This window comes from Pseudomonas sp. MWU13-2105, assembly GCF_023242315.1.
Taxonomy (GTDB): domain Bacteria; phylum Pseudomonadota; class Gammaproteobacteria; order Pseudomonadales; family Pseudomonadaceae; genus Aquipseudomonas.
This window is the reverse complement of the sequence record NZ_JALLIY010000004.1, coordinates 1-57,671: the sequence shown is the minus strand read 5'-3', so window position 1 is coordinate 57,671 and position 57,671 is coordinate 1. Positions and strand designations below refer to the sequence as shown.

Annotated in this window: 47 protein-coding genes and 1 pseudogene; 23 read left to right on the top strand and 25 right to left on the bottom strand. The window is 63.1% G+C overall.

The window, feature by feature from the left end; all coding sequences use genetic code 11:
- Positions 1-15: 15 nt before the first annotated feature.
- The 9 genes from gltB to M5B96_RS06750 form a co-directional block, all read right to left on the bottom strand.
- The gene (gene gltB, locus M5B96_RS06790) at positions 16-4,464 is read right to left on the bottom strand and encodes a glutamate synthase large subunit (protein ID WP_248795941.1); all 4,449 of its coding nucleotides are present in this window, start codon (positions 4,462-4,464) and stop codon (positions 16-18) included.
- A 349-nt stretch (positions 4,465-4,813) separates the two neighbouring features.
- Entirely contained in the window at positions 4,814-6,397 is a 1,584-nt protein-coding gene (locus M5B96_RS06785) for an AAA family ATPase (RefSeq protein ID WP_248795940.1), read from the bottom strand.
- A 10-nt stretch (positions 6,398-6,407) separates the two neighbouring features.
- Positions 6,408-7,508 (bottom strand): 3-dehydroquinate synthase, encoded by a 1,101-nt coding sequence (aroB, locus tag M5B96_RS06780; protein WP_248795939.1) that lies wholly within the window; start codon positions 7,506-7,508, stop codon positions 6,408-6,410.
- Between the two features lie 149 nt (positions 7,509-7,657).
- Complete coding sequence (gene aroK / locus M5B96_RS06775; RefSeq protein WP_042935610.1) at positions 7,658-8,176, bottom strand: shikimate kinase AroK; 519 nt, start codon at positions 8,174-8,176, stop codon at positions 7,658-7,660.
- 4 nt (positions 8,177-8,180) lie between these two features.
- Positions 8,181-10,256 (bottom strand): type IV pilus secretin PilQ family protein, encoded by a 2,076-nt coding sequence (pilQ, locus tag M5B96_RS06770; RefSeq protein WP_248795938.1) that lies wholly within the window; start codon positions 10,254-10,256, stop codon positions 8,181-8,183.
- Positions 10,257-10,267: 11 nt separating this feature from the next.
- Positions 10,268-10,795, bottom strand: coding sequence for a pilus assembly protein PilP (locus M5B96_RS06765; protein ID WP_248795937.1), 528 nt, complete (start codon positions 10,793-10,795; stop codon positions 10,268-10,270).
- Positions 10,792-11,421, bottom strand: coding sequence for a type 4a pilus biogenesis protein PilO (gene pilO / locus M5B96_RS06760; RefSeq protein WP_248795936.1), 630 nt, complete (start codon positions 11,419-11,421; stop codon positions 10,792-10,794). The genes M5B96_RS06765 and pilO overlap by 4 nt, the downstream gene beginning before the upstream one ends.
- On the bottom strand, positions 11,418-11,984 hold the full coding sequence (locus M5B96_RS06755) for a PilN domain-containing protein (RefSeq protein ID WP_248795935.1): 567 nt from the start codon (positions 11,982-11,984) through the stop codon (positions 11,418-11,420). Before M5B96_RS06755 ends, pilO begins: the two co-directional genes overlap by 4 nt.
- Position 11,985: 1 nt before the next feature.
- Positions 11,986-13,050, bottom strand: a complete 1,065-nt coding sequence (locus M5B96_RS06750) for a pilus assembly protein PilM (RefSeq protein ID WP_248795934.1) — start codon at positions 13,048-13,050, stop codon at positions 11,986-11,988.
- A 206-nt stretch (positions 13,051-13,256) separates the two neighbouring features.
- On the opposite strand from M5B96_RS06750, the gene M5B96_RS06745 reads away from it, so the two are divergent.
- Positions 13,257-15,689: a penicillin-binding protein 1A gene (locus tag M5B96_RS06745; RefSeq protein ID WP_412548592.1), complete on the top strand. Its 2,433-nt coding sequence runs from the start codon at positions 13,257-13,259 to the stop codon at positions 15,687-15,689.
- Between the two features lie 317 nt (positions 15,690-16,006).
- Here the strand turns inward: M5B96_RS06745 and M5B96_RS06740 are convergent, their stop codons facing one another.
- Positions 16,007-17,275, bottom strand: a complete 1,269-nt coding sequence (locus M5B96_RS06740; protein WP_248795932.1) for a malic enzyme-like NAD(P)-binding protein — start codon at positions 17,273-17,275, stop codon at positions 16,007-16,009.
- Between the two features lie 288 nt (positions 17,276-17,563).
- Entirely contained in the window at positions 17,564-17,785 is a 222-nt protein-coding gene (gene rpmE, locus M5B96_RS06735; protein WP_100940403.1) for a 50S ribosomal protein L31, read from the bottom strand.
- A gap of 186 nt (positions 17,786-17,971) precedes the next feature.
- Between rpmE and M5B96_RS06730 the strand changes: the two genes are divergently transcribed.
- The 10 genes from M5B96_RS06730 to M5B96_RS06685 all read left to right on the top strand — a co-directional run bounded on the left by M5B96_RS06730 (position 17,972) and on the right by M5B96_RS06685 (position 30,897).
- On the top strand, positions 17,972-20,191 hold the full coding sequence (locus tag M5B96_RS06730; protein WP_248795931.1) for a primosomal protein N': 2,220 nt from the start codon (positions 17,972-17,974) through the stop codon (positions 20,189-20,191).
- A 130-nt stretch (positions 20,192-20,321) separates the two neighbouring features.
- On the top strand, positions 20,322-22,058 hold the full coding sequence (argS, locus tag M5B96_RS06725) for an arginine--tRNA ligase (RefSeq protein ID WP_248795930.1): 1,737 nt from the start codon (positions 20,322-20,324) through the stop codon (positions 22,056-22,058).
- Position 22,059: 1 nt separating this feature from the next.
- Positions 22,060-22,770 (top strand): SPOR domain-containing protein, encoded by a 711-nt coding sequence (locus M5B96_RS06720; protein ID WP_248795929.1) that lies wholly within the window; start codon positions 22,060-22,062, stop codon positions 22,768-22,770.
- Positions 22,771-23,075: 305 nt separating this feature from the next.
- On the top strand, positions 23,076-23,606 hold the full coding sequence (hslV, locus tag M5B96_RS06715; RefSeq protein ID WP_191489912.1) for an ATP-dependent protease subunit HslV: 531 nt from the start codon (positions 23,076-23,078) through the stop codon (positions 23,604-23,606).
- A 44-nt stretch (positions 23,607-23,650) separates the two neighbouring features.
- Positions 23,651-24,988: an ATP-dependent protease ATPase subunit HslU gene (hslU, locus tag M5B96_RS06710; protein WP_248795928.1), complete on the top strand. Its 1,338-nt coding sequence runs from the start codon at positions 23,651-23,653 to the stop codon at positions 24,986-24,988.
- A gap of 175 nt (positions 24,989-25,163) precedes the next feature.
- Positions 25,164-25,544 carry a gamma-butyrobetaine hydroxylase-like domain-containing protein gene (locus tag M5B96_RS06705; RefSeq protein ID WP_248795927.1) on the top strand — a complete coding sequence of 127 codons (381 nt, stop codon included), beginning with the start codon at positions 25,164-25,166 and terminating at the stop codon, positions 25,542-25,544.
- Between the two features lie 241 nt (positions 25,545-25,785).
- Entirely contained in the window at positions 25,786-27,465 is a 1,680-nt protein-coding gene (phaC, locus tag M5B96_RS06700) for a class II poly(R)-hydroxyalkanoic acid synthase (protein ID WP_248795926.1), read from the top strand.
- A 77-nt stretch (positions 27,466-27,542) separates the two neighbouring features.
- Positions 27,543-28,400, top strand: coding sequence for a poly(3-hydroxyalkanoate) depolymerase (phaZ, locus tag M5B96_RS06695; protein WP_248795925.1), 858 nt, complete (start codon positions 27,543-27,545; stop codon positions 28,398-28,400).
- A gap of 130 nt (positions 28,401-28,530) precedes the next feature.
- Positions 28,531-30,213 (top strand): class II poly(R)-hydroxyalkanoic acid synthase, encoded by a 1,683-nt coding sequence (gene phaC / locus M5B96_RS06690; RefSeq protein WP_248795924.1) that lies wholly within the window; start codon positions 28,531-28,533, stop codon positions 30,211-30,213.
- A 63-nt stretch (positions 30,214-30,276) separates the two neighbouring features.
- Positions 30,277-30,897 (top strand): TetR/AcrR family transcriptional regulator, encoded by a 621-nt coding sequence (locus M5B96_RS06685; protein ID WP_248795923.1) that lies wholly within the window; start codon positions 30,277-30,279, stop codon positions 30,895-30,897.
- 121 nt (positions 30,898-31,018) lie between these two features.
- Here M5B96_RS06685 and M5B96_RS06680 read toward each other — a convergent pair whose 3' ends face one another.
- The 3 genes from M5B96_RS06680 to M5B96_RS06670 form a co-directional block, all read right to left on the bottom strand.
- Positions 31,019-31,840, bottom strand: coding sequence for a phasin family protein (locus tag M5B96_RS06680; RefSeq protein WP_248795922.1), 822 nt, complete (start codon positions 31,838-31,840; stop codon positions 31,019-31,021).
- Positions 31,841-31,850: 10 nt separating this feature from the next.
- Complete coding sequence (locus tag M5B96_RS06675; protein ID WP_248795921.1) at positions 31,851-32,273, bottom strand: phasin family protein; 423 nt, start codon at positions 32,271-32,273, stop codon at positions 31,851-31,853.
- 239 nt (positions 32,274-32,512) lie between these two features.
- Positions 32,513-32,788, bottom strand: coding sequence for a polyhydroxyalkanoic acid system family protein (locus M5B96_RS06670; RefSeq protein WP_248795920.1), 276 nt, complete (start codon positions 32,786-32,788; stop codon positions 32,513-32,515).
- 153 nt (positions 32,789-32,941) lie between these two features.
- Between M5B96_RS06670 and ubiE the strand changes: the two genes are divergently transcribed.
- The 11 genes and pseudogenes from ubiE to M5B96_RS32690 all read left to right on the top strand — a co-directional run bounded on the left by ubiE (position 32,942) and on the right by M5B96_RS32690 (position 41,189).
- Positions 32,942-33,712, top strand: coding sequence for a bifunctional demethylmenaquinone methyltransferase/2-methoxy-6-polyprenyl-1,4-benzoquinol methylase UbiE (gene ubiE, locus M5B96_RS06665; protein ID WP_248795919.1), 771 nt, complete (start codon positions 32,942-32,944; stop codon positions 33,710-33,712).
- Positions 33,712-34,335 (top strand): SCP2 domain-containing protein, encoded by a 624-nt coding sequence (locus tag M5B96_RS06660; protein WP_248795918.1) that lies wholly within the window; start codon positions 33,712-33,714, stop codon positions 34,333-34,335. The genes ubiE and M5B96_RS06660 overlap by 1 nt, the downstream gene beginning before the upstream one ends.
- Entirely contained in the window at positions 34,332-35,933 is a 1,602-nt protein-coding gene (ubiB, locus tag M5B96_RS06655) for a ubiquinone biosynthesis regulatory protein kinase UbiB (RefSeq protein WP_248795917.1), read from the top strand. Before M5B96_RS06660 ends, ubiB begins: the two co-directional genes overlap by 4 nt.
- A gap of 80 nt (positions 35,934-36,013) precedes the next feature.
- Positions 36,014-36,406, top strand: coding sequence for a phosphoribosyl-AMP cyclohydrolase (gene hisI / locus M5B96_RS06650; protein WP_248795916.1), 393 nt, complete (start codon positions 36,014-36,016; stop codon positions 36,404-36,406).
- A gap of 2 nt (positions 36,407-36,408) precedes the next feature.
- Positions 36,409-36,741, top strand: a complete 333-nt coding sequence (locus M5B96_RS06645; RefSeq protein ID WP_018929162.1) for a phosphoribosyl-ATP diphosphatase — start codon at positions 36,409-36,411, stop codon at positions 36,739-36,741.
- Between the two features lie 23 nt (positions 36,742-36,764).
- Positions 36,765-37,043: a twin-arginine translocase TatA/TatE family subunit gene (locus M5B96_RS06640; protein ID WP_248795915.1), complete on the top strand. Its 279-nt coding sequence runs from the start codon at positions 36,765-36,767 to the stop codon at positions 37,041-37,043.
- Positions 37,044-37,053: 10 nt separating this feature from the next.
- Positions 37,054-37,515, top strand: coding sequence for a Sec-independent protein translocase protein TatB (gene tatB / locus M5B96_RS06635; RefSeq protein WP_248795914.1), 462 nt, complete (start codon positions 37,054-37,056; stop codon positions 37,513-37,515).
- Positions 37,512-38,297: a twin-arginine translocase subunit TatC gene (tatC, locus tag M5B96_RS06630; RefSeq protein ID WP_248795913.1), complete on the top strand. Its 786-nt coding sequence runs from the start codon at positions 37,512-37,514 to the stop codon at positions 38,295-38,297. Before tatB ends, tatC begins: the two co-directional genes overlap by 4 nt.
- Complete coding sequence (locus M5B96_RS06625; RefSeq protein WP_248795912.1) at positions 38,294-39,001, top strand: 16S rRNA (uracil(1498)-N(3))-methyltransferase; 708 nt, start codon at positions 38,294-38,296, stop codon at positions 38,999-39,001. Before tatC ends, M5B96_RS06625 begins: the two co-directional genes overlap by 4 nt.
- A 244-nt stretch (positions 39,002-39,245) precedes the next feature.
- Positions 39,246-40,331 (top strand): annotated as a pseudogene (locus M5B96_RS32695) (methyl-accepting chemotaxis protein); the annotation flags it as partial.
- Positions 40,317-41,189, top strand: coding sequence for a methyl-accepting chemotaxis protein (locus tag M5B96_RS32690; RefSeq protein WP_412548591.1), 873 nt, complete (start codon positions 40,317-40,319; stop codon positions 41,187-41,189). The pseudogene M5B96_RS32695 and the gene M5B96_RS32690, both read left to right, overlap by 15 nt.
- A gap of 136 nt (positions 41,190-41,325) precedes the next feature.
- On the opposite strand, the gene M5B96_RS06615 is transcribed toward M5B96_RS32690, so the two are convergent.
- The 5 genes from M5B96_RS06615 to pip all read right to left on the bottom strand — a co-directional run bounded on the left by M5B96_RS06615 (position 41,326) and on the right by pip (position 48,375).
- The gene (locus M5B96_RS06615; protein ID WP_248795910.1) at positions 41,326-42,126 is read right to left on the bottom strand and encodes a transporter substrate-binding domain-containing protein; all 801 of its coding nucleotides are present in this window, start codon (positions 42,124-42,126) and stop codon (positions 41,326-41,328) included.
- Between the two features lie 203 nt (positions 42,127-42,329).
- On the bottom strand, positions 42,330-44,900 hold the full coding sequence (mdoH, locus tag M5B96_RS06610) for a glucans biosynthesis glucosyltransferase MdoH (protein WP_248795909.1): 2,571 nt from the start codon (positions 44,898-44,900) through the stop codon (positions 42,330-42,332).
- The gene (locus tag M5B96_RS06605) at positions 44,893-46,704 is read right to left on the bottom strand and encodes a glucan biosynthesis protein G (RefSeq protein ID WP_318654828.1); all 1,812 of its coding nucleotides are present in this window, start codon (positions 46,702-46,704) and stop codon (positions 44,893-44,895) included. Before M5B96_RS06605 ends, mdoH begins: the two co-directional genes overlap by 8 nt.
- 265 nt (positions 46,705-46,969) lie before the next feature.
- Positions 46,970-47,407 carry a D-aminoacyl-tRNA deacylase gene (gene dtd / locus M5B96_RS06600; RefSeq protein ID WP_248795907.1) on the bottom strand — a complete coding sequence of 146 codons (438 nt, stop codon included), beginning with the start codon at positions 47,405-47,407 and terminating at the stop codon, positions 46,970-46,972.
- Complete coding sequence (gene pip, locus M5B96_RS06595; RefSeq protein ID WP_248795906.1) at positions 47,404-48,375, bottom strand: prolyl aminopeptidase; 972 nt, start codon at positions 48,373-48,375, stop codon at positions 47,404-47,406. The genes dtd and pip overlap by 4 nt, the downstream gene beginning before the upstream one ends.
- 272 nt (positions 48,376-48,647) lie before the next feature.
- Here pip and M5B96_RS06590 point away from each other — a divergent pair, with 272 nt between their 5' ends.
- Complete coding sequence (locus M5B96_RS06590; protein ID WP_248795905.1) at positions 48,648-49,568, top strand: hypothetical protein; 921 nt, start codon at positions 48,648-48,650, stop codon at positions 49,566-49,568.
- Between the two features lie 167 nt (positions 49,569-49,735).
- Here the strand turns inward: M5B96_RS06590 and hutG are convergent, their stop codons facing one another.
- The 6 genes from hutG to M5B96_RS06560 form a co-directional block, all read right to left on the bottom strand.
- The gene (hutG, locus tag M5B96_RS06585; protein WP_248795904.1) at positions 49,736-50,539 is read right to left on the bottom strand and encodes an N-formylglutamate deformylase; all 804 of its coding nucleotides are present in this window, start codon (positions 50,537-50,539) and stop codon (positions 49,736-49,738) included.
- An 11-nt stretch (positions 50,540-50,550) separates the two neighbouring features.
- Positions 50,551-51,756, bottom strand: a complete 1,206-nt coding sequence (gene hutI, locus M5B96_RS06580) for an imidazolonepropionase (protein ID WP_248795903.1) — start codon at positions 51,754-51,756, stop codon at positions 50,551-50,553.
- A gap of 20 nt (positions 51,757-51,776) precedes the next feature.
- The gene (locus tag M5B96_RS06575; RefSeq protein WP_248795902.1) at positions 51,777-53,183 is read right to left on the bottom strand and encodes an amino acid permease; all 1,407 of its coding nucleotides are present in this window, start codon (positions 53,181-53,183) and stop codon (positions 51,777-51,779) included.
- A 274-nt stretch (positions 53,184-53,457) separates the two neighbouring features.
- On the bottom strand, positions 53,458-54,996 hold the full coding sequence (gene hutH / locus M5B96_RS06570; protein WP_248795901.1) for a histidine ammonia-lyase: 1,539 nt from the start codon (positions 54,994-54,996) through the stop codon (positions 53,458-53,460).
- Positions 54,997-55,106: 110 nt separating this feature from the next.
- Positions 55,107-56,630: a histidine ammonia-lyase gene (gene hutH / locus M5B96_RS06565; protein ID WP_248795900.1), complete on the bottom strand. Its 1,524-nt coding sequence runs from the start codon at positions 56,628-56,630 to the stop codon at positions 55,107-55,109.
- 189 nt (positions 56,631-56,819) lie between these two features.
- A complete protein-coding gene (locus M5B96_RS06560; RefSeq protein ID WP_248795899.1) occupies positions 56,820-57,650 on the bottom strand; it encodes a quaternary amine ABC transporter ATP-binding protein in 831 nt (276 codons plus the stop codon).
- Between the last annotated feature and the right edge of the window lie 21 nt (positions 57,651-57,671).

Sequence of the window (57,671 nt, the reverse complement as noted above, 5' to 3'; positions counted from 1 at the left end):
CTCTTCAGGCGCATATCACTGCGGGTTGGCACGGATGCTGGAAAGCAACGATTTCAGGTTGGCAGCCTTGGGCTTGACCAGCCAGAAACGACGCAGGTAATCATCAAGGTTTTCAGCGAGGTTGCGACCCCATTCGCTATTGGTTTCCTCGACGTATTCGTCCAACACATGCTGCAAGTGGTTGCGATAGGATTCCATCGCTTCGCCGCTGATCCGCTGGATCTCGACCAACTCGTGGTTGACCTTGTCGACGAAGGTGTTGTCCTGGTCCAGCACATAGGCGAAACCGCCGGTCATGCCTGAACCGAAGTTGTAGCCAGTCTTGCCCAGAACCGCGACAAAGCCACCGGTCATGTATTCGCAGCAGTGGTCGCCCGTGCCTTCAACCACGGTGTGAGCACCGGAGTTACGCACCGCGAAACGCTCACCCGCGGTACCCGCCGCAAACAGCTTGCCGCCGGTTGCGCCGTACAGGCAGGTGTTGCCGATGATGGCACTGTCTTGAGTCTTGTAGATGCTGCCTTTAGGCGGAACGATCACCAGCTTGCCGCCGGTCATGCCCTTGCCTACGTAGTCGTTGGCGTCACCTTCCAGGTACATGTGCAGGCCACCGGCGTTCCACACACCGAAGCTCTGGCCCGCCGTCCCTTTGAAGCGGAAGGTGATCGGCGCCTTGGCCATGCCCTGGTTGCCGTGCAGACGGGCGACTTCACCGGAGATCCGCGCGCCGATGGAACGGTCGCAGTTGCAGATATCCAGGGCGAAATCCGCGCCGCTCAAGTCCTTGATCGCCGGCAGGGCCATCTCGACCATCTTCTCGGCCAGCAGGCCCTTGTCGAATGGCGGGTTGCGCTCGACCTGGCAGAACTGCGGCTTGTCCGCCGGGATATGATCGCTGCCCAGCAGCGGCGTCAGGTCCAGGTGGTTCTGCTTGGCGGTTTCGCCTTTGAGGATTTCCAGCAGGTCGGTCCGGCCGATCAGTTCCTCAAGGGTCCGCACGCCGAGCCGGGCCAGCCACTCACGGGTTTCTTCGGCGACGTAGGTGAAGAAGTTCACCACCATGTCGACGGTACCGATGTAGTGGTCCTTGCGCAGCTTCTCGTTCTGGGTCGCGACGCCGGTGGCGCAGTTGTTCAGGTGGCAGATGCGCAGGTACTTGCAGCCCAGGGCGATCATCGGCGCGGTGCCGAAGCCGAAGCTCTCGGCGCCGAGAATGGCCGCCTTGATCACGTCGAGGCCGGTTTTCAGGCCGCCGTCGGTCTGCACCCGGACCTTGCCGCGCAGGTCATTGCCGCGCAGGGTCTGATGGGTTTCGGCCAGGCCGAGCTCCCAGGGTGCGCCGGCGTATTTGATCGAGGTCAGCGGTGACGCACCGGTACCGCCGTCATAACCGGAAATGGTGATCAGGTCGGCATAGGCTTTCGCCACACCGGCGGCAATGGTGCCGACACCGGCTTCCGCCACCAGCTTCACCGAGACCAGCGCCTGCGGGTTGACCTGTTTCAGGTCGAAGATCAGTTGCGACAAGTCTTCGATCGAGTAGATGTCGTGGTGCGGTGGTGGCGAGATCAGGGTCACGCCCGGTACCGCGTAGCGCAGCTTGGCGATCAGGCCGTTGACCTTGCCGCCGGGCAATTGCCCGCCTTCGCCGGGCTTGGCGCCCTGGGCTACCTTGATCTGCAGCACTTCGGCGTTGACCAGGTATTCCGGGGTCACACCGAAACGACCGGTGGCCACCTGCTTGATTTTCGAGCTCTTGATGGTGCCGTAGCGCGCCGGGTCTTCGCCGCCTTCGCCGGAGTTGGAACGCGCGCCCAGGCGGTTCATGGCTTCGGCCAGGGCTTCGTGGGCTTCCGGCGACAAGGCGCCGAGGGAAATCCCCGCCGAGTCGAAGCGCTTGAGGATCGACTCCAGCGGTTCGATTTCGCTGATCGCCAGCGGCGTGTCCAGGGTTTTCACCTGGAACAGGTCGCGGATCATCGACACCGGACGGTTGTCCACCAGCGCAGTGTATTCCTTGAACTTGGCATAGTCGCCCTGCTGCACGGCGGCTTGCAGGGTGCTGACCACGTCCGGGTTGTAGGCGTGGTACTCACCGCCGTAGACGAACTTCAGCAGGCCGCCTTGCTGGATCGGCTTGCGCGCGCTCCAGGCTTCGCTGGCCAGCAGCTTCTGTTCGGCTTCGAGGTCGACGAAACGCGCACCCTTGATTCGGCTCGGCACACCGCGGAAGCTCAGGTTGACCACTTCCTCGGACAGGCCGATGGCTTCGAACAGTTGCGCACCGCGATAGGAAGCGATGGTGGAAATCCCCATTTTCGAGAGGATCTTCAGCAGGCCCTTGGTGATGCCCTTGCGGTAGTTCTTGAACACTTCGTAGAGATCGCCCAGCACTTCGCCGGTACGGATCAGGTCGCCCAGCACTTCGTAGGCCAGGAACGGATAGACCGCCGACGCACCGAAGCCGATCAACACGGCAAAGTGGTGCGGGTCGCGCGCGGTGGCGGTTTCCACTAGGATGTTGCTGTCGCAGCGCAGGCCTTTCTCGGTCAGGCGGTGGTGCACCGCACCGGTCGCCAGGGACGCGTGCACCGGCAGCTTGCCCGGGGCGATATGGCGGTCGCTGAGGACGATCTGGGTCCGCCCGGCGCGCACGGCTTCTTCAGCCTGGTCGGCAATGTTGCGTACCGCCGCTTCCAGCCCGACGCTCTCGTCGTAGTTCAGGTCGATGACCTGGCGAGCGAAGCCCGGACGCTCGAGGTTCATCAACGAGCGCCACTTGGCCGGGGAAATTACCGGCGAGCTGAGGATCACCCGCGAGGCGTGCTCCGGCGACTCTTCGAAGATATTGCGCTCGGCACCGAGGCAGATCTCCAGCGACATGACGATGGCTTCACGCAGCGGGTCGATCGGCGGGTTGGTCACCTGGGCGAACTGCTGGCGGAAATAGTCGTACGGCGTGCGCACGCGCTGGGACAGCACGGCCATCGGCGTGTCGTCGCCCATGGAGCCGACCGCCTCGTAGCCCTGCTCGCCCAATGGACGCAGCACCTGGTCGCGCTCTTCGAACGTGACCTGGTACATCTTCATGTACTGCTTGAGTTGCTCGACGTTGTAGAACGCCGAACCATGGTCGTTGTCTTCCATCGTCGCCTGGATGCGCAAGGCGTTCTTGCGCAGCCACTGCTTGTACGGGTGACGCGACTTCAGGCGGTTGTCGATGGCATCGGTGTCAAGGATCTGGCCGGTTTCGGTGTCCACGGCAAAGATCTGCCCAGGCCCTACACGGCCTTTGGCGATAACGTCTTCCGGCTGGTAGTTCCACACGCCGATTTCCGACGCCAGGGTGATATAGCCGTTCTTGGTGGTCACCCAACGCGCCGGGCGCAGGCCGTTGCGGTCGAGCAGGCAGACCGCGTGGCGACCTTCGGTCATCACCACGCCCGCCGGGCCGTCCCAGGGTTCCATGTGCATGGAGTTGAATTCATAGAACGCACGCAGGTCGGCGTCCATGGTGTCGACGTTCTGCCACGCCGGCGGAATCAGCATGCGCACGCCGCGGAACAGGTCGATACCGCCGGTGACCATCAGCTCGAGCATGTTGTCCATGCTCGAGGAGTCGGAGCCGACACGGTTGACCAGCGGACCCAGTTCGTCGAGATCGGGGATCAGGTCATTGGCGAACTTGGTGCGTCGGGCCTGGGCCCAGTTGCGGTTGCCGGTGATGGTGTTGATCTCGCCGTTATGCGCCAGGAAGCGGAACGGTTGCGCCAATGGCCATTTCGGCAGGGTGTTGGTGGAGAAGCGCTGGTGGAACACGCAGATCGCGGTTTTCAGGCTCGGGTCGCTGAGGTCCGGATAGAAGGCGGTGAGGTCCGCCGGCATCATCAGGCCTTTGTAAATGATGGTCTTGTGGGAAAAGCTGCAGATGTAGTGATCGGTGTCGGCGGCATTGGCCACCGACGAACGACGACGGGCACTGAACAGCTTGATGGCGAACGCCTGGTCACTCAGGCCCTCGCCACCGATGAAGACCTGCTCGATCTGCGGCAGGCGCTCCAGGGCCAGGCGGCCGAGGACGCTGGTATCGATCGGCACCTTGCGCCAGCCCACCAGTTGCAGGCCGGCCGCGAGGATTTCACGATTCATGTGCGCGCGGGCGGCTTCGGCTTTGACCGGGTCCTGGTTGAAGAACACCATGCCCACCGCATATTGCTTGGGCAGATCGCTACCGAATGTCGCCTGGGCGACAGTACGCAGGAACTGGTCCGGCTTCTGGATCAGAAGGCCGCAACCGTCACCGGTCTTGCCGTCGGCGTTGATCCCACCGCGGTGGGTCATGCAGGTCAGGGCCTCAATGGCCGTCTGCAACAGGTGATGACTGGGCTCGCCCTGCATATGGGCAATCAGGCCGAAACCGCAGTTATCCTTGAATTCATCTGGTTGGTACAGACCTGCTTTCATAGACACTTTCTCACCAGGCTGCCTCTTTATCGAGGCAAATTTCTTTTCAATTCAACCACTTACCATCCACGCCGAACGTACGCCGGCTTTGCAGGGGCAAAAGGGAGGTCATTGTACACACCGACACAGACGCCCACAAATTTAACGACGAACCGTCGAAAATTCATGTCGCATTTATGAAAGGTTTAAAGCGATATCTCGTGCTAGTCAAAACATTTTTGAATTTTGACCGTGACGACTCAAAACCACTGTGACGCAGACACCACAAGGCACGCGGCTTTTGAAGCAGCATGCGCTTGCGGAAATTTTGAGGTGCCGGGAAGGCGGCCTGGATAAGGCCGCCGATTCTTCAGCGAGTTGTAGCCAGGTCCTGTTGGACGCTGGCGACAGTACGAGGCCAAGGTTTACCAGCCTGAACCTTCGCTGGCAAGGCCTTGATGGCGCTGATGGCTGCATCGCGGCTGCCGAAGCTGCCGTAGGTGATCACGTAAAGCGGCTTGCCGTTGAGTACTTTCTTGAAATAGCGGTACTCGCCGCCCTGTTCCTTGACGAAATTCTGCGCGGTGGTCTCGGAACTGGTGCCGAGGATCTGGACCACGTAGTTGCCTGGCGCCTGGCCGGTGTACCAGCTATGCCCGGTCGCGGCGGCCTTGGCCACCACCGCCGGCTTCTCGACAGCCTTCTCCGGCGCCTTGGCGACCGGCTTGGGCACCGGAACCGGGGTCTGGGCCGGCTTGGCGCTGGCGACCTGGGCCGGCACCGGCTTGGCCACCGGAGTCGGCGTCGGGCCCGCTGGCACGCCGACAGGTGGTGCGGTGGTGGTGACGGTCGGTGGCTTGGCCGGACCGCCGTCAACTGGCGGCGCGATGCCATCATCGCCTTCAATACTGCCACCCGCGGCTTCGGCCAGCGGACCGCGCATCACCGGCTGCGACTGGCCGACCAACGGTAGCGGCATCGGCTGCGAATTACCGGCGAATTCCACTGTCGGGTTACCCGCGGCGTTCGGCTTGGGCGCCTGCCCCAATGGCAATTGCGCCTGCTCGCTGGCGCCTGTGCCGGCGGTGGCCGGCGCTTTGTTACGACCCGGAATCATCCAGGCCGCCGCGACGGCAACCACCACCACGGCGGACAACGCCAATACCTGCTTCTTAGGCATCTTGAACCCCATACTTGGACGCTTCACCGCGGAGCGGCTGGCGATCATCGCTTCGATCATGGCGTCACGGGCGACCTGGTTGATGTTGCCAGGCCAACCCTCGGCGCTTTCGTGAATCTCAGTGATCTGCTCAGCGGAAAAAAGTTCGATTCCCTGACCCGCGCCGTCAAGACGCTGGGCCAGGTATTCGCGGGTTTCTTCTTCGGTGTAGGGCTGCAATTCGATCACGTGGAAGCGTTCTTCCTCCGCGCCATGCTGCTCCAGCGCCGCGATCAGCGACGATTCGCCGAACAGGAAGACATGCGGTCGCCCCTCCGGTGCGCCAGCCGCCAGGGCCAACAGGGCCTCGATGGCCGAGTCGTCTAGCGACTCGGCATCGTCCACCAGCAGGTAGACCTCCTGGCCGGTCAGCGCCAGTTGCACCACCTGGTTGAGGATCTCGCGGATATCGGCCTGGGCCACATTCAGCGCCTGGGCGATCTGCCGCAGCACGCCCGCCGCATCGCCGGCACCGCGCGCGGAGACCACCACGCTTTGCACCGACTGCTTGTTGGTGCTTGCCACCAGCGCCTGGCGCAGCAGGGTCTTGCCACTGCCTTGCGGGCCGGTAACCACCAGCAGCAGTTGGCTGTAGCGGGCCAGGTGATGCAATTGCCCGAGCACCGGCTTGCGCTGGGCGGGGAAGAATTTGAAGCCAGGCACCCGGGGAGCGAAAGGGTCGTGACTTAACTGGTAATGGCCGAGGAAAGCCTCGTCGGCATGCAAACTGGTCATCGGAATCCTATCAACCTTTAAGCTGAGCCAGAGTGCGGTAGTCCGCCCCCAGCGTGGCCTGTAGAACTTCTTTCGGATAATCGTCGGTTACCACGGCTTCGCCCATTCGGCGCAACAACACCAGGCGCAGGCGACCGTCGATCACTTTCTTGTCAATTGCCATGTGTTCGAGAAAATCGGCTTCGGTCATTTCCTCCGGCGGAATGACCGGCAAGCCGGCACGCTGGAACAGACGAATACCGCGATCACGCTCCTGGGCACTGATCCAGCCCAGGCGCGTGGACATTTCCAGCGCCATCACGGTGCCAGCAGCCACCGCCTCGCCGTGCAGCCAGACACCATAGCCCATGTGGGTCTCGATGGCGTGACCGAAGGTGTGCCCGAGGTTGAGCGTGGCGCGTACGCCGGACTCGCGCTCATCGGCACCGACCACCGCCGCCTTGGCCGCGCAGGAGCGCTCGATGGCGACGGTCAGCGCGCCCTGGTCCAGGGCGCGCAGTTGCTCGACATGCTCTTCCAGCCAGGTCAGGAACGGCTCGTCGCAGATCAGGCCGTACTTGATCACTTCCGCCAGGCCCGCCGACAGCTCGCGTGGCGGCAGGGTGTTCAGGGTCGTGGTATCGATCAGCACCACATTGGGCTGGTAGAAAGCACCGACCATGTTCTTGCCCAACGGATGGTTGATGCCGGTCTTGCCGCCCACCGACGAGTCGACCTGGGACAACAAGGTGGTCGGCACCTGGATGAAATCCACGCCGCGCTGGTAACAGGCCGCGGCGAAGCCGGCCATGTCGCCGATCACCCCGCCGCCAAGGGCGATCACCGTGGTGCGGCGGTCGTGACGGGCGGTCAGCAGGCCGTCGAAGATCAGTTGCAGGGTTTCCCAGGTCTTGAAGGCCTCGCCGTCGGGCAACACCACCGAGACCACGGAATAAGCCGACAGACTGCGGGTCAGGCGCTCGAGGTAGAGCGGAGCGACGGTTGCATTGGAGACAATCGCAACCTGCCGACCGGCAATGTGCGGCGTCAGCAGCCCGGGCTGGTCCAGCAGCCCTTCGCCAATGTGAATCGGGTAGCTGCGCTCGCCAAGATCGACCTTAAGTGTCTGCATGTGTCCCCACAGTGAAGATGGGCGCGGGCGCCCAGTCTCAGGATTAACGATTGTCGGCGACGCCTGGTGTGGACGCGGCCCGATGGCTCTAAGCCATGACCGACACCGAGCATGGCGGGTGTCGAGGATAGCGCATTTCCTCCCGCGCTTTAACGGGGAGGTAGCTGCTGCAAGCGTTCAAGGATATCCAAGACCACCATGCGCGGCGGCCGCTCATCGGTTTCCACCACCAGGTCGGCGATTTCCCGATACAGCGGATCACGGATCGCCAACAGGTCGCGCAGGGTCTTGGCCGGATCGGCGGTACGCAGCAACGGCCGGTTGCGATCACGGGCCGTCCGCCCGACCTGCTGCTCCACCGAAGCGTGCAGGTAGACTACCCGCCCCCCGGCGTGCAGGGCCTGGCGGTTTTCGTCGCGCATGACCGCGCCGCCGCCAGTGGCCAGGACCACGCCGTCGGCGGCGCAGAGCTCGGCAATCATCGCCTGCTCGCGGTCGCGAAAGCCGGGTTCGCCTTCCTTGTCGAAGATCCACGGGATATTCGCACCGGTACGCAGTTCAATTTCCTTGTCGGAATCTTTGAAAGGCAGGCGCAGCTCTTTGGCCAGCAACCGGCCTATGGTGCTCTTTCCAGCCCCCATAGGCCCTACAAGAATCAAATTTCGCACAGAATCAACGACTCACAGCAATCGCCTGGTTATTCATGATACGCGGAGTCAGGAATACCAGCAGCTCGGATTTTGCTTCCGAGACAATGTCTCGACGGAAGAGGCGGCCAACATACGGCACATCGCCGAGAAATGGCACCTTCTCTTCGGTTTTGCTCTGCGTATTGGAGAACACGCCGCCGATCACCACGGTTTCGCCGTCGTTGACCAGGACCTTGGCGTTGACCTGGTTCTTCTTGATCGGCGGAACGTTGTTCAGCACGTTCTGGTAGTCCGGCTCATCCTTGGTCACCTTCACTTCCATGATGATCCGGTTGTCCGGGGTGATCTGCGGGGTCACTTCCAGGGACAGCGAAGCCTCCTTGAAGGACACCGAGGTCGCACCGCTGGAACTCGATTCCTGGTACGGAATCTCGGTCCCCTTGAGGATCTTCGCGGTTTCCTTGTCGGAAGTGACCACCTTGGGCTGGGACACCACTTCGCCATTGCCGGTTTTTTCCATGGCACTGAGTTCCAGGTCCAGGGTCGTGTTGTTGGTCACGAAGCCGATGCCGATACCGGACGTGGCGGTGGTCGCTCCGAGGTCGACGAACGGCGTACTAGCACTCTGCCCTGTCAGCTTGGAGAGGGTCGGCGAGCCGCCCGAGGTATTCCAGTTACCGCCACTGATCTTGCCGCCCCAACGGGCGCCGAGCTGCTTGTCGTAACCGACGTTGGCTTCGACGATCCGCGCCTCGATCATCACCTGGCGCACCGGAATGTCCAGTTGGGCGACGATACGCCGCAGCTCGTCGAGGCGATCCTGGGTCTGGTAGGCGATGATGTTGTTGGTGCGGTCATCCACGGTGATCGAGCCACGCTCGTCGGCCTTCGACTCGGCACTGGTCACCGACTGGAACAGCTTGGCGATATCCGCCGCTTTCGCGTAGTTGACCTGCAGCAGCTCGCGGCGCAATGGCGCCAGCTCGGCGATCTGCTTCTGCGACTCCAGTTCCTGGCGCTCACGGGCGGCGATCTCGTCCGCCGGGGCCACCAGCAGCACGTTGCCGATCTTGCGCTTGTCCAGGCCCTTGGTCTTCAGTACCAGGTCCAGCGCCTGGTCCCAAGGCACGTTCTGCAGGCGCAAGGTGATGCCGCCCTGCACCGTGTCACTGGCCACCAGGTTGAGGTTGGTGAAGTCGGCGATCAATTGCAGCACCGAGCGCACATCGATGTCCTGGAAGTTCAGCGAGAGCTTTTCGCCGCTGTAGGCGAACCGCTCGGCATTGCGCCGCTGCACGTCGTCGACGGTGAGCGGACGCACGCTGATGGTCAGCTTGTTGTCGGTCTGGTAGGTCGAATAGTCGAAAGCACCGCTGGGCTCGATGGAAATACTCGCCTTGTCGGCGACGGCACTGGCGTTGACGAACTGCACCGGGGTGGCGAAATCCTTCACGTCCAGGCGCACCCGCAGCGGGTCGGGCAACCGGGTCTTGGCGAAGTCCACGCTGATCTTGCCGCCACGCTCCTGGATATCCGGGCTGATGGACGGATCGGACAGCTCGATGACCACGTTGCCTTCACCCTGCTCACCGCGCTGGAAGTCGACATTGCGGATCGCCCGCCCCACCGCCACATAGGGCTTGGGCGCCGTGCGCGCCGGCAGGGCCTGCGCCGCGACAGGCCTTGGAACGCCGGCCGCGGCCGGAATGCTCGAGCCGCCACCCTGGCCCACCACCACGAACAGGTTGCTGCCCTCGATACGCGTACTGTAAGGCGCCAGCTTGGTCAGGTTGATGATCAGCCGCGTACGATCCTTGGCCTCGACCACGGTCACACTGCGCGCGTTGCCCACACCCAGGTCGCGGGTCTTCCTGGCCAACTGGCTGGTGACACCGGCCAGGTCCAGGGCGATACGCGCCGGCTGGTCGGTGGTGTAGCCGTGGGGCACGGTGGGCGGACTGTCGAAACCCAGCTTCAGCTCGACCCGATCCCCAGGCAATGACGCCACGTCCAGGGTTTTCAGGTTGGCCGCCAACACCATCGGCGACACCAGCGCTATCCATAGCGAAATGCCGAGGGATGAAATGATCCGGTTCATATCGAATTCCACTATGAGTGCTCTTTCAAAGGGATGGTGCGCGGTCGTTCCAGCCAGGCGCCTTCGCCATCCGGAACGATCTCGATCACCTCGACCTGGGCGTCGGTAATAGCCACGATACGGCCATCATTGCGTCCCAGGTAGTCGCCCACTTTCAATCGATGGACACCGCCGGCCCCACGCACCAGGGCAAAGGTGCCGCTGGCATTGGACAGGGTGCCGACCATCTCGAACTGCTCGATATTGAAGCCCTCGAGGAATTGCTTGGTCCGATTCGGATCAGGCTTGACCTCGTGGGAACCTTTCTGGCGATTGACCAGGTCGATCTTCATCGGCGGTTGGAACGGGCTGCGCAGCGCGGCGGCACTGTAGGTGAACATCTCGAAGGCACGAAACTTCGGCGTCGGCTCGATATTGCCCGCCGGGCGCGCGCGCACCTCTTTCATGTACGCATCGAGGTCGCTGAAGTCGTTGCCGTTACCACAACCGGCCAGCATCAGCGCCAGCAAGGCCGGACAAATCGTTTGCAAGCGGCTCATTTCTGCAGCCCCTTGTCGTTATAGCGATAGGTCTTGGCCAGGATGCTCATGCGCAGCTTGTTGCCGCCGGCCGGTGAAGCCGCGATCGGCTTGATCTCGAAATCATGCAGGGTCACGATCCGTGGCAGGGCCGCCACACCGCTGACGAAGGTCGCCAGGTCGTGATAGGCGCCGGTCACGGTGATCTGGATCGGCAACTCGATATAGAACTGCTGCGTGACTTCCGGCAACAGCTTGATCTCCTCGAACTCCAGACCGCTGCCCAACCCGGTACGGGTGATATCTTCCAGCAGCCCCGGCACCTCGGTGTCGCTCGGCAACTGCTTGAGCAAGGCCCCGAACGACTCCTCCATCTCCTGCATCTGGCGGGTATAGGCCTCAAGGTTCGCGGCCAGGTGCGCCTTGGTCGCGAACTGCTCCTTGAGGGTTACTTCCGTCGCGCGTTGCAGGTCCAGTTGGTCGGTCAGGTCCTTGATGTAGAAGTTGTAACCCAGGGCCAGCACCAGAAGCGCCGTCAGTACGCCACTAGCGACCTTGACCACCGCCGGCCAGGAGCCGATGTTCTGCATGTCGAGGTCGGCAAGATCGATCTTGCGCAGGTTTTCCATCCAGGCGGAGACATTCATTTGGCCTTCCCCTCAGACTTTGGCTGGGTCTGGCGCACACTCAGCTGGAAGGTGTTGGCCTGGTCGACGGCACCGGAGCTGGTCGCCTTGACCTCGGTCAGCGTCGGCCCGGTGAGCCAATCGGAAGCATCGAGGTTGCGCATCAGGTCCGAAACCCGGTTGTTAGACTCGGCCGCACCAGTGATCGCGATAGTCTTGTCCGTCATCTTCACTTCGGTGAAATACACGCCGTCCGGCAGGGTCCGTACCAGTTGGTCGAAAATCCGCCCGCTGATGGAGCGGTTGCCTTGCAGGTCCTGGATGATCTTCATGCGCTCGATCAATTGCTGGCGACGCGCCTTGAGTTCGCTGATCTGCTTGATCCGGCTGTCGAGCTGGGCGATTTCCTTGTTCATGTAGGCATTGCGCGCGACCTGCCGGTCGACGGCACCGCTGAAGTACTGGTCGGTCAGCAAAACCACGCCGACCGCCGCCACCAGCACGCCGACCAGGGCGGTCAGGAAGCGTTTGCGTCGCTCTTCGCGCAGTTGCTCGCGCCAGGGTAAAAGGTTGATCCGCGCCATATCAGTCGAAACTCCTCAAGGCCAGACCGCAAGCGATCATCAGCGCCGGCGCATCGCTGGCCAGGGCCCCGGCGTTGACCTTGCTGCTCAAGGCCATGTCGGCGAAGGGGTTGGCCACCAGGGTCGGGGTACCGAGTCGCTGCTGGATCAGGTGATCAAGCCCGGCAATCGAGGCCGTGCCGCCGGCGAGCAGGATGTAGTCGACATCGTTGTACTGCCCGGAAGCGAAAAAGAACTGCAGGGAGCGGGACACCTGCTGGACCACGGCATCCTTGAACGGCTGCAACACCTCGGCGACGTAGTCGTCGGGCAGGCCGCCCTGTTTCTTCGCCAGCCCGGCCTCTTCGTTGGACAGGCCATAGCGGCGCTGGATTTCCTCGGTGAGCTGGCGTCCGCCGAACAATTGTTCGCGGGTGTAGATGATCCGGCCGTTGTGCAGGACGCTGAGGGTGGTCATGGTCGCACCGATGTCCACCACCGCCACTGTCAGCTTCTCGTGATCGCTGGCCAGCTGCGCGGCGAGCAGGCCGAAGGAACGCTCCAGGGCGTAGGCCTCGACATCGACCACCTGGGCTTCGAGCCCGGCCAGCGCGAGGGCCGCCTCGCGGACCTCGACGTTTTCTTTCCGACAGGCGGCAAGCAGCACTTCGACACGCTCGGGATTGCGCGCCGAATAGCCCTGGACCTCGAAGTCGATCGCCACTTCTTCCAGGGGATAGGGGATGTACTGGTCGGCCTCGATCTTCAGCTGGTTTTCCATTTCGTCATCGGAAAGCCCGGCGTCCATCTCAATGGTCTTGGTGATCACCGCGGAACCGGCCACCGCGACGGCCACGCCGCGCACATTGGTCTTGGCCTTGAGCAACACCCGCGCAAGGGCCTGCCCGACGCCTTCGAGCTCGGCGATGTTTTTCTCGACCACGGCATTGGCCGGCAACGGTTCCACGGCATAGGACTCGACCCGATATCGATTGCCGGAACGGCTCAATTCGAGGAGCTTTACCGAGGTGGAACTGATGTCGATCCCCAGGAGCGAATGCGCTTTTTTGCCAAAGAGTCCAAGCACTACCGATTCCCTTTTACTATCCGCGACTTACGGACCCTTTATGATCAGTGGCATTTAATAGCAGTCTTGACATAAGCGCAAATGACGCTCAAGCCCAAAAATGCTTATAATGCCCAGCGTTTTTTTCCAAATCGCGGAACCCGCGCTTGCTGCGAATTTAGCCTGACGCCTAACTCATTCTTTTATCTGGAAATCCACAAGCCTTGATTCGTCTGCTGAAGTTTTTCGGGTGGTCTTTCGTCGCCGTGTTCTGCGGGCTGTTGCTCGTCCTGAGCGGCGCTTTTCTTTATCTTAGTCCGGGCCTGCCGTCCGTCGAGACCTTGCGCAGCATTCAATTGCAGATTCCGCTCAGGGTCTATACCAGCGATGGCAAGCTGATCGCCGAATTCGGCGAGATGCGCCGCTCGCCGCTGCGTTTCGCCGATATCCCAGCCAATTTCATCAACGCCCTGCTCAGCGCCGAGGACGACAACTTCGCCAATCACTATGGCGTCGACCCCAGCAGCCTGATGCGCGCCGCGACCCAACTGGTCAAGAGCGGACATATCCAGTCCGGCGGCAGCACCATCACCATGCAGGTGGCGAAAAACTTCTTCCTGTCCAGCGAGCGTAGCTTCTCGCGCAAGACCAACGAAATTCTTCTCGCCTTGCAGATCGAACGCCAGCTGACCAAGGACGAAATCCTCGAGCTGTACGTGAACAAGATCTACCTGGGCAACCGCGCCTACGGTATCGAAGCAGCGTCACAGGTTTATTACGGCAAGTCGATCCGTGACATCACCCTGGCCCAGATGGCCATGATCGCCGGCCTGCCGAAGGCCCCGTCGCGCTTCAACCCGCTGGCCAACCCGGTCCGCGCCAAGGAGCGCCGCGACTGGATCCTCGGCCGCATGTACAAATTGGGCAAGATCGATGAAGCCGCCTACCAGGCCGCCATCGTCGAACCGATCAACGCCAGCTATCACGTGCCGACGCCGGAAGTGAACGCGCCGTACATCGCCGAGATGGCCCGCGCGGAAATGGTCGGGCGCTATGGCAGCGAAGCCTACACCGAAGGTTTCCGCGTCACCACCACGGTGCCGAGCAACCTGCAGGAACTGGCCAACCACTCGATTGAAGAAGGCCTGATCGCCTACGACCAGCGCCACGGCTACCGTGGACCGGAATCGCGCCTGCCGGGCAAGACCCGTGACGCCTGGATTGCCGAGCTGGGCAAGCAGCGCACCATCAGCGGCCTGGATCCGGCCATCGTCACCCAGGTGGACAAGACCAGCCTGCACGTACTGACCCGCAACGGCCCGGAAATCGTCAACTGGGACAGCATGAAATGGGCCCGGCCGTACCTCAACACCAACAGCCTCGGTGCCGCGCCCAAGCAGCCGGCTGACGTCGCCCAGGTCGGCGACCTGATCCGCGTCCAGCGCCAGGCCGACAACAGCCTGAAGTTCAGCCAGGTACCGGTGGCCCAGGGCGCGCTGGTCTCGCTTGACCCGCAAAATGGCGCGATCCGCGCCCTGGTCGGCGGCTTCGCCTTCGAGCAGAGCAACTACAACCGCGCCACCCAGGCCAAGCGCCAACCGGGCTCGAGCTTCAAGCCGTTCATCTACAGCTCCGCCCTGGACAACGGCTACACCCCGGCCAGCCTGGTGAACGATGCACCGATCGTGTTCGTCGACGAATACCTGGACAAGGTCTGGCGGCCAAAAAACGACACCAACACCTTCCTCGGCCCGATCCGCCTGCGTGAAGCACTGTACAAGTCGCGCAACCTGGTCTCGATTCGCCTGCTGCAAAGCCTGGGCGTCGACAAGACCATCGACTACATCGCCAGGTTCGGCTTCAACAAGCAGGACCTGCCGCGCAACCTGTCCCTGGCCCTGGGCACCGCGACCCTGACGCCGATGGAGATTGCCACCGGCTGGAGCACCTTCGCCAACGGCGGCTACAAGATCACCCCGTACCTGATCGACAAGATCGAAAGCCGCAATGGCGACACCCTGTTCGTCGCCAATCCACCGAGCGTGCCGACCGGCGCGGCGGCCAGCAGCGGCATCGCGGCACCGAGCCAACCGTCCTTCACCGTCAACAGCACCAGTGAAGGCCCCGCGCCAGCCGCCCAGGCACCAGCGGTGGCCGAACGGATCATCGACGGGCGCACCACCTTCATCCTCAACAGCATGCTCGAGGACGTGATCAAGCTCGGTACCGGGCGTCGTGCCCTTGCCCTGGGCCGTGGCGACCTGGCGGGCAAGACCGGTACCACCAACGAATCCAAGGACGCCTGGTTCACCGGCTACAACGCCGACTACATCACCACCGTCTGGACCGGTTTCGACCAGCCTGAAAGCCTCGGTCGTCGCGAATTCGGCGGTACCGTGGCGCTGCCGATCTGGATGGACTACATGGGCGCGGCCCTCAAGGGCAAGCCGCTGCACACCCAGGCGGAGCCGGAAGGCATCCTCAGTCTGCGGGTTGATCCGGTCAGCGGTCGCGCGGCAACCCCGGGCACGCCGAATGCCTACTTCGAACTGTTCAAGAGCGAAGACACGCCGCCGTCGATCAACGAAATCGGCAATGGCGGCAGTGCCCCGGGCAGCCCGCTGCCGGCGGACGAAGCGGCGCCGATCGATCTGTTCTGATCCCTCGGTGTGACGGGCGGGCTTGTTGTGGCAAACGAGCCAGCCCCGATCGGACGTGGTCTTGTGGCGAGCGGGCCTGTCGGAACGCCGCACCGCCGCGCTCGACTGCAAAGCAGTCGTAAAACCGGCCGACGCGTTTTATCCGACATTACGCGATCACAGGTTTTGGGGGCGCTTCGCACCCCAGCGCGGGCAAGCCCGCTCGCCACCTATTCCGTCCAGCCATACGCTGCGCGTGACCACAAAAGCTGGACAGCCACACAGCAAAAAGCCCCGACTCATTCGAGCCGGGGCTTTTTGTTTGACGCTACAACGGCTTAGCCGTTGAACACGTCATCCACGCTTTTCAGCGGGTAGTTCTTCGGATACGGCAGGGTCGCCACGCCGGTCTCGATTGCAGCCTTGGCCACGGCATCGGAGATCAGGGTGATCAGACGGGCATCCATTGGCTTCGGAATGATGTACTCACGACCGAATTCCAGCTTGATACCACCGTAGGCATCGCACACTTCCTGAGGGACCGGCAGCTTGGCCAGTTCACGCAGGGCGTTGGCCGCAGCCACTTTCATCTCTTCGTTGATGCGCTTGGCGCGAACGTCCAGGGCACCACGGAAGATGAACGGGAAGCCGAGGACGTTGTTGACCTGGTTCGGGTAGTCCGAACGACCGGTGGCCATGATCACGTCGTTGCGGGTGGCGTGAGCCAGCTCCGGGGCGATTTCCGGATCCGGGTTCGAGCAGGCGAACACGATCGGGTTGGGCGCCATCGACAGCAGGCCGGCAGCGTCCAGCAGGTTCGGGCCGGACAGGCCGACGAACACGTCAGCGCCCTTCAAGGCGTCAGCCAGGGTGCGCTTCTCGGTCGCGTGGGCGAACACCGCCTTGTACTGGTTCAGGTCGTCACGACCGGCGTGGATCACGCCAGTACGGTCAACCATGAAGATGTTCTCGATCTTCGCGCCCATGCTCACCAGCAACTTCATGCAGGAGATGGCGGCGGCACCGGCCCCCAGGCAGACGATCTTGGCTTCCGGCAGGGTCTTGCCGGCGATTTCCAGGGCATTGATCATGCCGGCCGCGGTCACGATCGCGGTGCCGTGCTGGTCATCGTGGAACACCGGGATATCGCACTGCTCGATCAGAGCACGTTCGATCTCAAAGCACTCAGGCGCCTTGATGTCTTCCAGGTTGATGCCACCGAAGGTGATGGAGATACGCTTGACGGTGTCGATGAAGGCCTGCGGGCTTTCCGAATCGACTTCGATGTCGAACACGTCGATACCGGCGAAACGCTTGAACAGCACGCCCTTGCCTTCCATTACTGGCTTGGAGGCCAGTGGGCCAAGGTTACCCAGGCCGAGAATCGCGGTGCCATCGGAAATGACTGCAACCAGGTTGCCCTTGCCAGTGTACTTGTAGGCCAGCTCAGGATCGCGGGCGATTTCACGCACTGGTTCGGCTACGCCAGGGCTGTAGGCCAGCGACAGGTCGCGAGCGGTAGCGGTGGCTTTGGTGAGCTCGACGCTCAGCTTCCCCGGACGAGGATTGGCATGATATTCGAGAGCGGCAGTTTTCAAATCTGACATGTGGGCATTCCGCTTTTTACTGTGGGACAGACGGACCGCCGAGGATACTCGTGTCGCCAAGTCCTCACAAGACTGAGCAGTCACAGGTGTCAAGCACCTGTCCCTACGACTTTGGCCCAAGAGCCAGGAAACACAAGGCGAAGACTGTGCACAATCAAGCGAAAAAATGTCTACAATTCTTCATGCGGCGGCCGTCGATACAAACAGCGCCCACAAAAAAGGCGTCCACATGGGACGCCTTTTTTATCGACCGGGAAAAACCAGCAGCTGTTCCCGGAGCGATCAGCCTCAGGCCTTTTTGACAGCGCCGAACATGCCGAAACGGTCGGCGAACTTCTGTACGCGGCCGCCGGTGTCCAGGGTCTTCTGCTTACCGGTGTAGAACGGGTGGCATTCGTTGCACACGTCGATTGGCAGTGCTTTGCCGTGGGTCGAACGGGTCACGAACTTGTTACCGCAGCTGCAGGTAACGTCGATGTCTACGTATGCTGGATGGATATCGGCTTTCATGGGGACTTCCTCAGGCTGGCGTGCCGCCGCTCAACACGATTGTTGAACACCGCACGTAATTTAGCCGGCGATCATACCAGACCTTTTCCGTGACGCAAGTAGCCAGTATGCCCTCCGTCGGGAAGACACTGCCCGAGCCGTCTGCTAGGCTCGCGCCCTCCATGAAACCCTCCCTGAGAGAACCGCGTGCCCGACGCCATCCTGCGCCTTGCCCTGCCCTCGCCATTGCGTCGCCTGTTCGATTATCGGGCGCCGGAGGGCGTGCCGCGTAGCGTATTGCAGCCCGGCATGCGCCTGCGGGTACCCTTCGGCCGCCGGGAGATGATCGGCATCCTGGTGGAAGTCGCCGAGCACAGCGAGGTCCCGGCGGACAAACTCAGGCGCGCCACGGCCCTGCTCGACGCCACCACGCCGCTGCCGCCGGCACTGTTCAAGCTGTGCCTGTGGACCGCCCAGTATTATCAGCACAGCCTCGGCGACACCCTGAGCTGGGCACTGCCGGTGCTGCTGCGCCAGGGCGAGCCGGCCGAGGCGCGCCAGGAACGCTTCTGGTCGATGGCCCCCGGCGCCCGCCTCGACGACCCGCGCATCGCCCGTGCCCCGCGCCAGCGCGACGCCCTGGCGACCCTGGCGCAGCACCCCCACGGCGTGGCCCATCAACTGCTGAGCAAACTGATGCTGAGCAAGGACAGCCTCGACCTGCTGCTGGCCAAGGACCTGGTGCAGGTGGAAGTTCGCCGCCACGCCCCCAGCGAGCGCCACGAACACTGGCTGGCGCAACCGGAGTTGCCGCTCAACAGCGAACAACGCGCCGCCTGCGAAGCAATCCGTGCCGGACTCGACAGTTTTCACGCGTTCCTGCTGGCCGGGGTCACCGGCAGCGGCAAGACCGAGGTCTACCTGCAACTGATCCGCGAGACCCTGGAAGCCGGCAAGCAGGCGCTGGTGCTGATCCCGGAAATCAACCTGGGGCCGCAGACCCTGGCGCGTTTCGAGCAACGTTTCAACGCCCGCATCGCCCTGCTGCACTCGGCGGTGAACGACCGCGAGCGCCTGGACGCCTGGCTCGCCGCCCGCGACGGTGAGGCCGACATCATTATCGGCACCCGTTCGGCGCTGTTCACCCCGATGAAAAACCCCGGGCTGATCATCATCGACGAAGAGCACGACGGCTCCTATAAGCAACAAGAGGGCCTGCGTTATCACGCCCGCGACCTGGCACTGGTCCGCGCGCGCCAGGAAAACATTCCGATCGTGCTGGGCTCGGCCACGCCATCCCTGGAAAGCCTGCACAACGCCTACACCGGTCGTTATGGCCTGCTGCGCCTGAATCAACGCGCCGGCGGCGCCAAGCAACCGCGCTTCCTGCGCCTGGATGTGAAGAGCCGGCCACTGGACAGCGGCATTTCCGGACCGATGCAACAGGCCATCGGCCAGACCCTCGCCGCCGGCCAGCAGGTACTGGTGTTCCTCAACCGTCGCGGCTTCGCGCCGACACTGCTGTGCCACGACTGCGGCTGGATGTCCGAATGCTCGCGCTGCGATGCGCGGATGACCGTGCACCAGCGCTCCGGCGAACTGCGCTGTCATCACTGCGGCTATGTCGAACGCGTACCACGCAATTGCCCACAGTGCGGCAAGGTCGACCTGCGCCCGGTGGGGGCCGGGACCGAGCGCGCCGAGGAGCGATTGGCCATCCTGTTTCCCGATTACCCGGTACTGCGGGTCGACCGCGACAGCACCTCGCGCAAGGACGCGATGAACCAGTTGTTCGCCACTATCCAGAAGGGCCAACCCTGCATCCTCGTGGGTACGCAGATGCTTGCCAAAGGCCATCACTTCCCCCGGGTAACCCTGGTGTCGATTCTCGATGCCGACGGCGGCCTGTTTTCCGGCGACTTCCGCGCCAGCGAGCGCATGGCCCAGTTGATCGTCCAGGTGGCGGGCCGGGCCGGGCGCGCGGAGGAGCCGGGCAAGGTGATTATCCAGACGCACCTGGCGGATCATCCGCTGTTGATTCAGCTGACCGAGCAGGGTTATTTCGCCTTTGCCGAACAGGCCTTGAGCGAGCGCCGGGCCGCCGGCTTGCCGCCCTTCGCGCACCTTGCGCTGCTGCGGGCCGAAGCCCACAAGCCGGGGCAGGCCGAGGGTTTTCTCGATGAGGCTTGCAGTGCGGCCGAGCGTTTGCTGGGCGAAATGAGCCTGGGCGGCATCGAGTTGCTCGGGCCGGTGCCGGCGCCCATGGAGCGTCGGGCCGGGCGTTATCGGGCGCAGTTGTTGTTGCAGGCCAATGGCCGGGCTTCGCTGCACCGGTTGTTGAGCAGTTGGTTGCTGGTGTTGGAGCAGATGCCCAGCGGGCGGCAGGTGCGCTGGTCGTTGGATGTCGATCCGGTGGATTTGTATTGACCGCACTGGCCTCTTCGCGGGCACCACAAGTCCGTAACCGGTTGGCAAGCTCGCCCAGGCAACGGATAATGCCCAGTTTTTCCACCTGCGCATCGAAGCGCCGCCGCGCTTGCGGTCGAAAGAGAAGACCATGAAAGACACCATTCGCCAGCTGATCCAACAAGCCATCACCCAACTCGTCACCGAAGGTGTGTTGCCTGAAGGCCTGACGCCGGCGATCCAGGTGGAAAACACCCGGGACAAGACCCACGGCGACTTCGCCAGCAATATCGCGATGATGCTGGCCAAGCCGGCCGGCCTCAAACCCCGTGACCTCGCGGAAAAGATCATCGCCGCCCTGCCCGCCGCCGACAGCGTCAGCAAGGCCGAGATCGCCGGCCCCGGCTTCATCAACTTCTTCCAGAACACCCAGGCCCTGGCCGCCCGCCTCGACGCCGCCCTGGCCGACGCCCGGATCGGCGTGCGCAAGGCCGGCACGGCCCAACGCGTAGTGGTCGACCTGTCGGCCCCCAACCTGGCCAAGGAAATGCACGTCGGCCACCTGCGCTCGACCATCATCGGCGACGGCGTAGCCCGCGTCCTCGAGTTCCTCGGTGACAGCGTGATCCGCCAGAACCACGTCGGCGACTGGGGTACCCAGTTCGGCATGCTGATGGCCTACCTGCAGGAAAACCCGATTACCAGCGACGAGCTCTCGGACCTGGAAAACTTCTACCGCGCAGCCAAGAAACGCTTCGACGAGTCGCCGGAGTTCGCCGACCGCGCCCGCGGCCTGGTGGTCAAGCTGCAAGCCGGCGACCCGGATTGCCTGGCGCTGTGGACCCGTTTCAAGGACATCTCGCTGTCCCACTGCCAGAAGATCTACGAGCTGCTGAACGTCAAGCTGACCATGGCCGACGTGATGGGCGAAAGCGCCTATAACGACGACCTGATCAATGTCGTCAATGACCTGCGGGCCAAGGGCATGCTGGTGGAAAGCAACGGCGCCCAATGCGTGTTCCTCGACGAATTCAAGAACGCCGAAGGCGAACCGCTGCCAGTGATCATCGTCAAGGCCGACGGTGGCTACCTGTACGCCACCACCGACCTCGCCGCCGTGCGCTATCGCAGCGGCCAGCTCAAGGCCGATCGCGCCCTGTATTTCGTCGACCAGCGCCAGGCCCTGCACTTCCAGCAGGTGTTCGCGGTCGCGCGCAAGGCCGGTTTCGTGACCCACCCGATGGAAATGGAACACATGGGGTTCGGCACCATGAACGGCGCCGACGGCCGGCCATTCAAGACCCGCGACGGCGGCACCGTGAAGCTGATCGACCTGCTGAACGAAGCCCAGGAGCGCGCCTACACCCTGGTCAAGGAAAAGAACCCGGAGCTGGCCGAAGACGAACTGCGCAACATCGCCCGCGTGGTTGGCATCGGCGCGGTCAAGTACGCCGACCTGTCCAAGCACCGCACCAGCGACTACAGCTTCAACTTCGAGCTGATGCTCAACTTCGAAGGCAACACCGCGCCGTACCTGCTGTACGCCTACACCCGCGTGGCCGGGGTATTCCGCAAACTGGGCACGGATTTCAGCCAGGTTGAAGGGCAGATCGTCCTCGAAGCCGCGCACGAGCAGGAACTGGCCGCCAAGCTGGCGCAGTTCGGCGAAGTGCTCGCCAGCGTCGCCGAGAAAGGCACGCCACATGTGCTGTGCACCTACCTGTACGATGTCGCCGGCCTGTTCTCCAGTTTCTATGAGAACTGCCCGATCCTGTCCGCCGAAACCGCTGCACAGAAACAGAGCCGCCTGCGCCTCGCCGCGCTGACCGGCCGCACCCTCAAGCAAGGCCTGGAACTGCTGGGTCTGGAAACCCTGGAGCGTATGTAAGTTGGCTGCCAAGAAAACCCCCGCACCCAAACGTGGCGCCAGCCGTTACCAAGCTCCTGCGAAAAAACCGATCCCGGGCTGGTTGTGGCTGGCGATCGGCCTCGGCGTGGGCGCGTTCATCGTATTCCTGATGAAGCTGGAGCCGGGCAAGGGCGATGACATCAAACGGGTCAAGCAGGAACAGTTGAAAGCGAGCAAGATCGCCGAAGCCAACAAGACCCCGCCGAGCCCGACCCAGCCGGTGAAGCCCAAGTACGATTTCTACACCTTGCTGCCGGAATCGGAAGTCATCGTGCCACCAGAAGCCGTGCCGGAGAAAACCCTGCCGACGCCGCAGACCGTGCCGACGCCGACCACCCCGGTGACCCCGGCCGAAGCGGCGAAGATCGATACCGCCCGGGCCCAGGCCGCTTTGTCCGGTATTACCCCGCCACCGCCGCCGCCGGTGGCAGCGGCCAAACCGGCAGCGGTGACGCAGTTCTTCCTGCAGGCCGGCTCGTTCCGCAAGGAAGCCGATGCGGACAAGGTCCGGGCGCAAGTCATTCTGCTCGGGCAGTCGGTTTCGGTGGAATCCGGGACCGTGAAGGACGAGACCTGGTACCGGGTTTTGGTCGGACCGTTCAGCAACCGCGAACAACTGACCAAGGCGCAGAAACAACTGGCCGGTAGCGGCTTCAACAACCTGTTGCTGCAACAGCGCCAGAGCCGCTGATTGCCGGGAGCGGGCTTGTCGGAACGCCGCACCACCGCGCTCGACTACGCAGCAGCCGCAAAACCGGCCGCCTCGGTCTACCAGACACACCTGATTCGTCGGTTTTGGGGCCGCTGCGCGGCCCAGCGCGGGCAAGCCCGCTCGCCACAAGGGTTGAGCCTGACCTTGAAGTCTGTCGTGCGGGTTCAAACAAAGCCTTTCCTACGCCATTCATCCCCTCATCCCGCCCACGGTTGAAAAACCCACCACCACCCCCATATGAGTTTCCATCAGGCATTTTCGCCCCGCTGCGTGGAGATTCTCCCTTGACCACCATCGTTTCAGTTCGTCGCCACGGCAAAGTCGTCATGGGCGGCGACGGCCAGGTTTCCCTCGGCAATACCGTCATGAAGGGCAACGCGAAAAAAGTCCGGCGCCTCTACCACGGTGAAGTCATCGCCGGTTTCGCCGGCGCCACCGCCGACGCCTTTACCCTGTTCGAGCGCTTCGAAGGCCAACTTGAGAAACATCAGGGTCATCTGGTCCGCGCCGCTGTCGAACTGGCCAAGGAATGGCGTACCGACCGCTCCCTGAGCCGCCTGGAAGCCATGCTGGCGGTGGCCAACAAAGATGCTTCACTGATCATTACCGGTAACGGCGACGTCGTCGAACCGGAAGACGGCCTGATCGCCATGGGCTCCGGTGGCGGCTACGCCCAGGCCGCGGCCAGCGCACTGCTGAAGAAAACCGACCTGTCGGCCCGGGAAATCGTCGAGACCGCCCTGGGCATCGCGGCAGACATCTGCGTCTTCACCAATCACAACGTCACCATCGAGGAGCAGGACCTCGCGGAATAACCAGCCCGCACGGCTGCCCATTTCCGCTTGAGGACCCACATATTATGTCCATGACCCCCCGCGAAATCGTCCACGAACTCAATCGCCATATCATTGGCCAGGACGATGCCAAGCGCGCCGTCGCCATCGCGCTGCGCAACCGCTGGCGCCGGATGCAGCTCCCCGAGGAACTGCGCGTCGAAGTGACCCCGAAAAACATCCTGATGATCGGCCCGACCGGCGTCGGCAAGACCGAAATCGCCCGGCGCCTGGCCAAACTGGCCAATGCACCGTTCATCAAGGTCGAAGCAACCAAGTTCACCGAGGTCGGCTATGTCGGCCGTGACGTCGAATCGATCATCCGTGACCTGGCGGACGCCGCGATCAAGTTGCTGCGCGAGCAGGAGCTGGTCAAGGTCCGCCATCGCGCCGAAGACGCCGCCGAGGAACGTATCCTCGACGCCCTGCTGCCACCGGCACGCATGGGTTTCAACGAGGACTCGGCCCCGGCCCAGGACTCCAACACCCGCCAGCTGTTCCGCAAGCGCCTGCGCGAAGGCCAGCTGGATGACAAGGAGATCGAAATCGAAGTGGCCGAGTCGTTCGGCGTCGAGATCGCCACGCCGCCGGGCATGGAGGAAATGACCAACCAATTGCAGAACCTGTTCGCCAACATGGGCAAGGGCAAGCGCAAGAGCCGCAAGCTCAAGGTCAAGGACGCGCTCAAGCTGGTCCGTGACGAAGAAGCCGGACGCCTGGTCAACGATGAGGAATTGAAGGCCAAGGCCCTGGAGGCGGTGGAACAGCACGGTATCGTTTTCATCGACGAAATCGACAAGGTCGCCAAGCGCGGCAACGTCGGCGGTGCCGATGTCTCCCGCGAGGGCGTGCAGCGCGACCTGCTGCCGCTGATCGAAGGCTGCACGGTGAACACCAAGCTGGGCATGGTCAAGACCGACCATATCCTGTTTATCGCCTCCGGCGCGTTCCACCTGAGCAAGCCGAGCGACCTCGTCCCCGAGCTGCAAGGCCGCCTGCCGATCCGGGTCGAACTCAAGGCCCTGAGTCCGGAAGACTTCGAGCGCATCCTCAGCGAACCGCACGCCTCGCTGACCGAGCAGTACCGCGAGCTGCTGAAAACCGAAGGCCTGGCCATCGAGTTCCTGCCGGACGGTATCAAGCGCCTGGCGGAAATCGCCTGGCAGGTCAACGAGAAGACCGAGAACATCGGTGCCCGTCGCCTGCACACGCTGCTGGAGCGCCTGCTGGAGGAAGTCTCGTTCAGCGCCGGCGACCTGGCCAGCGCCCACAACGAGGAGCCGATCCGCATCGACGCCGACTACGTCAACAGCCACCTGGGCGAATTGGCGAAGAACGAAGACCTGTCGCGGTATATCCTGTAAAGAGCACACCGCTCCCTGTAGGAGCGGGGCTTTTATGGCCGAACACAGCCCCTTGAGGGAGCAGAGCTTGCTCGCGAAGGGCCCGTGAGAACGCCAGAAGCTTCGCGGCGATGCGGCGATCCGACAAGCTCCGCTCCCACAGGATTCTCTGACACAGACGGATCGCAGGCTGCCCATGACCACCCGACTCCCCACCGCCATCAACCTGTACAAAGCTTCGAAAACCCTGACCCTCAAATACGGCCCGGACGAGGAATACCACCTGCCCGCCGAATTCCTGCGGGTGCATTCGCCTTCCGCCGAGGTCCAGGGCCACGGCAAGCCCATCCTCCAGTTCGGCAAGCTCAATGTCGCCCTGAGCAAGCTCGAACCCGCCGGCCAATATGCACTGAAACTGACCTTCGACGACGGTCATGACAGCGGATTGTTCACCTGGGACTACCTCTACGAGCTGGCACGCCGCCAGGATGACTTGTGGGCCGATTATCTTGCCGAACTGAAAGCGGCCGGAAAATCCCGCGACCCGTCCGAATCCGTGGTCAAGCTGATGCTCTAGTCCGGACCTCCGGTCGTTTTGGAGGGCATTTTCTAATCACATCTGATTCAATCCCCCACGGCGTGGCTAACGAGTGGCCCGCTTGCGAAAAAAATCAAACTCGGGTAACCAATGGAGCTGGCAAGTTCCGTGCATTTAACGATGTGCAATCAACGGTCACCCGAGCAGTAGTACTTGGCATTCGCTGTGCCATTTGCACAGCTGTACCCGGTACTCGTCTCAGGACAATGGAGCGTCGTAGATGAGTAACAAGAACAACGATGACCTGCAGCGGCAAGCCTCGGAAAACACCCTGGGCCTGAACCCCGTCGTCGGCTTGCGTAGAAAGGATCTTCTTACCTCTGCACGAATGGTATTGACCCAAGCCATCAAACAACCCATCCACAGCGTCAAGCATGTCGCCCATTTCGGCGTCGAACTGAAGAACGTACTGCTGGGCAAGTCCGGCCTGCAGCCGGAAAGCGATGACCGACGTTTCAACGACCCGGCCTGGAGCCAGAATCCGTTGTACCGGCGTTACCTGCAAACCTACCTGGCCTGGCGCAAGGAGCTCCATGCCTGGATCGACGAAAGCTCGCTGTCGCCACAGGACATCAGTCGCGGCCACTTCGTCATCAACCTGATGACCGAGGCCATGGCCCCGACCAACACCGCGGCCAACCCGGCGGCGGTCAAGCGCTTCTTCGAGACCGGCGGCAAGAGCCTGCTGGACGGTCTTTCGAACCTGGCCAAGGATCTGGTGCACAACGGCGGCATGCCCAGCCAGGTGAACATGGGCGCCTTCGAGGTCGGCAAGAGCCTGGGCACCACCGAAGGCGCGGTGGTGTTTCGCAACGATGTGCTGGAGCTGATCCAGTACAGCCCCATCACCGAACAGGTGCATGAGCGGCCGCTGCTGGTGGTACCGCCGCAGATCAACAAGTTCTATGTGTTCGACCTCAGTCCCGACAAGAGCCTGGCGCGCTTCTGCCTGCGCAGCCACGTACAGACCTTTATCGTCAGCTGGCGCAACCCGACCAAGGCCCAGCGCGAGTGGGGCCTGTCGACCTACATCGAGGCGCTGAAGGAAGCCGTCGACGTGGTCACCGCCATCACCGGCAGCAAGGACGTGAACATGCTCGGTGCCTGCTCCGGCGGCATCACCTGCACCGCCCTGCTCGGCCACTACGCCGCCCTCGGCGAGAAGAAGGTCAATGCCCTGACCCTGCTGGTCAGCGTGCTCGACACCACCCTCGACACCCAGGTCGCGCTGTTCGTCGACGAACAGACGCTCGAAGCCGCCAAGCGCCACTCCTACCAGGCCGGCGTACTGGAAGGCAGCGACATGGCCAAGGTCTTTGCCTGGATGCGCCCCAACGACCTGATCTGGAACTACTGGGTCAACAACTACCTGCTGGGCAACGAGCCGCCGGTGTTCGATATCCTGTTCTGGAACAACGACACCACGCGCCTGCCGGCCGCCTTCCATGGCGACCTGATCGAGATGTTCAAGAACAATCCACTGGTGCGCGCCGACGCCCTGGAAGTCTGCGGCACGCCTATCGACCTGAAAAAGGTCGACGCCGACATCTTTGCCCTGGCCGGTACCAACGATCACATCACGCCCTGGAAGTCCTGCTACAAGTCGGCGCAACTATTCGGCGGCAAGGTCGAGTTCGTGCTGTCCAGCAGCGGCCATATCCAGAGCATCCTGAACCCGCCGGGCAATCCGAAATCGCGCTACATGACCAGTACCGAGATGCCGGCCAAGGCCGACGACTGGCAGGAAAACTCCACCAAGCACACCGATTCTTGGTGGCTGCACTGGCAAGCGTGGCAGACCGAGCGTTCGGGCAAACTGAAGAAATCACCGACCAGCCTGGGTAGCAAGGCCTACCCGGCGGGCGAGGCGGCACCGGGTACCTACGTCCACGAGCGCTAGGGATTCAGGAACACCGCCCTGCACCAACAGGGCCCCAGTCAGATCAGGAAAACAGGTTCAACCACAGGGCTTCGAGCATGCCGCAACCGTTCATCTTCCGAACCATCGATCTGGATGGCCAGACCATCCGCACCGCGGTTCGCCCCGGCAAGTCTCATCTGACGCCCTTGCTGATCTTCAATGGCATCGGTGCCAACCTGGAGTTGGTGTTTCCGTTCGTCCAGGCCCTGGACCCAGACCTGGAAGTCATCGCCTTCGACGTCCCCGGCGTCGGCGGTTCGTCGACGCCCAGGCGACCCTATCGTTTTCCGGGCCTGGCCAAGCTCACCGCGCGCATGCTCGATTACCTGGATTACGGCCAGGTCAACGCGGTGGGCGTTTCCTGGGGTGGCGCCCTGGCCCAACAATTCGCCCACGACTACCCGGAGCGCTGCAAGAAGCTGATCCTCGCCGCCACCGCCGCCGGTGCGGTGATGGTCCCGGGCAAGCCCAAGGTGTTGTGGAACATGGCCAGCCCACGGCGCTATATCCAGCCGTCCCACGTGATCCGCATTGCCCCGACCATCTACGGCGGTGCCTTTCGCCGCGACCCGCACCTGGCCGCCGAACATGCCGCCAAGGTCCGCTCGGCCGGCAAGCTGGGCTACTACTGGCAACTGTTCGCCGGCCTCGGCTGGACCAGCATCCACTGGCTGCACAGGATCCGCCAGCCGACCCTGGTGCTGGCCGGCGACGACGATCCGCTGATTCCACTGATCAATATGCGCCTGCTGGCTTGGCGAATCCCCAATGCCCAGCTACACATAATCGACGACGGCCATTTATTCCTGATCACCCGGGCCGAGGCCGTGGCGCCGATCATCATGAAGTTCCTCCAGGAAGAGCGCCAGCGGGCGGTGATGCACCCGCACCCGGCGCCCTCCAAGAGCACCTAGGAGTCTTTCCCTGGTAATAAGCGCGCGCGGGCAGGACGTCCGCGTGGCGCACAAGGTCCGCGACCGACGACCCCGCCTGTCGCGTCCCCCTGTGTTGGTTGATAGCTTGATGACGAAGGAGTGTTGACTCATGCGAGACAAACCAGCGAAGGGCTCGATGCCCACACCCGCGGCGTTCATCAACGCACAGAGTGCGATTACCGGTCTGCGCGGCCGGGATCTGTTTTCCACCCTGCGCAGCGTGGCCGTCCACGGCTTGCGCAATCCGCTACACACCGCCCGGCATGCCCTGGCCCTGGGCGGGCAACTGGGCAAGGTGCTGCTCGGCGACACGCTGCACAAGCCCAACCCGCAGGACCCGCGCTTCGCCGACCCGGCCTGGAGCCTGAACCCGTTCTACCGGCGTAGCCTGCAGGCCTATCTGGCCTGGCAGAAACAGGTCAGGCAGTGGATCGACGACAGCCGGATGAGCGACGACGACCGCGCCCGCGCGCACTTTGTCTTCGCCCTGCTCAACGATGCCATGGCGCCATCCAATACCCTGCTCAATCCGTTGGCGGTCAAGGAAGTGTTCAACTCCGGCGGCAACAGCATCGTGCGCGGCATCAGCCACCTGGTGGACGACCTGCTGCACAACAATGGCTTGCCCAGCCAGGTCACCAAGCATTCGTTCGAAGTCGGCAAGACCGTGGCCACCACCCCCGGTGCGGTGGTGTTTCGCAATGAGCTGCTGGAGCTGATCCAGTACAAGCCGATGAGCGAAAAACAATACGCCAAACCGCTGCTGATCGTGCCGCCGCAGATCAACAAGTACTACATTTTCGACCTGAGCCCGTCCAACAGCTTCGTCCAGTACGCCCTGAAGAACGGCCTGCAGGTATTTGTCGTCAGCTGGCGCAACCCGGATGTACGGCACCGCGAATGGGGCCTGTCCAGCTATGTCGAGGCGCTGGAAGAAGCGCTGAACGTCTGCCGGGCGATCACCGCCAGCCGTGAGGTCAACCTGATGGGCGCCTGCGCCGGCGGCCTGACCATTGCCGTCCTGCAAGGCCACCTGCTGGCCAAGCGACAGTTGCGCCGGGTGTCCAGCGCCACCTACCTGGTCAGCCTGCTCGACAGCCAGCTCGACAGCCCAGCCACCCTGTTCGCCGACGAACAGACCCTCGAAGCCGCCAAGCGCCGCTCCTACCAGCAAGGCGTGCTCGACGGCCGCGACCTGGCGCGGGTCTTCGCCTGGATGCGGCCCAACGACTTGATCTGGAACTACTGGGTCAACAACTACCTGCTCGGCAAGGAACCGCCGGCATTCGACATTCTCTACTGGAACAACGACAACACCCGCCTGCCCGCGGCCTTTCACGGCGACCTGCTGGATTTCTTCAAGCACAACCCGCTGAGCCATCCGGGTGGACTGGAAGCCTGCGGCACCCCCATCGACCTGCGGAAAGTCACGGTCGACAGTTTCAGCGTCGGCGGTATCAACGACCACATCACGCCCTGGGATGCGGTGTATCGCTCGACCCTGCTGCTGGGCGGCGACCGGCGCTTCGTGCTGTCCAACAGCGGGCATATCCAGAGCATTCTCAACCCGCCGAGCAACCCCAAGGCCAACTACGTCGACAACCCCAGGCTGAGCAGTGACCCGCGAGCCTGGTACTACGACGGCAAACAGGTCGAGGGCAGTTGGTGGACCCAGTGGCTGGCCTGGATCCAGGAGCGTTCGGGGGCCCAGCGGGAAACCCAGATGACCCTGGGCAATGCCAATTACCCACCCATGGAGGCGGCACCCGGCACTTATGTGCGAGTACGCTGATGATTACCGACCACGGCTGCCGGGCAGTCGTGGCGAACGGTCGGAACGACCTAAGAAGACTGGATGAAGACCCGCGACCGGATCCTTGAATGCGCCCTGCAGCTGTTCAACCAGAAAGGCGAACCCAACGTTTCGACCATGGAGGTGGCCAATGAAATGGGGATCAGCCCGGGCAACCTCTACTACCACTTCCACGGCAAGGAGCCACTGGTGCTGGGTTTGTTCGAGCGCTTCCAGGGCGAGTTGGCGCCCTTGCTCGACCCGCCGGCCGACGCCCGGCTGGCGCCCGAGGACTACTGGTTCTTCCTGCATCTGATCGTCGAGCGGCTAGCCCATTACCGCTTCCTGTTCCAGGACCTGTCCAATCTGTCCGGGCGCCTGCCCAAGCTGGCCAAGGGCATCCGCAACCTGCTCAATGCCCTCAAGCGGACACTGGCGTCGTTACTCGCGCGCCTGAAGGCGCAAGGCATGTTGTTGAGTGAGACCCAGGCCCTGGGGCAGCTGGTGGAGCAGATCACCCTGACCTTGCTGTTTTCCCTGGATTACCAGCGGATACTGGGGCGTGAAGGCGAAGTGCGGCTGGTGGTGTACCAGATCATGATGCTGGTGGCTCCGCACCTGCTGGCACCGGCGCGGGTGGTGACGGAGCAGATGGCTTTGCGTTATCTCGAAGACCACGATTAAGGTCAAGAACTGCTGCGCTGGTGCCCGCGAAGGCGATATGACAGGCAACACACCTACCCCTGACACAAACAAAAACGCCCGACCTTCACAGGCCGGGCGTTTTCATTCAGCGGGTAACGACTCAGGCTTGGGAAGCCGGAGTCGGTGCTGTTGGCGTAGCCGCTGGAGCGGATGCCGGAGCAGGAGCAGCCGAGTTGGCGGCCGAGACCGGAGCCGCGGCAGGCTTGGCGGCCGCAACGGGAGCCGGCTTCGCGGCAGCAGGCTTTTTCGCCGCTGCCGGTTTCGCCGCTGGCTTGGCCGCAGGTTTCGCTGCCACAGGTTTGGCCGCTGGTTTCACCGCTGCGGCTTTCGCCGCTGGCTTGGCCGCAGGTTTTGCTGCTGGCTTGGCCACCGCTTTGGCTGCCGGCTTGGCTGCCGCGGTTTTCGCCGCTGGCTTGGCAGCAGGCTTGGCCGCGGCTTTAACCAAAGGCTTGGCTGGCGCTTTCGCCGCCGGCTTGGCCGCCGCCGTTTTCGCCGAGGCAGGAGTCACGGCCTGACCGGTCAATTTTTCGATCTGCCTGGTCAGGGTATCGACCTTGCTGTGCAGCGCCTTCACTTCATTGCGGCTCGGTACGCCCAGGCGCGAAATGGCGCTGTTCAAGCGCTTGTCGAAAGCCCCTTCCAACTCGTCCCACTTGCCCAGCGCACGGTCCTTGACCCCGGCGATGCGCGACTTGGCCGAACTGGCGGAGTCCTTGGCCGCATCGACTTTCTTGTCGACTGCGGTCTTGGTGAGTTTCTCGGCCTTCTCGCCATCCTTCACCAGCGTCTCGAAGAGTTTGCTGCCGTCGGTATCGATCTTCGAGTACACGCCTAAACCAGCAAGCCAGATTTTTCGGGAATATTCCTCAACCTTCCCGATCCACGAGCTGCTTTCTTTCTCGGTATTCTTTTTGCCAGCCATCCCGTTCTCCTTAATGTTTACGCGCGACACGTTCGAGCAATGCCGTCAGCTCATCGAGCTTAGCAGAGAGTGTCTCCACATCATGTTTAGACGGAATCCCGATGCGATTCAAGGCACTGGCGACCCGGTGGTCAAAGGCCTTCTCGACCTTGTCCAGTTGCACTTCCACCTTGCCCTTGAGGCTGGTGACTTCGCTTTTCACGTTATCGATCTGGCTGTTGGCCGCTTCACGCTGCGCGCCAATCAGCTTTTTGCCTTCTTTTTCAACGTCTTGACCGGCTGCCACGAGTTCCTTGAAGTACTCGCTGCCTTCGCGGCCGACCTTGGCATAAGCGCCCAGACCCGCCAGCCAGATCTTGCGGGCATACACTTTCACTTCAGCCAGGGCGGTTGGCTGACCGTCGGATTTTTTCTTCAGACTTACTTTGGCCATGGTGCACCTCACACAAGAAGGGTTGGCGGATCTGCCCACCGGAATGGGGGCTTATGCACAAAGTAATGACAAAAATTAGAATGGGCACCCTAAAGGCCGGCCCGGTGTCGCAGCGGAGCTCCTTATTGTGTGGGCGCAGCTTGTTGTGGGAGCGGAGCTTGCCCGCGAAGAGGCCCTTGAGACCGCCAGGAGCCTCGCGGGGTCCGGCGATCCGACAAGCGCCACTTCCACACTCGTGTTCAGACCAGCGCCTTGTCCAGGGCCTTTTCGATCTCGGCCTTGATGGTGCCGCTCATGGCCGACATCAGCAGGCCCAGCTCGACATCGACACGGATCGACTCTTCGCTCACATGCACCGCGCCCTTGACCCCGGAACGCCTGAGGTTGAGGGTATCGCCGGACCACTGCGGCTCCAGGCCATACTGCCCGGCCAGCTTCTGCGCCAACTGGTCGGCCTTCTCGCGTGCACCAGCCTTGCCCAGGCCATGGGCGCGTTCAACACTAATACGGGCCATCGAATACTCCTGCTCTATCGGGACTTGCCCGGTGAATCCTGACCCTGAATGCGTCAAAACGTCCCGGTGGTTGCCTATCTTACATGCACCCTTGCCAAGACAAAGCCGGCCACCGGGATTAGAATGCCCGCATTCTCTTCTGGTGACAGCGACATGACTGATCAGCGCAAAGGCAGCGATGCCGAACCCACCACGCACTTCGGCTTCAAGAACGTACCGGAAAGCCAAAAGGCGGAAAAGGTCGCCGAGGTGTTCCACTCCGTGGCCGCCAAGTACGACCTGATGAACGACGTGCTGTCCGGTGGCATGCATCGCCTCTGGAAGCGCTTCACCATCGAGCTGTCCGGCGTGCGCACGGGCAACCGGGTGCTGGATATCGCCGGCGGCACCGGCGACCTGGCGCGCAAGTTCTCGCACCTGGTGGGCCCCACCGGCCAGGTGGTGCTGGCCGACATCAACGCCTCCATGCTCAAGGTCGGCCGTGACCGCCTGCTGGACCTGGGCGTGGCCGGCAACGTCGAGTTCGTCCAGGCCGACGCGGAAAAACTGCCGTTCCCGGACAACCATTTCGACTGCGTGACCATCGCCTTCGGCCTGCGCAACGTCACCCACAAGGAAGACGCCCTGCGCTCCATGCTGCGGGTCCTGAAACCCGGCGGCCGCCTGCTGGTACTGGAATTCTCCAAGCCGACCAACGCACTGATGTCCAAGGTCTACGACGCCTACTCGTTTGCCTTCATGCCGCTGGCCGGCAAGCTGATCACCAACGACTCGGAAAGCTATCGCTACCTGGCCGAATCGATCCGCATGCACCCGAACCAGGAAACCCTGAAGTCGATGATGGTGGACGCCGGCTTCGACCGCGTGACCTACCACAACATGACCGCGGGCATCGTCGCCCTGCATCGCGGCATCAAGCCCTGATGCTGCTCAGCGGCCTTCTCGCCGGCGTCGAGCACGGTCTCAACCGTGTGCTGCGCCTCGACAGCACGGCCTTGAGGCGCCTGGGCCAACTGACCGGCAAAGTCATCGAAGTCGACTGCGCCCGCCCGGCCCTGAAGCTGTTCATCCTGCCCAGCGACGAAGGCCTGCTGCTGGCCGCGCACTGGGCCGCCGAGGCCGACTGCAGCCTCCGCGCCCCGGCCTCGAGCCTGCTGAACCTGGCCCTGAGCCGCGACAAGACTGCCGTGCTCCATGGCCCCGAAGTGCAGCTGGAAGGCGACAGCGCGGTGCTGCTGGACCTGGCCGGCGTGCTCCAGGACCTGGAGCTGGACTGGGAGTACGAACTCTCGCGCTGGCTCGGGCCGATCGCCACGCCCCTGCTCAGCGGCCACCTGCGCAGCCGCGCCGGCTGGTACCAGCAGGGTTTTGCCAGCCTGAAGCAGAACCTCGCCGAATACCTCAGTGAAGAGTCCCGTGCCCTGGTCGGCAACCACGAGGCCGAAGCGCGCTTCGCCGAACTGGACCGGGTCAAGCTCGACCTGGAACGTCTCGAGGCGCGTGTCGAGCGCCTTTCCCGATCCCTCCAATCCAGCGATAACGCATGAAGCTGCTTGCCGTCCGCCGTCTGTTGCGCATCCAGCGCGTCGTGATCCGTTACCGTCTCGATGACCTGCTGTTCGAATTGCCCCTGCCCTGGTTCCTCCTGGCGCTGCGCTTTGCCCTGCCCTGGCGCTGGTTCCCGCGCAAGACCCTGGAGCTGAGCCGCGGCGCGCGCCTGCGCCTGGCCTTGCAGGACCTCGGACCGATCTTCATCAAGTTCGGCCAGATCCTCTCCACCCGCCGCGACCTGCTGCCCGAGGACATCGCCGACGAGCTGATGCTGTTGCAGGACCGCGTGCCGCCGTTCGATTCGCAGACCGCGGTCAAGCTGATCGAAGCGCAGTTGGGCAAGAAGATCGATGAAGTCTTCAGCCGCTTCGATATCGCCCCCCTGGCCTCGGCCTCGGTGGCCCAGGTCCACGCCGCCCAGCTCAAGAGCGGTGAAGAAGTGGTGGTGAAGGTCATTCGCCCCGGCCTCAAGCCGATCATCGCCCAGGACCTGGCCTGGCTGTTCCTCCTCGCCCGGGCCGCCGAGCGGGTCTCGGCCGACGCCCGCCTGCTGCACCCGGTGGACGTGGTCAGCGACTACGAAAAGACCATCTACGACGAACTCGACCTGCTGCGCGAGGCAGCCAACGCCAGCCAGCTGCGGCGCAACTTCGAAGGCTCGGAGATGATGTACGTGCCCCAGGTCTACTGGGACTGGTGCCGGCCGAAAGTATTGGTGATGGAGCGCATCTACGGCATCCAGGTCACTGACCTCGCGACCCTGGCCGACCAGCGCACCGACATGAAAATGCTCGCCGAGCGCGGCGTCGAGATCTTCTTCACCCAGGTCTTCCGCGACAGCTTCTTCCACGCCGACATGCACCCCGGCAACATCTTCGTCAGCACCGTGAACCCGTGGAGCCCGAAGTACATCGCCATCGACTGCGGCATCGTCGGCAGCCTGACCCCGGAAGACCAGGATTACCTGGCCCGCAACCTGTTCGCCTTCTTCAAGCGTGACTACCGCCGCGTCGCCCAGTTGCACATCGATTCGGGCTGGGTGCCGGCGCACACCAAGCTCAACGAGTTCGAAGCGGCGATCCGCACCGTCTGCGAGCCGATCTTCGAAAAACCGCTGAAGGACATCTCCTTCGGCCAGGTACTGATGCGCCTGTTCCAGACCGCGCGGCGCTTCAATATGGAAGTCCAGCCGCAGCTGGTGCTGCTGCAGAAAACCCTGCTCAATATCGAAGGCCTGGGCCGCCAGCTGTACCCGGACCTGGACCTGTGGAGCACCGCCCAGCCGTTCCTCGAACGCTGGATGCGCGAGCGCGTCAGCCCGAAAACCCTGCTCGGCAACCTGCAGGGCCAGATCGAGCAGTTGCCGCACCTGGCCGGCATGACCCGCGACCTGCTCGAACGCATGGCCCAGCAGCACGCCAATCCCGAGCCGAAAGAACACCGGCGCAAGGACGACTGGCTGCTGCGCTTGCTCGGCAGCCTGCACCTGAGCGGCAGTGCGTTACTCGCCGTCGGCGGGCCGCTGCACGACCTGGGCCAATGGCCGGCGGGCATCATGGCGGCCATAGGGGTATATCTGATCGTGCGCCGATAGCCAGTCAGGCCGTGGGCTGGCACACTGTTGATTCGCCGAGACACCGCCACGCGGGTGGTGTCCGGTTGTCGGAGTCGAAGATGAAAGACTGGCTGGACGAGATCAAATGGGACAGCGATGGCCTGGTGCCGGCCATTGCCCAGGATCACAAGACCGGGCGTATCCTGATGATGGCTTGGATGAATCGCGAGGCGCTGCAACTGACCGCCAGCGAGAACCGCGCCATTTACTGGTCACGCTCCCGTGGCAAGCTGTGGCGCAAGGGCGAAGAGTCGGGCCACGTGCAGCACCTGCATGAAATGCGCCTGGACTGCGACGCCGACGTGATCATCCTGATGGTCGAGCAGGTCGGCGACATCGCCTGCCACACCGGCCGCCACAGTTGCTTCTACCGCGTGTATGAAAACGGCGGCTGGAAGATCGTCGACCCGGTCCTCAAGGATCCGCACAGCATCTACTCAGCAGGACATTGAACATGACTGACACCCTGACCCGCCTGGCCCAGGTGCTGGAAGAGCGCAAAGGCGCCGCCGCCGACAGTTCCTATGTCGCCAGCCTTTATCACAAGGGCCTGAACAAGATCCTGGAAAAGGTTGGCGAAGAATCGGTCGAGACTATTATTGCTGCAAAGGATGCCGCGATCAGTGGCGACTGTAGCGACGTCATCTACGAAACCGCCGATTTATGGTTCCACAGTATGGTCATGCTCGCCCAACTGGGGCAGCATCCGCAGGCCGTGCTGGACGAACTGGATCGCCGCTTCGGCCTGTCCGGACACGTCGAGAAGGCCTCGCGCCCGTCCGCCTAACAACTTTCGAGAGGAACAGCATCATGGGCATTTTTGACTGGAAACACTGGATCGTCATCCTGGTTGTCGTCGTGCTGGTGTTCGGCACCAAGAAACTGAAGAACCTGGGCACCGACGTCGGTGAATCGATCAAGGGCTTTCGCAAGGCCATGAACGACGAAGAGAAGCCTGCCGAACCGGTGGTCCCACCTGTCGTGCAACCGGCCCAGCCGGTGCAGCCACAGGCCACCGCCCAGCAGAACACGCCACACACCATCGATGTGCAGGCGCAGAAAGTCGAAGAGCCCCGTAATAATTCGTGAGCACTGACTAATGTTCGGTATCAGCTTCAGTGAACTGTTGCTCGTGGGCCTGGTGGCCCTGCTGGTGCTCGGCCCCGAGCGCCTGCCCCATGCCGCGCGTACGGCAGGCCTGTGGGTCGGCCGGTTGAAGCGCAGCTTCAACGCGATCAAGCAGGAAGTGGAACGCGAGATCGGTGCCGACGAGATCCGCCGGCAACTGCACAACGAGCACATCCTCTCGCTGGAGCAGGAGGCGCGCAAGATCCTCTCGCCGATCGCCACGAGCACGCCGGCCGAGCCGGTGGCGGAACAGACGATCCACGCCGTCCCGCCGCTGTCGCCGGAGGTCCCGCAGACGCCGCCGAGCGCCGCCGAGCCGGTCGCGCTGCCCGCTGCCGTGGAACCGACGCCGCACCTGACAGAACCCGCAAGCCCGACGCCAAGCGCCGCGCCTGCGCCTCATGACCCTACTTTGCCGCCGCGAGCCCCATGAGCGATATTCCGGAAAACGACCAGCACATGCCGCTGGTTTCGCACCTCACCGAGTTGCGCACCCGCCTGCTGCGTTGTGTCGCGGCGATCTTCCTGATCTTCGCCGGGCTGTTCGCCTTCACCCAGCAGATCTACACCTTCGTCTCCATCCCGCTGCGCCAGTACCTGCCGGCCGGCGCGACGATGATCGCCACCGACGTGTCGTCGCCGTTCCTGACGCCGCTCAAGCTGACCATGATGGTCTCGCTGTTCCTGGCCATCCCGGTGATCCTGCACCAGATCTGGGGCTTTATCGCGCCGGGCCTGTACAAGCATGAAAAACGCATCGCCGTGCCACTGCTGGTGTCGAGCATCCTGCTGTTCTACACCGGCATGGCCTTCGCCTATTTCCTGGTGTTCCCGCTGATCTTCAAGTTCTTCGCCGCCGCCACCCCGGCCGGCGTGGAAATGATGACCGACATCACCAGCTACCTCGACTTCGTGATGACGCTGTTCTTCGCCTTCGGCGTGGCCTTCGAGATCCCGGTGGCCGTGGTGCTGCTGGTGTGGATCGGCGTGGTCGACGTCAAATACCTGAAGAAGATCCGCCCCTACGTGGTCATCGGCTGCTTCGTGGTCGGCATGATCCTGACCCCGCCGGATGTGTTCTCCCAGACCCTGCTGGCCGTGCCGATGTGGCTGCTGTTCGAGATCGGCATCCTGTTCGGCGGCCTGGTCCGCAAACGCAGCGACGAAGAGTCCGCCGACAGCGACGACGCCCAGCCGCCAGCCCCGCTGACGTGAATCTGCTGCTCCTGGAGGAGGCCGACTTCATCGCGGCCGACCTCGTGGTGCTGCGCGATCGGCGCCTGACCCATATGCAGGAAGTCCATCGCCTGGCAGTGGGTGACAGCCTGCGGGTGGGGCGTATCGGTGGCCTGATGGGCAGCGCCGAAGTGCTGCGCCTGGACGCCAGCGAGGCCGAGCTGCGGGTCAGCCTGGATCGCGCGCCACCGGCGAAACTGCAGCTGACCCTGATCCTCGCCCTGCCGCGCCCGAAGATGCTGCGCCGGGTGTTCCAGACCGTCGCCACCCTCGGCGTACCCAAGGTGGTGCTGGTGAACAGCTACCGGGTGGAAAAAAGCTTCTGGCAGACGCCGTTCCTCGAACCCGGAGCAATTCGCGAGCAACTGATCCTCGGCCTGGAGCAGACCCGCGACACCGTGCTGCCGGAGATCATCATCGAGAAGCGCTTCAAACCCTTCGTCGAGGACCGCCTGCCGGCCATCAGCACAGGCACCCTCGGCCTGGTCGGCCACCCCGGCGCTTACCCGTCCTGCCCACGCGGCCTGGACGAGCCGGTGACCCTGGCCATCGGCCCGGAAGGCGGCTGGATCCCCTACGAGATCGACCTGCTGGGCAAGGCCGGGCTGCAACCGGTGCAACTCGGCGAACGCATCCTGCGGGTCGAAACCGCCGTGACCGCCCTGCTCGCCAGGCTGTTCTGACCCCCCGGGTCAAGCCTAAACGCATAGATCTTACCTTGAGCACATAGGCCCAGTGGGAACACATAGACCCTGTGGGAGCGTGTTCGACCTTGACAAGGGATCGACAGAAAAAGACCTCAAGCTTCAAAGAACTTTCCCACAGCCCATTCAGGTCGCATCTCCCGCGTCCAAGCCGATGACAGAACATGCCCCATGCACCCGCGCATGAGGGCCATGGACTCATCTGTTTGACAGGAGATTCACCATGTTCCACTGGCTGACGCGCGCACTGCGCGACCGCAGTATCCGCTTCAAACTGGCCCTCGGCTTTGGCCTCGTGCTGCTCTTGACCCTGGCGGTCACCCTCACCGGCTGGCACGCCTTGAGCACCAGCATAGAACGCTCGCACACGCTTTCCAGCATCGCCCGGCTCAGCCGCCTGAGCAGCGACATGCGCGCTGAACGCATCACCTTCCGGGTGCTGAACGACCCGCAAAGCCGGACCCGGATCAGCCGCCAACTGGCAAGCATCGAGCAACTGCTGGCGGCGCTGCCGCCGCGCCTGGCGGACCCGGGCGAGCGACAGATCCTCACCGACCAGCAGCACACGACCCAGGCTTTCCAGACCACCCTCGACGATCTCGATGAAAACCTGCGAGACCGCGAGCGCGCCCGCAAGCGCCTGAACGCTGGCCTGGGACAGGCCACCCAGGCGGTGGCCCGCTTCGCTGCCCACCAACTGCGCGAGGCGAGCAAGAGCCCCCACGGGCAGCAGTGGCAGGCCCCGCTCAAACGCGTCGAAGAACTCCGTCAACTGCTCAACGAGACCCACGCCAGCGTGCAGACACCGGCCTATCTGTTCGACTCGCTGCAAGCCTATTCGGAGCAGGCGCTGAAGGCCATCGACCGACTTGGCCAACTCGAGGCCCAGGTGACGCCGCTGACAGCGCCGCTGGCCGACGACCACCAGCGCATGCTGATGGAACTGCGTCACTATCGCGAGGCCCTGCAGCGTTTCAAGGAGGCGCAACTGCTCGCCGAGTCGGCCCACAATGTGATGGAGGGTTTGGGCGACCGGCTATTGGCCGGCAACGAGGAGCTCAGCCGCGGCCAGACCCTGGCCCGCGATCGCCAGGCCCAGGCGGCGAAATGGCTACTGGCGAAAATCGCCCTGTTGGCCTGGTTGATCGCCACCTTGGCCGCCTGGGTCCTCAGTCGCCAGTTGCTGATCCCGCTCTCACGCAGCCTGAAACTGGCCCGCCATATCGCCGCTGGCGACCTGAGCCGCGATGTCGCGGTGGATCGCCAGGACGAGCTTGGCCAGTTGCAACAGGCCATGCGCGGCATGACCCTGGGTTTGCGCGAGCTGATCCGCGGCATCGGTGCCAGCGCTTCGCGGGTGGCCAACGCCGCCGAGCACTTGTCGACCAGTACCGAACAGACCGATGCCAGCGTCAGCAGCCAGTATGCCGCCACCGAGCAAGTCGCCGCCGCCATGAAACAGATGAGCGCCAGCGTGCTCGAGGTCGCCCGTCACGCCGAAACCGCCTCCGTGGCGGCCACCCAGGCCGACCAACAGGCCCGCGAAGGCGACAGTGCCGTGGCCGATGCCATCGAACAGATCGAACAGCTTGAGCAACATATGCAGCGCTGCTCCCAGGCCATGGGTGGGCTCCAGCGCGAAAGCGAGCGGATCGGCAGCGTGCTCGACGTGATCAAGTCGGTATCCCAGCAGACCAACCTGCTGGCCCTGAATGCCGCCATCGAAGCGGCCAGGGCTGGCGAGGCCGGCAGCGGCTTCGCGGTGGTCGCCGACGAGGTCCGCTGCCTGGCGCAACGCACCCAGGATTCGGCACAGGAGATCAAGGACCTGATCACGGCATTGCAGGGTGGCACGCAGGAGGTCGCGGGCATGCTCGACAGCAGCCGCAAGCTGACTCGCCACAGCGTCGAGTCGAGCCGCCACAGTGGCGGCAAGCTCGAAGCCATCAGCCGCAGCGTGTCGCAGATCCTCGGGATGAACGAACAGATTGCCGCCGCCGGCGAAGAACAGAGTGTCGTCGCTGAGCAGATCAGCCGCAGCGTGCTGCATGTGCGGGACATGTCCCAGCAGACCGCCAACGCCTGCGACGAGACCGCCGCCGCCAGCCTGCAACTGAGCCAACTGGGGGCTCAGTTGCAGCGGCTGGTGGAGCGCTTCAAGGTCTGAGCCCCCACTTCCTGTGTATGCGGGCTTGTGGGAGCGGAGCTTGCCCGCGAAGCTTTTCGCCGTTCTCACGGGCCTCTTCGCGGGCCTGCTCCGCTCCCACATGAGGTTTGCGGGGCACGTACAATCGCGCCCGGGCTCAATCGATCTCGGCCAGCCATTCGCTGTTCTTGAACCACTGGTCGTGGATCCGATCATAGGTGCCATCTTCGGCAATCTGGTGGAGGAAATGGTTGATCCAGTTGAGGCTGTCGTGGTCGCCCTTCCTCACCCCGAAGGCCAGGGGTTCATAGGTGAACGGCTGGTCCAGGCACAACAGCTTGCCGTCTCCCAATTTGTTCACCGCCACCAGATTGTAGGGGGCGTCGTGGACAAAGGCGTCGGCCTTGCCATCGAGCACGGCCTGCACAGCGTCCTCCTCATTGGCAAAAGTGCTCAGTCGGGCCTCGCCCATCATTTTTTTCGCGACGATTTCACCCGTGGTCCCAGCCTTGGCGGCAATGCGATAACCGGCCGCGTTGAGGTCCTCGAAACTCTGCACCTGGCTGCCCAGCGCCACGGGGATCAGCAGCGTCTGCCCGACCACGATAAAGGCGTCGCTGAAGTTCAGCCGCAGGTTGCGCTCCTGGGTCAGGGTCATGCCACTGGCGATCAGATCGAACTTGTTGGCCAGTAAACCAGGGAGCAGCTCGGCGTAAGGGCTGGGCACCAGTTCCAGCTTGACCCCCAGTGCCCGACTCATTTCACGCAACAGATCGATCTCGAAACCGATGATTTCGCCGCGCTTGTTCGTCATTTCGAAGGGAATATACGTCGGATTGGTCCCCACTTTCAGGCTGCCGCGCTTGAGTGCATCGTCAATGGCGCCCGCCTGCAGCGCACAGGCGTGAGTGAGCACAACCAGACCCAACAGCAGGATCGACAGAAACCTTTTCATCATGAAACTCCCCAGGGCCGCTTTTCCGTTCGTACCGCCAAGCCCTGCAACACCCGCGCGAAAGCACGGCGCCAGGTCTGGCGGAGACGATTTTGGGGGGCGATCCTAACGTAGTCGGATGCGAGGCAACACCGAGGGGCGACGGGTCTTTTGTTACCAAATGACAAAGGGGCCGCGGTGCTTGTCACACCGCGGCCCCTCGGGCGTCAGGCGGGCTGGGCCGCCGTTGTGGCCGGTTGCAGAGGCAGCAACGGCGCATGGGGATCGGCCTTGATCGACTGGCGCCAGGCGCCCAGCCACTCGGCATGGCCTTCACTCCAGACCTGCTCATGCAAGCGGGTCAGGGCCACCGGATCGCTCAGCAGGTGCAAGCGCGACTGATTGTCCAAGCCGGTCGGGCCGACCTTCAGCGCATGCCGCACACGCTCGACACGCAGCCATTCGATCGGCTCGGCCTGGGCGTGACGGGCCGTTGCCAGGGCACAGGCCAGGGCATTCTGGCGTGGATCGACCACTGCCCGGACAAAGCCGTCATTCAGCGCATGCCAACGGTTTTCGTGGGTGTACTCGTCCGTGGCCAGCAAGGCTTGCGGCGGGTTGTATTCCTCGGGAATGAGAAACAGGCTCTCATCCTTGGAACGCAGGCCCAGCTTGACCCGGCTGGAGATCACCGAGACCGGGATCGACAGCATCAGCGAACCGACGATCGGGATCAGCCACCAGAGGAAGCTCGGGTTGAGCCAGACCACCAGCAGCGCCCAGAGCGCACCCAGCAGGGTTTGCGGGCCATGCCGGCGCACCGCCTCGCTCCACGGCGTGGAGTCGTCGTCACGCTGCGGAGAGTTCCAGGTCGCCGCCCAACCGAGGAACGCGGCCAGGACGAAGCGGGTGTGGAAAATCATCCGCACCGGCGCCAGCAGCATGGAAAAGAGCATCTCCAACAGCATCGACAAGGTTACCTTGAACTTGCCGCCGAACTCTTTCGCGCCCTTGGCCCAGATCAGGATGATGCTCAGCAGCTTGGGCAGGAACAGCAGCACGATGGTGGTGGAGAACAGCGCCACCGCCTTGTCAGGATGCCATTGCGGCCACAGCGGATAGAGCTGGCGCGGCTCCATGAAGTACTGCGGCTCCATCAGCGTGTTGACCGCCAGCAGGGCCGTCGACAGCACCAGGAAGAAGAACCACAGCGGCGCCGACAGGTAGGACATCACGCCAGTGAGGAATACCGCACGGTGCACCGGGTGCATGCCCTTGACCAGGAACAGGCGGAAGTTCATCAGGTTGCCGTGGCACCAGCGGCGGTCGCGCTTGAGCTCGTCGAGCAGGTTCGGTGGCAGTTCTTCGTAGCTGCCCGGCAGGTCGTAGGCGATCCATACGCCCCAGCCGGCACGGCGCATCAGCGCGGCTTCGACGAAGTCGTGGGAGAGGATCGCACCGGCGAAGGCACCTTTACCCGGCAACGGCGCCAGGGCGCAGTGCTCGATAAACGGCTTCATGCGGATGATCGCGTTGTGGCCCCAGTAGTGCGACTCGCCCAGTTGCCAGAAGTGCAGGCCGGCGGTGAACAACGGGCCGTAGACGCGGGTCGCGAACTGCTGCATGCGCGCATACAAGGTGTCCATGCCCGACGCCCGTGGCGCGGTCTGGATGATCCCGGCGTCCGGCGTGGCTTCCATCAGGCGCACCAGGCTGGTCAGGCATTCGCCGCTCATGACGCTGTCGGCGTCGAGCACCACCATGTACTTGTAGTCGCCGCCCCAGCGCCGGCAGAAGTCGTCGAGGTTACCGCTCTTGCGCTTCACACGGCGGCGGCGGCGGCGGTAGAAAATCTTGCCGAATCCCGAGGCTTCGCGGCAGACATCCAGCCAGGCCTGCTGCTCGGCAACGCAGATATCGCTGTCGTTACTGTCGCTGAGGACAAAGAAGTCGAAACGATCCAGGTCACCGGTGGCCGCGACCGACTCGAAGGTCGCCCGCAAGCCGGCAAACACCCGTGGCACATCTTCGTTGCAGATCGGCATGACGATGGCGGTACGAGCGTCCTTGGCGATCGGCTCACTGCCGGCGCTGGCGCCGGAGATGCGGTATTTGTCATGCCCGGTGAGCAATTCGAGAAAGCCCATCAAGGCGGTCCAGAAACCCGCCGAGACCCAGCAGAACAGAATCCCGAACAGCACCAGGATGCTGGTCTGCAGCAGATAAGGCAGAACTTGCTGGGCGGTCTGCAACAGCGGTTGGTGGACCACTTCGTTGAGATCGACGAACGCCCAGCCCTGGTAAGGCATGATGCCTTTCATATACCAGCCGGCAACGATGGTCTGGCCGAGCATCAGCACCAGCAGGATATAGCGGCGAATCGAACCCACGGTGCGCCAGCGCGCATGGGGCAGGTCACGCTTGTCGTCCTTGGGCACTGGCGGGTTGCTGCGCCCGGTCAGGCGCCGCCAGCCACGCACGAGGATATTGGTCCGCCACGGCTCCGGTACGACCCGGGTCCGACGGATCGGCGGCGTGGCCTTGAGGCGCACGCGACCAGCAGCATCCACCGCAAGCATCTCGGCGTCTTCCAGCTCGGCCGCCGTGTCGAGGATCAAGCGCCGCCCCACCGAAGCCTGTGCGGCATCGCCGGCGTCGACCGCCGGCTGCTCGCTCAGGCGCTCATGCAGCTCGGCGAACGAGCTGCAGTTCGACAGTTCCGCACGCTGCTCATTGCTCAGCGGCAAGTGCGCCAGGTACTCGAAAAGAGCCTCTGGCTGTACGTTTGGATTACTCATCGGCAGGCAACTGGTAGCTCCAGGTCTCGGTCAGGACTTGCTCAGTCGGCACCGGTACCGGGGTGGTTGGGGCAGCCTCGGCAGCTGGCGCCGCGGCGTCATGCTCTTTCTTGTCCTGGGCCGGCTCTTTCTTGTCCTGGGCTGGCTCTTTCTTGTCCTGAGCCTGCTCTTTCTTTTCCAGGGCCTTCTCTTTCTCCTGCTGCTTGGCCGCGACCTTGTCGGCCTTGACCACCTGGGAGGAGACCGCCACCTTGGCCGGATCCGCCACGGCGATATCCTTGACCAGGTTGGCGCGCAGCTCGGTGGCCTTGCCCGGATCCTTGACCTTCAAGCGCAGGGTCAGGCGCCAGCCCTGGGTTTCCGCGTTGTAACGCAGGCTGTTTTCCACCAGTTCGGCGTTGTCGCCGACGCTGACCTGGCTGCGCACCGCGGCGTCTTCAGGCAAGGCCTTGAGTGACGGGCCTTCGAAGTCGATCAGGTAGGCCACGCTGCCGTCCGGTTGACGGATCAGGTTGGATTGCTTGACGTCACCGGTGGACTTGAGGGTCTGCTTGACCCAGGCACTGTCCGGCGAATGCAGGGCCGCTTCGTCGGTGGTCCAGTGCAGGCGGTAGGCAAAGTTCATCGGCTGGCCAGCATCGGCACGCTCGGCCGGGTTCCAGAACGCCACGATATTGTCGTTGGTTTCGTCGGCGGTCGGAATCTCCACCAGGTCGACGGTGCCCTTGCCCCAGTCGCCCTTGGGCTCGATCCAGGCGCTTGGGCGCTTGTCGTAGCGGTCGTCGAGGTCTTCGTAGTGGCTGAAGTCACGGCCACGCTGCAGCAAGCCGAAGCCCCGCGGGTTTTCCACGGAGAAATTGCTCACCGCCAGGTGTTTCGGGTTGTTCAGCGGACGCCAGACCCACTCGCCATTGCCGGCATGGATCGACAGGCCGCTGGAGTCATGCAGCTCGCGACGGTAGTTGAGGACCTTGGACGGCTGGTTGGCACCGAACAGGAACATACTGGTCAGCGGAGCCACGCCGAGCTTGCCGACCTTGTCGCGCAGGTACATCTGCGCCTTCACGTCGACGATGGTGTCGGTGCCCGGACGCAGGATCAAGCGGTACGCGCCGGTGGCCCGTGGCGAGTCGAGCAGGGCGAAAATCACCAGGTGCTTGTCGGTCGGCTTGGGCTGCTGGATCCAGAACTCGGTGAAGCGCGGGAACTCTTCGCCGGACGGCAAGGCGGTATCGATGGCCATGCCACGCGCCGACAGGCCATAGGTCTGACCCTTGCCCACGACGCGGAAGTAACTCGCGCCGAGCATGGTCATGATCTCGTCCTGCTTATCCGCCTTGTTGATCGGATAAAGCACGCGAAAGCCGGCATAACCCAGCTGTTCGGTGGCTTTCGGATCGAACTTGACGTCACCGAAATCGAAACGGGTCGGGTCGTATTTGATCTCTTTCACATCGTCCGCGGTGATCTCGTTGATCTTCACCGGCGTATCGAAGTGCATGCCCTGATGGTAGAACGACAGCTTGAAAGGGGTTTTCTCGCCCGCCCATTCGGCCTTGTCGGTCAGGAAACGGATTTTCTGGTAGTCCGCGAACTTCATGTCACGGAACTCGTTCGGCAGATTGCTGCGCGGAGCTTCGTATTTCTGCCCGGCCAGCGTCTTGGCCTTGGCCGACACATCATCCAGATTGAACGCAAAGAGTTGACCGGCGCTGAGCAGGCAAAGCAGTGCCGAGCCCGCCACCAGTGCTTTTCTCAAACCTTTGGCAGTCAGTGTTGGAGCATTACAGGGACTAACAATCACGAGCAACCCTCGCCGAAAACAGATCAAAAACCAACGGCCAGCTATCTATATGCCAGGTTGGCGAGCATTGTTCCGACTCCCTTGGGGGCAAATGATTCCCCAAACGGTCACGGACAAGTCTCTACCTAAGTCAAATTGGACCAACGAACGCCGATCCCCGTAGCGCGCGATTATCTAGTAGGCCGCGTTACAACGCATCAGGTGAAACAAAGTATTTATCGCGAAAACCCCCTGTTTTCAGTCAAATACGTCGTTTTTGGTGCATTCAGGTCTGTAACAGGAAGGTAACCGGGCCATCATTGACCAGATGCACCTGCATGTCCGCCCCGAAACGCCCGGTCGCCACCTGCCCATGCAAGCGCTGCGCCTGTGCCACTACATAGTCGAACAGAGCCTCGGCAAGCGCCGGAGGCGCCGCCGTGGAGAAGCTCGGACGCAATCCACTCTGGGTATCGGCCGCCAGGGTGAACTGCGACACCAGCAGCAAACCGCCGCCGGTGTCCGCCAGGGAAAGGTTCATCTTGCCCTGCGGATCACTGAACACCCGATAGTTAAGCAGCTTCTTCAGCAGTTTGTCGGCATGTGCCTGGGTATCGCCTGGCTCCACCGCCAGCAACACCAGCAAACCCTGGTCAATCGCTCCGACCACCTCTCCGGTCACCTCTACCCGCGCGGCGCTGACGCGTTGCAACAGGCCCTTCATGCTTCTTCGAGAGGCAGGTCGAGCAGGCGCCGGGCCATCTGGTCGGCGGCGCGCACCAGTGCATCGGTGATACCCGGCTCGGACGCCGCATGACCGGCGTCGCGAATTACCTGCAATTCGCTGTTGGGCCAGGCCTGGTGCAATTCCCAGGCGTTGTCCAGCGGGCAGATCACATCATAGCGACCGTGCACGATGACCCCCGGCAGGTGGGCGATCTTGCCCATGTCGCGGATCAACTGGTTAGGTTCGAGGAAGGCGTCGTTGGTGAAGTAGTGACATTCGATCCGGGCAATCGACAGCGCGCGCTGCGGCTCGGAGAAACGATCGACCACCAGCGGGTTCGGACGCAGGGTCGCGGTACGGCCTTCCCACAGCGACCAGGCCTTGGCAGCGTGCATCTGGGCGATCTGGTCGTTGCCGGTCAGGCGTTTGTGGAAGGCGTTGAGCAGGTCGTCGCGCTCATCCAGCGGGATCGGCGCCACGTAGTCCTGCCAGTAGTCGGGGAACAGGCGACTGGCGCCGGCCTGGTAGAACCACTCGATCTCCTGTTGGCGGGCGAGGAAGATCCCCCGCAGGATCAGGCCATGCACCCGATCCGCGTGGGTCTGGGCGTAGGCCAGGGCCAGCGTCGACCCCCAGGAGCCGCCGAACAGCACCCATTTGTCGATTTCCAGGTGCTGGCGAATGCGCTCAAGGTCCGCCACCAGGTCCCAGGTGGTGTTGTTCTCCAGGTTCGCGTGGGGCGTCGAACGCCCGCAACCGCGCTGGTCGAAGGTGATGATGCGAAACAGGTTGGGATCGAAATAGCACCGGCTCTGGGCGTCGCAGCCGGCTCCCGGTCCACCGTGGATAAATACCACCGGCAAGCCTTCGGGCGAGCCACTCTCGTCGACATACAGTACATGCGTTTCATCCACGGCCAGATCGTGCCGGGCGTAGGGTTTGATCTGCGGGTACAAAGTCTGCATCACGCGCTCCGTAGGGGGTCGAGGTCATCCCTGATGGGGACTTCATATTATTCTGTCGTTCGGCATCATAAACCCGAATCGCGGAATCGGCATGCCCTTGTCAAAAGCAGATGTCCGCGACCTGTGCGGCGATGTTTTCCTCCCGTCGGATGGTGCCTATCCATTTGGCCAGTGTTCAAGTCAGTGCGATAAACGTTTCAATAGTCAGGTCACGTAGAACGGCAGGAGCCGCTCTGCCGGGGTAACCGTGCAAAAGTGAAAGGGAGTTTCCAATGCAGCAAGACTATTTGCCGGGCCTGCTTTCCTACCCGGAGAAAGCCATCATCCTCGCTGACAACCAGATGTTTATCCGCGCCCTCGCGGAACTGGGGCTGGATGCCGCCGCTGTCGACTCGACAGAACCGCTGCCGGCGCAAAGCCTGGTGTTCTCCTTCACCAGCCAGGGCGCTCGGCAATTCTATGAGCGGGCGGCCAGGACCCGGGGCAAGCAAAGTATTCTCTGCCCGCTGCACGCCTTCGACCCGGGCCTGGAGAACGCGCTCTACAGCCTGATGCTGCTACTGCGCAGCGATTTCACCGAGTGCCTGAAGCGCCAGCGCGACCACCTCAGGCTCCTGAGTCGGCACCAACGCCTGCAGCTGGCCGGCGAGGGATCGCGGGCCGATGTCTGGTTGAAAAACCGTTCGACCCCCTATGTCACGACCCGCGACGAGATCAGCGAGCAGTTCGTGCTGTCCGTTTCCGAGTTGTTCGAAGTGCACTATGCGCACATGCGCCCGGACAGTCCCGATCTCTTTCAACTGAACGGAATCCTGCGCATCAGCGGCCTGCTGACATCCCAGGGCAGCTGCCGCACGCCCCTGGCCACGGGGGTCGACGAACAGTTGCTGGAACTGACCCAGAGTGTCGCCAGGCACCAGGCCTGGCTACTTGTCGAACACAACCAGGTGCGCTCGTTCAAGGTCGCCGGGCAGGAGTATGTCGGCCTGCTGGGTCGCGCGGCAGGCGACAGGGGGCTGCACCTGAGCGAGTTTGCCATCGGCGTGAACGAGACGATCGGGTCGAATATCAACTACAGCCACAACTCGCCGATGAACGAAGGCGTCAGCGGCGTGCATGTGGGCCTGGGGGACGGCGCCAGCGGCTATCACATCGACTTCCTGAGCCCGGGGGTCGAGGTACTGCCGGGATGAGGGGGCACAAACCTGCGTCAAATATTGAAATCGCCACGAATCTGTAGGAGCAGGGCTTGCCCGCGAAGCTTTTGGCGATCTTGAACGCCTCTTCGCTGGCAAACCAGGCTCAGTTGATCGTCATACACAAACTCTGCGTAGGCCAAAGATCTGTAGGAGCAGCGGTATCAGCGCCCGTAGTGCTCGCGACCCCAGGCCAGCAGGCCTTGCAGCAGCTCCTTGAGCACCACCCGCGTCGGTTCCGCCAGGTCGCTGCGGTAGCTGAACGGTTCGAACTCTTCCATATAGGTGCACTGCCCCAGTTCGAGCTGCACCGCGTGGATGTCCTGCGCCGGATCACCATAGTGACGGGTGATATGCCCACCCTTGAAGCGCCCGTTCAACACATGGCTGTAGGCTGGATGCCCGACGCAGATGCCTTCCAGCCGCGCCGCCAGTTGCGGGTCGCAGCTGGCGCCGTTGAAGGTGCCCAGGTTGAAGTCCGGCAGCTTGCCGTCGAACAGGTGCGGGATCACCGAACGGATCGAGTGCGCGTCGAACAGCAAGGCATAGCCGAACTCGGCCTTGAGCCGCGCCAGCTCCTGTTGCAGGGTCTGGTGATACGGCGTCCAGATCTGCGCCAGGTAGCTGGCCCGCTCCGCGGCCGACGGCACCTGGCCCTCGACGAACAACGGCACGCCATCGAACAGGGTCGCCGGGTACAGGCCGGTAGTGGCGCCGACATACAACGGTTTGTCGTCGGACGGCCGGTTCAGGTCGATGACAAACCGCGAGTAACCGGCCGCCAGGGTGCTGGCGCCCAGTTCGGCGGCAAAATCATAGAGCCGCGGGATGTGCCAGTCGGTGTCCGGCAGGCTTTGCGCCGCGGGAATCAACCCGGCCTTGACCGCCGGGGTCAGTTGCACACCGGCATGGGGCATGCTGATCAACAGCGGCACCCGGCCTTGCTTGAAACTCAGAACGTTATCCACAGGACAATCTCCTAGATCAGTACTTCGACACCATGGCGCACGACGCGCTTGCTCAGGTCACCGCCCAGCCAGTAGGCCAGGTCCGCCGGTCGCTCGATCCGCCAGGCGACGAAGTCCGCGACCTTGCCGATCTCCAGCGAACCATGGGTGGCGCCCATGCCCAGAGCCGTGGCGGCATGCTGGGTGACACCGGCCAGGGCTTCTTCCGGGGTCATGCGGAACAGGGTGCAGGCCATGTTCAGCATCAACCGCAGGGACAGCGCCGGCGAAGTGCCGGGGTTGAGGTCGCTGGCGATGGCCATCTTCACGCCGTGCTTGCGCAGGGCATCCATCGGCGGCAGCTGGGTTTCGCGCAAAAAGTAGAATGCCCCGGGCAGCAGCACCGCGACGGTACCGGCGGCGGCCATGGCGATGGCGTCCTCTTCGGTCATGAATTCCAGGTGATCCGCCGACAGCGCCTGGTAACGCGCCGCCAGGCTCGAACCGTGCAGCGACGAAAGCTGCTCGGCATGCAGCTTGACCGGCAAGCCCAGTTGTTGCGCGACCTTGAACACCCGCTCGACCTGAGCCGGGGAAAACGCCAGGTACTCACAGAAGGCATCCACCGCATCCACCAGGCCTTCGGCGGCCAGGGCCGGGAGCATCTCGGCGCAGATATGCTCGATATAGTCGTCGGCCCGCCCGACATATTCTGGCGGCAAGGCATGGGCGGCCAGGCAGGTGCCGCGCACGCTGACCGGCAACTCCTCGCCGAGGCGGCGAATCACCTTGAGGATCTTGCGCTCGCTGGCCAGGTCCAGGCCGTAGCCGGACTTGATCTCGACGCTGGTCACACCGTCGCGCAGCAGGCAGGTCAGGCGCTGCCGGGCGCTGGCGAACAGCTCGTCCTCGCTCGCGGCACGGGTCGCCCGCACGGTGCTGGCAATCCCGCCACCGGCGGCGGCGATCTCGGCATAACTCACGCCCTGCAGGCGCTGCTCGAACTCACCGCTGCGGTTGCCGCCGAACACCGTGTGGGTATGGCAATCGATCAGCCCCGGAGTGACCCAGGCCCCTTCCAGATCCTCGACCTGTGGATAATCCGCCGCTGGCAGCTCGGCACGCGGGCCGATCCACTCGATAGTCGATGCCACGGTCACGATGGCGGCATCCTCGATGATCGAATAGCTGCCTTGCGCCATGCTTGCAACGTGACAGTTCTGCCAAAGCGTTTTCATCCGGGGCCTCCGTTAGGTTATCAATGAGACAAAGCAGGTTCTTGCTGGGCGCGCGCGGCCTGGACTGCCGTCGGCTTGACCCAGATCTGATAGGCCAGCACCAGCAGGCCGATCCAGACCACGCCGACGATCAGTGCCGGCCGGGTGTCGGGGAAATAACCCAGCACGCCGAAGATAAACAGCATGAAGGCAATCGCCGCCATCGGCGCATAGGGCCAGAACGGCACCGGGAATCTCAATTGCGCGGCCTCGTCACGGCTCATGGTGCGGCGCATGGCCACCTGGGTGACGAGGATCATGATCCACACCCACACGGTAGCGAAGGTGGCGATGGAGGCGATCAGCAGGAACACGTCTTCCGGGATCAGATAGTTGAGCAGCACGCCCAGCAGCAGCGCGGCGGCCATGACCAGCACGGTCATCCATGGCACGCCGGCGCGGGACAGCCTGGCAAAAGCCTTGGGCGCATGGCCTTGCTGGGCCAGGCCGTACATCATGCGCCCGGCACCGAAGATATCGCTGTTGATGGCGGAGATCGCCGCGGAAATCACCACGATATTGAGGATTGTCGCCGCCGAACCTATGCCCAGGTTCTGGAAGATCTGCACGAAGGGACTGCCCTGGTTGCCGATCTGCTGCCACGGATAGAGGGACATCAGCACGAACAGGGTCAGCACGTAGAACAGCAGGATGCGCAACGGCACCGCGTTGATCGCCTTGGGGATCACCCGCTGCGGGTCCTGGGCTTCACCGGCGGTGACGCCGATGATCTCGATGCCGCCGAAGGCAAACATGACCACCGCGAACGAAGCGATCATCCCCGCCGCGCCGTTGGGCATGAAGCCGCCGTGGCTCCAGAGGTTGCCGATGCCGACACTCGCCGAGGGCGTGGCCGTGCTGATGCCGAAGAACAGGATGCCGAAGCCACCGAGGATCATCGCGACAATCGCGCTGACTTTGAGCAGCGACAGCCAGAACTCCATTTCGCCGAAGACCTTCACCGTGCACAGGTTCAGCGCACCGATAAAGAAGACCACGCCGAGCACCCAGACCCAACGGTCGACATCGGGAAACCAGAAGCCCATATAGATGCCGAAGGCGGTGACGTCGGCCAGGCCGACGATGACCATCTCGAACGCATAGGTCCAACCGAGGATAAAACCGGAGCGGGGACCGATGTAGGTGGCGGCGTAGTGGCCGAAGGAGCCGGCCACCGGATCGTGCACGGCCATTTCGCCGAGGGCGCGCATCACCATGAACACCGCGGCGCCGCCGATCAGGTAGGCCAGCAACACGGCCGGGCCGGCCATCTGGATGGCCGAGGCGGAACCGTAGAACAGCCCCGTGCCGATAGCCGACCCCAGGGCCATGAAGCGAATATGTCGGGCCGAAAGCCCGCGTTTCAAACCTTTGACTTGCTGTTGCATTGCTCGTCCTTAATTATTCTTATCGGAAAAACTCGATGAGAATCAGACTGATGGCGAGTGTCTTGCGGCCGCCCGGCCGCAAAAGGGCTCGCAGGGTACCCAACCCGGCATGCGCAGGCAAAACGCATCTGCCGGGTGGTGCCTCCCGGAGCGAACAACCCTGCCAAGCCGATCGCCGAACCTGTGCGCTCCCACACAAGCTCCGTTCCTACACAAGCAGCATTCCACAGGGCAGTGATGCGTTCCTCGCCCCCAGTCTGTTCTCTGGCAACGCTTACAGGCTTGGCAGCAACTTCGCCGGGACCAATGCATTCAGGCAACGGGAAGCCAGCAACTCGCTGGCGGCCTCGATATCCGGGGCGAAGAAGCGGTCCTTCTCGTAATACGCCACCTGCTCGCGCAAGGTCGCCCGTGCGCTTTCCAGGGTCGGCGAGGTTTTCAGACCATTGCGCAGGTCCAGCCCCTGGCAAGCCGCCAGCCATTCCACAGCCAGAATCCCACGGGTGTTCTCGGCCATTTCCCACAGACGCTTGCCAGCCGCCGGCGCCATCGACACATGGTCTTCCTGGTTGGCGGAGGTCGGCAGGCTGTCGACGCTATGTGGGTGCGCCAGGGCCTTGTTCTCGCTGGCGAGGGCCGCGGCAGTCACCTGGGCGATCATGAAGCCGGAGTTGACCCCACCATTGGCCACCAGGAACGGCGGCAGTTGCGACATATGCTTGTCCATCATCAGCGAGATGCGGCGCTCGCTCAGGGAACCGATTTCGGCAATCGCCAACGCCAGGTTGTCAGCGGCCATGGCCACCGGCTCGGCGTGGAAGTTGCCACCGGAGATCACATCGCCTTCGGCGGCGAACACCAGCGGGTTGTCGGACACCGCGTTGGCCTCGATCACCAACACTTCGGCGGCCTGGCGGAACTGGGTCAGGCAGGCGCCCATGACCTGTGGCTGGCAGCGCAAGGAGTACGGGTCCTGGACCTTCTCGCAGTTCTCATGGGAGTCGGACACTTCGCTGCGCTCGCCCAACAGGTGGCGATAGGCGGCAGCGGCATCGATCTGGCCATGTTGACCACGGGCCGCATGGATACGCGGGTCGAACGGCGAGCGCGAACCCAGTACCGCTTCAACGGTCAGCGCACCGCTGACCAGGGCACCGGCGAACAGGTCTTCGCCTTCGAACAGGCCGCGCAGGGCATAGGCGGTGGACACCTGGGTGCCGTTGAGCAGCGCCAGGCCTTCCTTCGCGGCCAAAGTCAGCGGTTGCAGGCCGGCCTGTTTCAGCGCGGCGTGGGCGTCCAGCCATTCGCCCTTGTAGCGGGCCTTGCCTTCACCCAGCAGCACCAGCGACATATGGGCCAGCGGCGCGAGGTCGCCGGAAGCACCGACCGAACCTTTCAGTGGAATATGCGGATAGACCTCGGCATTGATCAGGGCGATCAGCGCGTCGATCACCTGGCGGCGTATCCCGGAGAAACCACGGCTCAGGCTGTTGACCTTGAGCACCATGATCAGCCGTACCAGATCATCGCTGATCGGCACACCGACACCGGCGGCGTGGGACAGCACCAGGGAGCGCTGGAGGTTTTCCAGGTCTTCGCTGGCGATCCGGGTCGAGGCCAACAGGCCGAAACCGGTGTTGATGCCATAGGCGGTACGGTTCTCGGCGAGGATCTGCTCGACGCAGGCCACGCTGGCTTCGATCTGTGCCGAGGCACTCTGATCCAGGGTCAGTTTCACCGGTTGCTGATAGATGGCACGCAGTTGGGCCAGGCTCAGTTGGCCGGGAATCAGGTTCAACGCAGTCACATTCATGCTCCTTTTGAGAGTTTTTATTAACTACCAGACGCTCCGGAAGCTTCCGTTATCCGTCGCCACCGGCTTTTTGAGCCGGTGGCGCCTTGGCACGCTGGTTATTCGTGGAATCAGCGCAGGTCGGGAAACCTGCCCTGGATCAATAGTGGGTCTTTGAGCAGGCTCGCCGCGCTGGCAATGTCCGGTGCCAACCAGCGATCCTGGTCGTACGCGGGAACGCGCTCGCGCAACAGTTTCCAGGCGCGCTCGGTGCCGGTGCCGAAACGCTGCTCCTTGAGGAATTCAAAGGCCTGGGCCGCCAGCAGGTACTCGATGGCGAGGATCTGCGTGCAGTTTTCCAGGGCCCGGTGCAATTTCAGCGCGGCGTTGGTGCCCAGGCTCAGGTGGTCTTCCTGCAGGCCTGAGGTGACGTAGTTGTCGAGCACCGCCGGCTGCGCCAACTGGCGGTTTTCCGCGCAGAGGGACGCGGCGACGTACTGCACGATCATCATCCCGGAGTTGACCCCGGGGTTGCTCACCAGGAAAGCCGGCAGGCCGCTGACATGCGGGTTGATCAGGCGATCGAGGCGACGCTCGGCAATCGAGCCGATTTCCGCCATGGCGATCGCCAGCAGGTCCGCCGCCAGGGCCACCGACTGGCCATGGGGGTTGGCCTGGGACATCACCCGGTAGTGGTCCGGCGTGCCGAGCAGCAGCGGGTTGTCGGTGCAGCCGTTGAGTTCGATTTCGATCTGCCGGGTGGCGTGGTCCAGTTGGTCGCGGGCGGCACCATGGACTTGCGGGATCGAACGCAGGCTCAGGGCGTCCTGGGTGCGAATGCCTTTGCTTGCGGCAATCACTTCGCTGCCGTCGAGCAGGCCGCGCAGGTTGTTACCGACCAGCTGCATGCCGGGATGCGGCTTGAGTGCGATGATTTCCGCGTCGAACGCGGCGATCTGCCCGCGCTGGGCCTCGAAACTCATGGCGCCGACCACATCGGCCCATTGCACCAGGCGGGTCGCGTCGGCCAGGGCCAGGCAACTCAGGCCGGTCATGCACGGCGTGCCATTGACCAGGCAGAGACCGTCCTTGGCCCCCAGTTGCACCGGTTGCAGGCCTTCGGCAGCCAGCGCCTGGTGCGCCGGGACGATCTGTCCGCGATAGCTGACCTGGCCGACACCGAGCAAGGCGATGCCGATATGGGCCATGTGGGTCAGGTAACCCACCGAGCCCTGGGCCGGTACTTGCGGGGTGATGCCACGGTTGAGCAGCGCCAGCAGGGCTTCTACCACCTGGCGCTGCAGGCCGGACTTGCCGTGGCTGTAGTTGACGATGGCGGCGCAGATAATCGCCCGGGTCTGTTCATCGGACAACGGCGCGCCGACACCGCAGGCATGGCTGAGCAGGGTGTTGCGCGACAACTGGCTGAGTTGCTCGCCGGACAGCGAGACATTGCACAGCGCGCCGAGGCCGGTGTTCACGCCATAGGCGCGCTCGCCGCTGACAACGATGCGCTGGACGATGGCCTGGGCATTGTCGATCCTCGCCCAGGCCTCGGGCGACAGTTCGAGCAGCGCGCCATGCCGGGCCACCGCGACCACATCCTGCCAACGCAAGGGTGCGTCGGCAATAACGATTTTTTCAGCCTGGGACATCTTCAACCTCGTCTGTACAACCTGAATATTGATGCAGCCTTACCGCCGCCTTCGCGGGCAAGCTCCGCTCCCACAGGTTTTTCAGTCGTACACAAGGCTCGGGCACGACTCAAATCTAGTGTGGGAGCGGAGCTTGCCGGATCGCCGCACCGCCGCGAAGAGGCCCGCCCAGCCGCCCCCCTTACCTGCTTAAACCGTCGCCGCCCGTCGCTGAACAAACCGATCCACATACTCATCCGCCGGCGAATGCAAAATCTCCTTCGGCGTGCCGACCTGGATCAACTTGCCGTCCTTGAGAATCGCGATGCGATTGCCGATCCGTACCGCCTCATCCAGGTCATGGGTGATAAACACGATGGTCTTGTGCAACGTCTTCTGCAGCTCCAGCAACTGATCCTGCATCTCGGCCCGAATCAACGGGTCGAGGGCACTGAACGCCTCGTCCATCAGAATGATGTCGGTGTCCGCCGCCAAGGCCCGGGCCAGGCCCACACGCTGGCGCATACCGCCCGACAGCTGGTGCGGGTACTTGTTCTCGTAGCCCTTCAGGCCCACGGTATTGATCCAGTGCAAGGCGCGCTCGGCGCAGACTTCCTTGCTTTCGCCACGGACCTTGAGGCCGTAGGCGACGTTGTCGAGCACGGTCTTGTGGGGCAACAGGCCGAAGCTCTGGAACACCATGCTGATCTTGTGCCGGCGAAATTCGCGCAACGCTTCCATGTCGTGCTGGAGAATGTCCACGCCGTCCACCAGGATCGCACCGCTGGTCGGGTCGATCAGGCGGTTGAAGTGGCGCACCAGGGTCGACTTGCCGGAACCGGACAGGCCCATGATCACGAAAATCTCACCGGTGCCGACACTCAGCGACAGGTCGTTGACCCCGATCACGCAACCGGTCTCGGCCAGTACCTGGTCCTTGCTCTTGCCCTGGCGAATCAGCTCCATCGCATCCTTAGCGCGGGAACCAAAGATCTTGAAGACGTTCTTGACTTCGATCTTGCTGACGATGGCTTCGCTCATTTGCTCACCTCATGCCGTGGA

What these genes read in the sequence shown, in the direction of transcription:
- gltB (WP_248795941.1), bottom strand. Translation starts at nt 4,464, where the DNA reads ATGAAAGCAGGTCTGTACCAACCAGATGAATTCAAGGATAACTGCGGT.
- M5B96_RS06785 (WP_248795940.1), bottom strand. Translation starts at nt 6,397, where the DNA reads ATGACCAGTTTGCATGCCGACGAGGCTTTCCTCGGCCATTACCAGTTA.
- aroB (WP_248795939.1), bottom strand. Translation starts at nt 7,508, where the DNA reads ATGCAGACACTTAAGGTCGATCTTGGCGAGCGCAGCTACCCGATTCAC.
- pilQ (WP_248795938.1), bottom strand. Translation starts at nt 10,256, where the DNA reads ATGAACCGGATCATTTCATCCCTCGGCATTTCGCTATGGATAGCGCTG.
- M5B96_RS06765 (WP_248795937.1), bottom strand. Translation starts at nt 10,795, where the DNA reads ATGAGCCGCTTGCAAACGATTTGTCCGGCCTTGCTGGCGCTGATGCTG.
- pilO (WP_248795936.1), bottom strand. Translation starts at nt 11,421, where the DNA reads ATGAATGTCTCCGCCTGGATGGAAAACCTGCGCAAGATCGATCTTGCC.
- M5B96_RS06755 (WP_248795935.1), bottom strand. Translation starts at nt 11,984, where the DNA reads ATGGCGCGGATCAACCTTTTACCCTGGCGCGAGCAACTGCGCGAAGAG.
- M5B96_RS06740 (WP_248795932.1), bottom strand. Translation starts at nt 17,275, where the DNA reads ATGTCAGATTTGAAAACTGCCGCTCTCGAATATCATGCCAATCCTCGT.
- rpmE (WP_100940403.1), bottom strand. Translation starts at nt 17,785, where the DNA reads ATGAAAGCCGATATCCATCCAGCATACGTAGACATCGACGTTACCTGC.
- argS (WP_248795930.1), top strand. Translation starts at nt 20,322, where the DNA reads ATGAAAGACACCATTCGCCAGCTGATCCAACAAGCCATCACCCAACTC.
- hslU (WP_248795928.1), top strand. Translation starts at nt 23,651, where the DNA reads ATGTCCATGACCCCCCGCGAAATCGTCCACGAACTCAATCGCCATATC.
- M5B96_RS06705 (WP_248795927.1), top strand. Translation starts at nt 25,164, where the DNA reads ATGACCACCCGACTCCCCACCGCCATCAACCTGTACAAAGCTTCGAAA.
- phaC (WP_248795926.1), top strand. Translation starts at nt 25,786, where the DNA reads ATGAGTAACAAGAACAACGATGACCTGCAGCGGCAAGCCTCGGAAAAC.
- phaZ (WP_248795925.1), top strand. Translation starts at nt 27,543, where the DNA reads ATGCCGCAACCGTTCATCTTCCGAACCATCGATCTGGATGGCCAGACC.
- phaC (WP_248795924.1), top strand. Translation starts at nt 28,531, where the DNA reads ATGCGAGACAAACCAGCGAAGGGCTCGATGCCCACACCCGCGGCGTTC.
- M5B96_RS06685 (WP_248795923.1), top strand. Translation starts at nt 30,277, where the DNA reads ATGAAGACCCGCGACCGGATCCTTGAATGCGCCCTGCAGCTGTTCAAC.
- M5B96_RS06680 (WP_248795922.1), bottom strand. Translation starts at nt 31,840, where the DNA reads ATGGCTGGCAAAAAGAATACCGAGAAAGAAAGCAGCTCGTGGATCGGG.
- M5B96_RS06675 (WP_248795921.1), bottom strand. Translation starts at nt 32,273, where the DNA reads ATGGCCAAAGTAAGTCTGAAGAAAAAATCCGACGGTCAGCCAACCGCC.
- M5B96_RS06670 (WP_248795920.1), bottom strand. Translation starts at nt 32,788, where the DNA reads ATGGCCCGTATTAGTGTTGAACGCGCCCATGGCCTGGGCAAGGCTGGT.
- ubiE (WP_248795919.1), top strand. Translation starts at nt 32,942, where the DNA reads ATGACTGATCAGCGCAAAGGCAGCGATGCCGAACCCACCACGCACTTC.
- M5B96_RS06660 (WP_248795918.1), top strand. Translation starts at nt 33,712, where the DNA reads ATGCTGCTCAGCGGCCTTCTCGCCGGCGTCGAGCACGGTCTCAACCGT.
- ubiB (WP_248795917.1), top strand. Translation starts at nt 34,332, where the DNA reads ATGAAGCTGCTTGCCGTCCGCCGTCTGTTGCGCATCCAGCGCGTCGTG.
- hisI (WP_248795916.1), top strand. Translation starts at nt 36,014, where the DNA reads ATGAAAGACTGGCTGGACGAGATCAAATGGGACAGCGATGGCCTGGTG.
- M5B96_RS06645 (WP_018929162.1), top strand. Translation starts at nt 36,409, where the DNA reads ATGACTGACACCCTGACCCGCCTGGCCCAGGTGCTGGAAGAGCGCAAA.
- M5B96_RS06640 (WP_248795915.1), top strand. Translation starts at nt 36,765, where the DNA reads ATGGGCATTTTTGACTGGAAACACTGGATCGTCATCCTGGTTGTCGTC.
- tatB (WP_248795914.1), top strand. Translation starts at nt 37,054, where the DNA reads ATGTTCGGTATCAGCTTCAGTGAACTGTTGCTCGTGGGCCTGGTGGCC.
- tatC (WP_248795913.1), top strand. Translation starts at nt 37,512, where the DNA reads ATGAGCGATATTCCGGAAAACGACCAGCACATGCCGCTGGTTTCGCAC.
- M5B96_RS32690 (WP_412548591.1), top strand. Translation starts at nt 40,317, where the DNA reads ATGCGCGGCATGACCCTGGGTTTGCGCGAGCTGATCCGCGGCATCGGT.
- M5B96_RS06615 (WP_248795910.1), bottom strand. Translation starts at nt 42,126, where the DNA reads ATGATGAAAAGGTTTCTGTCGATCCTGCTGTTGGGTCTGGTTGTGCTC.
- mdoH (WP_248795909.1), bottom strand. Translation starts at nt 44,900, where the DNA reads ATGAGTAATCCAAACGTACAGCCAGAGGCTCTTTTCGAGTACCTGGCG.
- dtd (WP_248795907.1), bottom strand. Translation starts at nt 47,407, where the DNA reads ATGAAGGGCCTGTTGCAACGCGTCAGCGCCGCGCGGGTAGAGGTGACC.
- pip (WP_248795906.1), bottom strand. Translation starts at nt 48,375, where the DNA reads ATGCAGACTTTGTACCCGCAGATCAAACCCTACGCCCGGCACGATCTG.
- M5B96_RS06590 (WP_248795905.1), top strand. Translation starts at nt 48,648, where the DNA reads ATGCAGCAAGACTATTTGCCGGGCCTGCTTTCCTACCCGGAGAAAGCC.
- hutI (WP_248795903.1), bottom strand. Translation starts at nt 51,756, where the DNA reads ATGAAAACGCTTTGGCAGAACTGTCACGTTGCAAGCATGGCGCAAGGC.
- M5B96_RS06575 (WP_248795902.1), bottom strand. Translation starts at nt 53,183, where the DNA reads ATGCAACAGCAAGTCAAAGGTTTGAAACGCGGGCTTTCGGCCCGACAT.
- hutH (WP_248795901.1), bottom strand. Translation starts at nt 54,996, where the DNA reads ATGAATGTGACTGCGTTGAACCTGATTCCCGGCCAACTGAGCCTGGCC.
- hutH (WP_248795900.1), bottom strand. Translation starts at nt 56,630, where the DNA reads ATGTCCCAGGCTGAAAAAATCGTTATTGCCGACGCACCCTTGCGTTGG.
- M5B96_RS06560 (WP_248795899.1), bottom strand. Translation starts at nt 57,650, where the DNA reads ATGAGCGAAGCCATCGTCAGCAAGATCGAAGTCAAGAACGTCTTCAAG.